This is a genomic window from Curtobacterium sp. MCSS17_006 (genome assembly GCF_003234215.1).
GTDB classification, from domain to species: Bacteria; Actinomycetota; Actinomycetes; order Actinomycetales; family Microbacteriaceae; genus Curtobacterium; species Curtobacterium flaccumfaciens.
The window spans coordinates 1-57671 of record NZ_QKSO01000002.1 but is presented as its reverse complement, the minus strand read 5'-3'; the positions used below and the strand labels follow the sequence as shown (position 1 = coordinate 57671).

52 protein-coding genes are annotated in these 57671 nt (G+C 71.4%); 7 read left to right on the top strand and 45 right to left on the bottom strand.

Annotated features, from left to right (window positions below):
* The first annotated feature begins 6 nt into the window (after positions 1-6).
* The gene (locus DEJ21_RS02505) at positions 7-336 is read left to right on the top strand and encodes a hypothetical protein (RefSeq protein WP_111223613.1); all 330 of its coding nucleotides are present in this window, start codon (positions 7-9) and stop codon (positions 334-336) included.
* Between the two features lie 14 nt (positions 337-350).
* Positions 351-806, top strand: coding sequence for a DUF4383 domain-containing protein (locus DEJ21_RS02500; protein ID WP_111223612.1), 456 nt, complete (start codon positions 351-353; stop codon positions 804-806).
* 125 nt (positions 807-931) lie between these two features.
* Here DEJ21_RS02500 and DEJ21_RS02495 read toward each other — a convergent pair whose 3' ends face one another.
* From DEJ21_RS02495 to DEJ21_RS02430, 14 genes are all read right to left on the bottom strand, one after another.
* The gene (locus DEJ21_RS02495; protein ID WP_111223611.1) at positions 932-2914 is read right to left on the bottom strand and encodes a primosomal protein N'; all 1983 of its coding nucleotides are present in this window, start codon (positions 2912-2914) and stop codon (positions 932-934) included.
* 8 nt (positions 2915-2922) lie between these two features.
* A complete protein-coding gene (metK, locus tag DEJ21_RS02490) occupies positions 2923-4134 on the bottom strand; it encodes a methionine adenosyltransferase (RefSeq protein WP_111223610.1) in 1212 nt (403 codons plus the stop codon).
* A 5-nt stretch (positions 4135-4139) separates the two neighbouring features.
* Positions 4140-4403, bottom strand: coding sequence for a DNA-directed RNA polymerase subunit omega (rpoZ, locus tag DEJ21_RS02485; RefSeq protein WP_017887186.1), 264 nt, complete (start codon positions 4401-4403; stop codon positions 4140-4142).
* 27 nt (positions 4404-4430) lie between these two features.
* Positions 4431-5354 (bottom strand): guanylate kinase, encoded by a 924-nt coding sequence (gene gmk / locus DEJ21_RS02480; protein WP_239001435.1) that lies wholly within the window; start codon positions 5352-5354, stop codon positions 4431-4433.
* Positions 5351-6235: an orotidine-5'-phosphate decarboxylase gene (gene pyrF / locus DEJ21_RS02475; protein WP_111223749.1), complete on the bottom strand. Its 885-nt coding sequence runs from the start codon at positions 6233-6235 to the stop codon at positions 5351-5353. The genes gmk and pyrF overlap by 4 nt, the downstream gene beginning before the upstream one ends.
* 11 nt (positions 6236-6246) lie before the next feature.
* Entirely contained in the window at positions 6247-9540 is a 3294-nt protein-coding gene (gene carB / locus DEJ21_RS02470) for a carbamoyl-phosphate synthase large subunit (RefSeq protein ID WP_111223609.1), read from the bottom strand.
* Complete coding sequence (gene carA, locus DEJ21_RS02465; RefSeq protein ID WP_111223608.1) at positions 9540-10784, bottom strand: glutamine-hydrolyzing carbamoyl-phosphate synthase small subunit; 1245 nt, start codon at positions 10782-10784, stop codon at positions 9540-9542. Before carA ends, carB begins: the two co-directional genes overlap by 1 nt.
* Positions 10781-11344 (bottom strand): hypothetical protein, encoded by a 564-nt coding sequence (locus DEJ21_RS02460; protein WP_111223607.1) that lies wholly within the window; start codon positions 11342-11344, stop codon positions 10781-10783. Before DEJ21_RS02460 ends, carA begins: the two co-directional genes overlap by 4 nt.
* A complete protein-coding gene (locus DEJ21_RS02455; RefSeq protein ID WP_111223606.1) occupies positions 11341-12699 on the bottom strand; it encodes a dihydroorotase in 1359 nt (452 codons plus the stop codon). Before DEJ21_RS02455 ends, DEJ21_RS02460 begins: the two co-directional genes overlap by 4 nt.
* Positions 12696-13670, bottom strand: a complete 975-nt coding sequence (locus DEJ21_RS02450) for an aspartate carbamoyltransferase catalytic subunit (protein ID WP_111223605.1) — start codon at positions 13668-13670, stop codon at positions 12696-12698. The genes DEJ21_RS02455 and DEJ21_RS02450 overlap by 4 nt, the downstream gene beginning before the upstream one ends.
* On the bottom strand, positions 13670-14269 hold the full coding sequence (gene pyrR / locus DEJ21_RS02445; protein ID WP_017887177.1) for a bifunctional pyr operon transcriptional regulator/uracil phosphoribosyltransferase PyrR: 600 nt from the start codon (positions 14267-14269) through the stop codon (positions 13670-13672). Before pyrR ends, DEJ21_RS02450 begins: the two co-directional genes overlap by 1 nt.
* Positions 14270-14293: 24 nt before the next feature.
* Entirely contained in the window at positions 14294-14746 is a 453-nt protein-coding gene (gene nusB / locus DEJ21_RS02440; RefSeq protein ID WP_027465744.1) for a transcription antitermination factor NusB, read from the bottom strand.
* A gap of 11 nt (positions 14747-14757) precedes the next feature.
* The gene (gene efp, locus DEJ21_RS02435) at positions 14758-15321 is read right to left on the bottom strand and encodes an elongation factor P (RefSeq protein ID WP_017887175.1); all 564 of its coding nucleotides are present in this window, start codon (positions 15319-15321) and stop codon (positions 14758-14760) included.
* Positions 15322-15486: 165 nt separating this feature from the next.
* A complete protein-coding gene (locus tag DEJ21_RS02430) occupies positions 15487-17178 on the bottom strand; it encodes an AarF/ABC1/UbiB kinase family protein (protein WP_181435753.1) in 1692 nt (563 codons plus the stop codon).
* A gap of 313 nt (positions 17179-17491) precedes the next feature.
* Between DEJ21_RS02430 and DEJ21_RS18095 the strand changes: the two genes are divergently transcribed.
* Positions 17492-17671, top strand: coding sequence for a hypothetical protein (locus tag DEJ21_RS18095; protein WP_111223603.1), 180 nt, complete (start codon positions 17492-17494; stop codon positions 17669-17671).
* Positions 17672-17680: 9 nt separating this feature from the next.
* Here DEJ21_RS18095 and aroB read toward each other — a convergent pair whose 3' ends face one another.
* The 9 genes from aroB to DEJ21_RS02380 all read right to left on the bottom strand — a co-directional run bounded on the left by aroB (position 17681) and on the right by DEJ21_RS02380 (position 27963).
* On the bottom strand, positions 17681-18778 hold the full coding sequence (gene aroB, locus DEJ21_RS02420) for a 3-dehydroquinate synthase (RefSeq protein ID WP_111023065.1): 1098 nt from the start codon (positions 18776-18778) through the stop codon (positions 17681-17683).
* Positions 18775-19356, bottom strand: coding sequence for a shikimate kinase (locus DEJ21_RS02415; RefSeq protein WP_111039074.1), 582 nt, complete (start codon positions 19354-19356; stop codon positions 18775-18777). The genes aroB and DEJ21_RS02415 overlap by 4 nt, the downstream gene beginning before the upstream one ends.
* A complete protein-coding gene (gene aroC / locus DEJ21_RS02410; RefSeq protein ID WP_110858979.1) occupies positions 19353-20573 on the bottom strand; it encodes a chorismate synthase in 1221 nt (406 codons plus the stop codon). Before aroC ends, DEJ21_RS02415 begins: the two co-directional genes overlap by 4 nt.
* A 42-nt stretch (positions 20574-20615) precedes the next feature.
* Positions 20616-22178, bottom strand: coding sequence for an endolytic transglycosylase MltG (gene mltG, locus DEJ21_RS02405; RefSeq protein WP_146247686.1), 1563 nt, complete (start codon positions 22176-22178; stop codon positions 20616-20618).
* A 93-nt stretch (positions 22179-22271) separates the two neighbouring features.
* Complete coding sequence (gene ruvX / locus DEJ21_RS02400; RefSeq protein WP_181435772.1) at positions 22272-22715, bottom strand: Holliday junction resolvase RuvX; 444 nt, start codon at positions 22713-22715, stop codon at positions 22272-22274.
* A gap of 8 nt (positions 22716-22723) precedes the next feature.
* On the bottom strand, positions 22724-25381 hold the full coding sequence (gene alaS, locus DEJ21_RS02395; RefSeq protein WP_111223600.1) for an alanine--tRNA ligase: 2658 nt from the start codon (positions 25379-25381) through the stop codon (positions 22724-22726).
* A 59-nt stretch (positions 25382-25440) separates the two neighbouring features.
* Positions 25441-25623: a hypothetical protein gene (locus DEJ21_RS02390; protein WP_027465751.1), complete on the bottom strand. Its 183-nt coding sequence runs from the start codon at positions 25621-25623 to the stop codon at positions 25441-25443.
* A gap of 123 nt (positions 25624-25746) precedes the next feature.
* The gene (gene rpsD, locus DEJ21_RS02385) at positions 25747-26376 is read right to left on the bottom strand and encodes a 30S ribosomal protein S4 (protein ID WP_017887166.1); all 630 of its coding nucleotides are present in this window, start codon (positions 26374-26376) and stop codon (positions 25747-25749) included.
* Between the two features lie 234 nt (positions 26377-26610).
* A complete protein-coding gene (locus DEJ21_RS02380; protein ID WP_111223599.1) occupies positions 26611-27963 on the bottom strand; it encodes a replication-associated recombination protein A in 1353 nt (450 codons plus the stop codon).
* A gap of 132 nt (positions 27964-28095) precedes the next feature.
* On the opposite strand from DEJ21_RS02380, the gene DEJ21_RS02375 reads away from it, so the two are divergent.
* Both DEJ21_RS02375 and DEJ21_RS02370 read left to right on the top strand, forming a co-directional pair.
* Positions 28096-28908 (top strand): peptidylprolyl isomerase, encoded by an 813-nt coding sequence (locus DEJ21_RS02375; protein ID WP_111223598.1) that lies wholly within the window; start codon positions 28096-28098, stop codon positions 28906-28908.
* A 113-nt stretch (positions 28909-29021) separates the two neighbouring features.
* Positions 29022-30254: a DUF349 domain-containing protein gene (locus tag DEJ21_RS02370; RefSeq protein ID WP_173034022.1), complete on the top strand. Its 1233-nt coding sequence runs from the start codon at positions 29022-29024 to the stop codon at positions 30252-30254.
* 83 nt (positions 30255-30337) lie between these two features.
* Here DEJ21_RS02370 and DEJ21_RS02365 read toward each other — a convergent pair whose 3' ends face one another.
* The 5 genes from DEJ21_RS02365 to DEJ21_RS02345 are packed head-to-tail and all read right to left on the bottom strand — an operon-like array spanning position 30338 to position 33603.
* Positions 30338-31300, bottom strand: coding sequence for a bifunctional riboflavin kinase/FAD synthetase (locus DEJ21_RS02365; protein WP_111223597.1), 963 nt, complete (start codon positions 31298-31300; stop codon positions 30338-30340).
* Positions 31301-31308: 8 nt separating this feature from the next.
* Positions 31309-31764: a hypothetical protein gene (locus tag DEJ21_RS02360; protein ID WP_111223596.1), complete on the bottom strand. Its 456-nt coding sequence runs from the start codon at positions 31762-31764 to the stop codon at positions 31309-31311.
* A gap of 45 nt (positions 31765-31809) precedes the next feature.
* Positions 31810-32175: a hypothetical protein gene (locus DEJ21_RS02355; RefSeq protein WP_071244774.1), complete on the bottom strand. Its 366-nt coding sequence runs from the start codon at positions 32173-32175 to the stop codon at positions 31810-31812.
* Complete coding sequence (gene truB / locus DEJ21_RS02350) at positions 32172-33134, bottom strand: tRNA pseudouridine(55) synthase TruB (protein WP_071244775.1); 963 nt, start codon at positions 33132-33134, stop codon at positions 32172-32174. The genes DEJ21_RS02355 and truB overlap by 4 nt, the downstream gene beginning before the upstream one ends.
* A 22-nt stretch (positions 33135-33156) precedes the next feature.
* On the bottom strand, positions 33157-33603 hold the full coding sequence (locus DEJ21_RS02345) for a hypothetical protein (protein WP_071414719.1): 447 nt from the start codon (positions 33601-33603) through the stop codon (positions 33157-33159).
* 52 nt (positions 33604-33655) lie between these two features.
* On the opposite strand from DEJ21_RS02345, the gene DEJ21_RS02340 reads away from it, so the two are divergent.
* A complete protein-coding gene (locus tag DEJ21_RS02340; protein ID WP_375342390.1) occupies positions 33656-34582 on the top strand; it encodes an A/G-specific adenine glycosylase in 927 nt (308 codons plus the stop codon).
* Here the strand turns inward: DEJ21_RS02340 and rbfA are convergent.
* From rbfA to DEJ21_RS02280, 12 genes are all read right to left on the bottom strand, one after another.
* Positions 34579-35052: a 30S ribosome-binding factor RbfA gene (rbfA, locus tag DEJ21_RS02335; protein ID WP_111223595.1), complete on the bottom strand. Its 474-nt coding sequence runs from the start codon at positions 35050-35052 to the stop codon at positions 34579-34581. The two genes, DEJ21_RS02340 and rbfA, sit on opposite strands and share 4 nt — an antisense overlap.
* A 113-nt stretch (positions 35053-35165) precedes the next feature.
* Positions 35166-38024 (bottom strand): translation initiation factor IF-2, encoded by a 2859-nt coding sequence (gene infB, locus DEJ21_RS02330; protein WP_111223594.1) that lies wholly within the window; start codon positions 38022-38024, stop codon positions 35166-35168.
* Positions 38025-38098: 74 nt separating this feature from the next.
* Positions 38099-38410 carry a YlxR family protein gene (locus tag DEJ21_RS02325; protein WP_031259737.1) on the bottom strand — a complete coding sequence of 104 codons (312 nt, stop codon included), beginning with the start codon at positions 38408-38410 and terminating at the stop codon, positions 38099-38101.
* Between the two features lie 68 nt (positions 38411-38478).
* A complete protein-coding gene (gene nusA, locus DEJ21_RS02320; RefSeq protein ID WP_027465762.1) occupies positions 38479-39474 on the bottom strand; it encodes a transcription termination factor NusA in 996 nt (331 codons plus the stop codon).
* A gap of 143 nt (positions 39475-39617) precedes the next feature.
* Positions 39618-41369: a proline--tRNA ligase gene (locus tag DEJ21_RS02315; RefSeq protein WP_111223593.1), complete on the bottom strand. Its 1752-nt coding sequence runs from the start codon at positions 41367-41369 to the stop codon at positions 39618-39620.
* A 147-nt stretch (positions 41370-41516) separates the two neighbouring features.
* The gene (gene ispG, locus DEJ21_RS02310) at positions 41517-42671 is read right to left on the bottom strand and encodes a flavodoxin-dependent (E)-4-hydroxy-3-methylbut-2-enyl-diphosphate synthase (protein ID WP_171907786.1); all 1155 of its coding nucleotides are present in this window, start codon (positions 42669-42671) and stop codon (positions 41517-41519) included.
* A gap of 56 nt (positions 42672-42727) precedes the next feature.
* Entirely contained in the window at positions 42728-43288 is a 561-nt protein-coding gene (locus DEJ21_RS02305) for a cysteine hydrolase family protein (protein ID WP_111046425.1), read from the bottom strand.
* Positions 43285-44763 (bottom strand): cytosine permease, encoded by a 1479-nt coding sequence (locus tag DEJ21_RS02300; RefSeq protein WP_111223592.1) that lies wholly within the window; start codon positions 44761-44763, stop codon positions 43285-43287. Before DEJ21_RS02300 ends, DEJ21_RS02305 begins: the two co-directional genes overlap by 4 nt.
* 24 nt (positions 44764-44787) lie before the next feature.
* Entirely contained in the window at positions 44788-46122 is a 1335-nt protein-coding gene (locus DEJ21_RS02295; RefSeq protein ID WP_181435752.1) for an RIP metalloprotease, read from the bottom strand.
* A 128-nt stretch (positions 46123-46250) separates the two neighbouring features.
* A complete protein-coding gene (gene dxr, locus DEJ21_RS02290; RefSeq protein WP_111223590.1) occupies positions 46251-47363 on the bottom strand; it encodes a 1-deoxy-D-xylulose-5-phosphate reductoisomerase in 1113 nt (370 codons plus the stop codon).
* A gap of 2 nt (positions 47364-47365) precedes the next feature.
* On the bottom strand, positions 47366-48337 hold the full coding sequence (locus DEJ21_RS02285; RefSeq protein WP_071404621.1) for an FKBP-type peptidyl-prolyl cis-trans isomerase: 972 nt from the start codon (positions 48335-48337) through the stop codon (positions 47366-47368).
* Between the two features lie 6 nt (positions 48338-48343).
* Entirely contained in the window at positions 48344-48853 is a 510-nt protein-coding gene (locus DEJ21_RS02280) for an OsmC family protein (protein ID WP_111053976.1), read from the bottom strand.
* A gap of 34 nt (positions 48854-48887) precedes the next feature.
* Here DEJ21_RS02280 and DEJ21_RS02275 point away from each other — a divergent pair, with 34 nt between their 5' ends.
* A complete protein-coding gene (locus DEJ21_RS02275) occupies positions 48888-49880 on the top strand; it encodes an asparaginase (RefSeq protein WP_111223589.1) in 993 nt (330 codons plus the stop codon).
* 68 nt (positions 49881-49948) lie between these two features.
* Here the strand turns inward: DEJ21_RS02275 and DEJ21_RS02270 are convergent, their stop codons facing one another.
* From DEJ21_RS02270 to DEJ21_RS02250, 5 genes are all read right to left on the bottom strand, one after another.
* Entirely contained in the window at positions 49949-50719 is a 771-nt protein-coding gene (locus DEJ21_RS02270; protein WP_111223588.1) for a hypothetical protein, read from the bottom strand.
* Positions 50720-50784: 65 nt separating this feature from the next.
* A complete protein-coding gene (locus DEJ21_RS02265) occupies positions 50785-52770 on the bottom strand; it encodes a zinc-ribbon domain-containing protein (RefSeq protein ID WP_111223587.1) in 1986 nt (661 codons plus the stop codon).
* Positions 52767-55244, bottom strand: a complete 2478-nt coding sequence (locus DEJ21_RS02260; protein WP_111223586.1) for a DUF3488 domain-containing protein — start codon at positions 55242-55244, stop codon at positions 52767-52769. The genes DEJ21_RS02265 and DEJ21_RS02260 overlap by 4 nt, the downstream gene beginning before the upstream one ends.
* The gene (locus DEJ21_RS02255) at positions 55241-56554 is read right to left on the bottom strand and encodes a DUF58 domain-containing protein (protein WP_250897261.1); all 1314 of its coding nucleotides are present in this window, start codon (positions 56552-56554) and stop codon (positions 55241-55243) included. Before DEJ21_RS02255 ends, DEJ21_RS02260 begins: the two co-directional genes overlap by 4 nt.
* A 98-nt stretch (positions 56555-56652) precedes the next feature.
* Positions 56653-57624 carry a MoxR family ATPase gene (locus DEJ21_RS02250; protein WP_027465773.1) on the bottom strand — a complete coding sequence of 324 codons (972 nt, stop codon included), beginning with the start codon at positions 57622-57624 and terminating at the stop codon, positions 56653-56655.
* Positions 57625-57671 lie beyond the last annotated feature (47 nt).

The window sequence follows — 57671 nt, the reverse complement described above, 5'->3', positions numbered from 1 at the left end:
AGCACCATGACCGACCGAGACCTGCCCATCCCGGACTTCGACCACGTCCCGCTCGGCAACCTGACCGAGCACCTGACGGCCCTCGACCGCGAACAGCTCGAGGTGCTGCTCGACCACGAGAACGCCCACGGCGCACGGTTGCCGGTGCTGGAGCGGATCCGTCACCGGATCGAAGCCCTGGACGGCGGTGCGGAGCCGACCGGTTCCGTGCCGGAGCACCTCCCCGAGACGTCTGCGGGGGCCGCGGCACCCGCGGCCGTCACGCCGGCCACCGCCGGTCCGACGATCAACCCGCCGTCCCACGGCGTGCCCACCAACCCCGCGCAACCGCGCTGAGATCAGGAGACACCATGAGCGACGTCACCACCGCCACCAACCGCTACGCCGGTTCATCCGTCCAGAAGGCCGCCCTCGTGGTCGGCATCGTGTTCCTGCTCGTCGGGATCGCCGGGTTCGTCCCCGGCATCACGACCGGCGACCTGGCCGGGGCCGGACACGAGTCGATGGGCATGCTGCTCGGCATCTTCCAGGTGTCCGTGCTGCACAACATCGTCCACCTGCTGTTCGGCGTCGTCGGACTGCTCGCCGCGAACCGAGCCTCCGGGTCGCGGATGTACCTGGTGATCGGCGGGATCGTCTACTTCGTGCTGTGGATCTACGGCCTGTTCACCGCCGGCCACAGCTCGGGTGCGAACTTCGTCCCGCTGAACAACGCCGACAACTGGCTGCACCTCGTGCTCGCCATCGGCATGGTCGCCCTCGGCGTCGTGCTGCCGCGCGAGCGTCGCCGGCCCGCCGACGTCTGACCGACCCGCACCAGCCGGTCGCCGCACAGCGGCAGACCCGAACGACACCGCCGACGTCGCACGACGTCGGCGGTGTCGTTCTGCGTCGTGCCCACACAGCCGCACCCGCACGGGGCCACGCGCGGTCAGACCTCGGAGAACGGCTCCGCGTCGTCCAATCGCACCCGCAGCGTCGGAGCGGCCCGTCGTCGGTTGCCACCCTTGAGCACCCGCCGGGTCGACGAGCGCCGGATCACCTCGGCCTTGAGCGTCGCGGCGACCTCGGCCCCGTGCGCGTACGGGAACCGCACGATGGCCCGGACCGTGCCCGGCAACGTGTCGTCCTCGACCGGGACCGGGCCGAGCACCGGACCGACGACAGCGTCGCCGAGGGCCTCGACCGCAGCGGTGACGGCCTCGTCGGTGCCGGTCATCGTCGCCACCCGCACCGCCGGCGGGAAGTGGAGTTCGCGGCGGTCGGTGAGCTCGTCGTGCGCGGGACCGTCGAGCCGCCACAAGGCCATCGCCGACGCCAGCCGCCCACCGATCCCGACCAGGTACACCTCGGCACCGGGGGCCGACTTCGCGGCGGCGTTCGTCCAGAAGCGCAGCACGTCCTCCTGCACCCGCAGCCCTTCGCGGGCGAGCATCTTCTCGCCGTCGAGCAGCAGCACGCAGGCGTACCCGCCCGGCACCGACGGCTCGGCCCCACGGGTGGCGACGACGACCGATGGCTTGGCGGGGACCTCGTCGAGCGGGCGGGAGCCGTCCGCGACGATGATCCGGGTGCCGGGGAACGCCCGCCCGAGCTCCTCCGCGGTGCGCTGTGCCCCCTGGCCGACCGGCTTCACGGTGCCGTTGCCGCACGTCGGGCAGCGGAACCCGACGGCCAGGGCGCCGCAGAACCGGCACTGGGGCGTGGCGCCGCGGTGCGGGCTGCCGAGCGGCCCGCCGCAGACCCGGCAGTGCGCGCGTTCGCCGCACTCGGCGCAGACCAGCCCCGTACCGAAGCCCGGGCTCGCGACCTGCACCAGGACGGCACCGTGCTGGCTGGCCTCGCGCGCGGCACGCCAGGCGGAACTCGGGATGCGCGCCTGTGCGGCGAACCCCTCGGCCCCGGTCTGCTGCACGGTGGGGATGACCTTCGGGGTCTTCACGCGGTACGGCACGACGTCCTGCAGCCAGTGCAACTCGACCAGTCGCTGCACGTCGGTGCTGCGCGCGTGCGCGACGAACAGCAGCGCGGCACCGGACTGGGCGGCCCGCACCAGGGCGACGTCGCGCGTGTGCACGTAGGGCGCCCGCTGCTCGATGAACGAGGCGTCGCCGTCGTCCCACATGGCGATCAGACCGAGCTCGGTCGCCGGCGCGTACATCGCCGTGCGGTTGCCGATCGCGACCACCGCGTGGGTGCGGGCCTGCAGCAGTGCCTTCGCGCGCTGCCCGTTCGTCTGCTTGGCGTCGAAGCGCACCACCCGCTCCGGTGGCAGCACGGCGAGCAGGGCACGCTCGAGGTCGATGACGTCGCGGAAGTCCGGCACGGCGATCACCGCGGACTGCTCGGCCACCAGGGTGTGCGCCGCAGCCTGGGCGAGCGTCGCGGCCCACCCCGGGACCCAGACCGGCGCGTCCGCGTCGCCCGTCGCCACGGGCTGGGGCACGGCGGCGACCGCGGCGCGTCCGTGCTCCGTCACCACGGCCTCCAGGACGCCGTCGGCGTAGCCGGTGACGGGCGGGGCGGTCACCGGCCGCGGCGACCACGCGGTGTCCCGGGCGAGCCAGGCCTTCTCGGCGCGCACCTGCCGCGGGGGCACGGCGAGGCGCAGGACGTCGGAGGCGACACCCGCGGCCCGGTCGGCGACGGCGCGCGCGAGGGTCCAGATCTCCGGCGCGAGGACGGGCACCGGGGACAGCACGGCCTCGATCTGGCTGAGTTCCCCCGGGTACTCACCCTCGGTGACGATCTCGACCACGTAGCCGTCGGACATCCGGGCGCCGGTGCGCAGCGGCACCTTGACGCGCACCCCCGCGACGCAGTCGTCCTCGAGCTCGGCCGGCACCCGGTAGTCGAACAGACGGTCCAACTGCGGGAGCGGCGAGTCGAGGACGACGCGCGCGACGGTGGTCACGCGGTGCTTCAGACGGTCGCGGCGACGAGTCCTGCGGCGGCGCGGAGTTCCTCGACACGGTCGAGCTGCTCCCACGTGAACCCGGGGAGCTCGCGGCCGAAGTGGCCGTAGGTCGCGGTCTGCGCGTAGATCGGTCGGAGCAGGTCGAGGTCGCGGATGATCGCGGCCGGACGCAGGTCGAAGACCTGGCGGATGGCGGCCTCGATCGTGGCGTCGTCGACGTGTCCGGTGCCGAAGGTCTCAACGTACAGCCCGACGGGCTTCGCACGGCCGATCGCGTAGGCGACCTGCACCTCGAGCCGGTCGGCCAGCCCCGCGGCGACCGCGTTCTTGGCGACCCAGCGCAGCGCGTACGCCGCCGAACGGTCGACCTTCGACGGGTCCTTGCCGCTGAACGCGCCGCCACCGTGACGGGAGGCCCCGCCGTAGGTGTCGACGATCACCTTGCGGCCGGTGAGCCCGGCGTCGCCCTGGGGGCCGCCGATCTCGAAGCGACCGGTCGGGTTCACGATGACCTCGACGTGCGACGAGTCGAGGTCGACCAGGTCGAGGACCGGACGGATCACGTGCTCGGTGATCGCCGCGGTGAGCTCGTCGAGCGTGACGCTTGGCGAGTGCTGTGTGGAGAGCACGACGGTCTCGACGGTCTTCGGCACGACGCCGTCGTACCCGATGGTGACCTGGGTCTTGCCGTCCGGACGCAGGAACGACAGCTCGCCCGACTTGCGGACCGCGGCGAGGCGCTCGGCCAGCCGGTGCGCCAGCCAGATCGCGACCGGCATGTACTCGGGGGTCTCGTTCGTCGCGAAGCCGAACATGATGCCCTGGTCGCCGGCGCCCTGACGGTCGAGCGGGTCGACCGCACCGGTGCGGGAGTCGAGCGACTCGTCCACACCCTGCGCGATGTCGGGCGACTGCGCGCCGATCGAGACCTCGACACCGCAGGTGGCACCGTCGAACGAGACGTCCGACGAGTTGTAGCCGATGCCGGTGATGACGTCACGGACGAGCTTGGGGATCTCGACGTAGCCGGAGGTCGTGACCTCGCCGGCGACGTGCACGAGCCCGGTGGTCACCATCGTCTCGACGGCGACGCGCGCGTTCGGGTCGACCATCAGCAGTGCGTCGAGGATGCTGTCCGAGATCTGGTCGCAGATCTTGTCGGGGTGCCCCTCGGTCACCGACTCGGACGTGAAGAGGCGGAGAGCAGCTGCAGTCACCGGGATCAGTCGGTGGGCTGCTGCTGCTTGGTGACGGTGAGCTTGTCCTCGTTGATCTCGTGGAGCGCGACGGACAGCGGCTTGTCGTCGATCGTCGAGTCGACGAGCGGTCCGACGTTGTCGAAGAGCGAGCCCTCGTGCAGGTCGGCGTAGTAGTCGTTGATCTGGCGGGCGCGCTTCGACGCGAAGATGACGAGCGCGTACTTCGACTCGACCTTGCTGAGCAGGTCGTCGATGGGCGGGTCGATGATGCCCTGGGGGTTGGCCATGGTGTCTCCTCGAAGTCAGTGCACCCGTCAGGGCGCAGAGAACAAGTCTACGACCTCACGTGCCGCGGTGCCGACATCGGAGTTCACGATCCGCACGTCGAACTCGTCCTGCGCGGCCAGCTCGACCTTCGCGGTCTCGAGACGACGCGCCTGTTCCTCCGCGGATTCGGTGCCGCGGCCGATGAGCCGGCGCACCAGTTCCTCCCACGTCGGGGGCAGCAGGAACACGAGCACCGCCTCGGGCATGGCGTCGCGGACCTGCCGGGCCCCCTGCAGGTCGATCTCCAGCATGACCTTCTCGCCGGCGTCGAGCGCGCGGTCGATCGGCGGGCGCGGGGTGCCGTACCGGTACGAGTTGTGGACGGTCGCCCACTCGAGCAGCTCGCGGTCGCGGATCATGCGGTCGAACTCGTCGTCGTCCACGAAGTAGTAGTGCACGCCGTCGACCTCGCCGGGGCGCGGCTTCCGGGTGGTGGCGGAGACGCTGAGGTTGACGTCCGGGTAGTGCTGTCGGATGTGCGCGCTGACCGTGCCCTTGCCGACCGCGGTGGGTCCGGCAAGCACGACGAGCTTCGAGGCGCCACGCTTGCGACCGCGGGCGGCGAGCCAGTCCGCCAGGGCGGTCCGCTGCCGGGTCCCCAGGCCACCGAGGCGCTTCGAGGGGGCGATCCGCAGGGTCCCCATGATCGCCTCGGCTCGTGCGGGGCCGATCCCCGGCAGGCTGACGAGCAGGTCACGGACCCGCAGCGAGCGTTCCGCCGAGGTCGTCTCGACCAGCGAGTCGTCCCACGCGGCACGGGCGACGTCGAGTGCCGAGCGCTCCCCCGACGCGATCGCGGCCTTCACCGCGGCCCGGGCGCGTCGCGCGGCGACGGCGGCCTTCGCCGCGGCGACCCGGTCCACCTCTGGCGGGGTCCGGTGCGCGGGCAGGCCCTCGTGCTCGTCGGTCACGCTGCCGCCGCCAGTGCGGTGCGGATGCGGTCGGCGCGCTCGGTGACGAGCGCCGCGACGCCGTCCGGCCCGTCGGTCAGCAGGCCGCGCGACTCGCTCACGAGCACCTGCTCGGCGCGCGCGCCGTACAGCGCACGGAGGTCCTCGATGCGGGCGCCCTGGGCACCGAAGCCCGGTGCGAGGACCGGCGCGGTGCCGATCGCGTCCGCGTCGATGCCGAAGTCGTCGAGGTGAAGGGTCGCGCCGAGCACGAGCCCGACGTCGCCGAGGGCCTGATCGCCCACGGACCGGTTGTCGTCTGCCACGTCCAAGACGATACCGGCCGCGACCGTCCGGCCGGTACGCGGTCCTTCCGCGACCACCGCGGTCTGCAGCACACGGGCCTCGGGGTTGCTCGTCGCCGCGAGTACGAAGACGCCGGCACCGTTCCGGCGCGCGACGTCGATCGTGCCCCGGAGCGAGCCGTACCCGAGGTACGGCGACACCGTCATCGCGTCGGCCGCGAACGGCCCGTCGCGGTCCAGCCACGCCAGCGCGTAGTCGTCACCGGTGGTCCCGATGTCGCCCCGCTTCACGTCGGCGACGACCAGGAGGCCCGCATCGCGCGCCCGGCGGATCGTCGCGTCGAGCGCACGGTAGCCCGCGACCCCCGCCGCCTCGAAGAAGGCGACCTGCGGCTTCACGATCGCCGCGCGGCCGGCGGCCGCGTCGACCAGGGTCGCGCCGAACGCCGTCAGGCCCTGCTCGTCGCGGGCGAGCCCCCACGCCGCCAGGGTGGCGGCGTGGGGGTCGATGCCGACGCAGAGCGGTGAACGCTTCCCCATGGCGGACGCGAGGCGGTCGCCGAAGGAGGTCGGGCCTCCCGACCGGGTCGTTGCCATGCTGGCAGCCGTCACCAGGTCGCGCGCTCGAGCGCGTAGTCCTGCAGGCTGCGGACGTTGAGCGGCGAACCGATCGTCTCGATCGCCGCGACGGCCGCCCCGATCTGCGCGATCGTCGTGAACAGCGGCTTGTCCGCCGCGACCGTGGCCGCGCGGATCTCGTACCCGTCCGCACGACCGGCGGCACCCGACGGCGTGTTGATGACGATGTCGACCTCGCCCCTGGCGAGCAGGTCGACGACGCTCTCGCCGCCCTGGCTGTACTTGCCGACGATCCCGACCTCGATGCCGTTGCGGCGGAGGATCTCCGCCGTGCCCTCGGTCGCGATGATCGTGAAGCCGAGCTGCTGCAGGCGGTGCACCGGCAGCACGATCGCGCGCTTGTCGGTGTCGGCGACGCTCACGAAGACCGTGCCGCTGGTCGGCAGGCCGCCGTACGCGGCGTCCTGCGACTTGAGGAACGCCCGCGGGAAGTCGCGGTCGATGCCCATGACCTCGCCGGTGGAGCGCATCTCGGGGCTGAGCACCGAGTCGACGACCTGGCCCTCGCGGGTGCGGAAGCGACGGAAGGGCAGCACGGCCTCCTTCACGGCGACGGGCGACTGGGCGGGCACGAACGCCCCGTCACGCTCGGGCAGCATGCCCTCGGCGACGAGCTCGGCGACCGTGGTGCCGGTCATGATGCGGGACGCGGCCTTGGCCAGCGGGATGCCGAGCGCCTTCGAGACGAAGGGCACGGTGCGGCTGGCGCGCGGGTTCGCCTCGAGGACGTAGAGCACGCCGGCGCCGATGGCGAACTGGACGTTGAGCAGGCCCTGCACGCCGATGCCGCGGGCGATCTTCTCGGTCGCGTCGACGACGCCCTGGATCTCCGCGCGGCCGAGGCCGACCGGGGGCAGGGTGCAGGCCGAGTCGCCGGAGTGGATGCCGGCCTCTTCGAGGTGCTCCATGATGCCGCCGATGTAGAGCCGCTCGCCGTCGAAGAGCGCGTCGACGTCGATCTCCACGGCGTCGTCCAGGAACCGGTCGACCAGCAGCGGGAGCTCCGGGCCGATGATCGCCTGGTCGGCCATCCGGTCGAAGTAGTCCGCCAGCGACGGGGAGTCGTACAGGATCTCCATGCCGCGGCCGCCGAGCACGAACGACGGGCGGACGAGGACGGGGTACCCGATCTCCTCGGCCACCGTGGTCGCGCTCGCCAGGTCGTGGGCGGTGCCGTTCCGCGGTGCGAGCAGGCCGGCGGCGTCGAGGATGGCGGAGAACTGCCCGCGCTCCTCGGCCGAGTCGATCGCGGTGGGGCTGGTGCCGAGGATCGGGATGCCCGCGGCCTCGAGCGGCTTCGCCAGACCCAGGGCGGTCTGGCCACCGAGCTGCACGACGACACCGACGAGTTCGCCGGACGCCGCCTCGGCCTCGATGACCTCGAGGACGTCCTCGGCGGTCAGGGGCTCGAAGTACAGGCGGTCCGAGGTGTCGTAGTCGGTCGAGACGGTCTCGGGGTTGCAGTTGATCATGATCGTCTCGAACCCGGCGGCGCTCAGCGCGAAGGACGCGTGCACGCAGGAGTAGTCGAACTCGACGCCCTGTCCGATGCGGTTCGGGCCGGAGCCGAGGATGACGACCTTCTTGCGGTCGCTGGGCGTGATCTCGGTCTCGGTGTCGTACGACGAGTAGTGGTACGGCGTCAGGGCGGGGAACTCACCGGCGCAGGTGTCGACGGTCTTGAAGACCGGTCGGATGCCCTGGGCGTGCCGCTCGTCACGGACCTGCTGCTCGGAGACCGGTGCCGCGTCCGTGCTGCGCAGGCTCGCGATCTGGGTGTCGCTGAAGCCGTGCTCCTTCGCCCAGCGCATCGTGTCCGCGTCGAGGGTCTCGGCGGCCCGGACCTCGTCCGCGACCTCGTTGATGAGCACGATCTGGTCGATGAACCAGGGGTCGATCTTGGTGGCCTCGAAGACCTCGTCCGCGGTGGCACCCGCGACCAGGGCCTGCTGGACCGTCACGATGCGACCGTCGGTCGGGATCGACGACTTCGCCAGCAGGGCGTCCTTGTCGAGCTCGGACGCCGGGGTGTCCCAGTGGAAGCTCGACCCGCGCTTCTCGAGCGAGCGCAGCGACTTCTGCAGTGCGGTGGCGTAGTTCCGGCCGATGGCCATCGCCTCGCCGACGCTCTTCATCGTCGTGGTGAGGGTGGCGTCGGCGGCCGGGAACTTCTCGAACGCGAACCGCGGGGTCTTCACGACCACGTAGTCGAGGGTCGGCTCGAAGCTCGCCGGGGTGACCTTCGTGATGTCGTTCTCGATCTCGTCGAGCCGGTAGCCGATGGCGAGCTTCGCGGCGATCTTGGCGATCGGGAAGCCCGTGGCCTTCGACGCGAGGGCGGACGAGCGGGACACGCGGGGGTTCATCTCGATGACGATGACGCGGCCGTTGGACGGGTCGACGGCGAACTGGATGTTGCAGCCACCGGTGTCGACGCCGACGCGACGGATGATGTCGATGCCGATGTTCCGCATGTTCTGGTACTCGCGGTCGGTCAGGGTCAGCGCGGGGGCGACCGTGATCGAGTCACCGGTGTGGACACCGACCGGGTCGACGTTCTCGATGGAGCAGATGACGACGGTGTTGTCGTAGTTGTCGCGCATCAGCTCGAGCTCGTACTCCTTCCAGCCGAGGATGGACTCCTCGAGCAGGACCTCGGTCGTCGGGCTGGACTGCAGCCCGTCGCCGACGAAGCGGACGAGTTCGGCCTCGTTGTAGGCGAAGCCCGAGCCGAGGCCGCCCATGGTGAAGGACGGGCGGACGACCAGCGGGTACCCGAGGTCCTTCGCGAACTCCTTCGCTTCCTCCAACGTGTGCGCGATGTGGCTGCGGGCGACGTCAGCACCGGACTCGAGGACGAGCTCCTTGAAGAGCTGGCGGTCCTCGCCGCGCTGGATCGCCTCGACCTTGGCGCCGATGAGCTCGACGCCGTGCTTGTCGAGGATGCCGGCCTCGTCGAGCGCGATGGCCGCGTTCAGGGCCGTCTGGCCGCCGAGGGTCGGCAGGACGGCGTCCGGCTTCTCGATGCGGATGATCTCCTCGAGCGACGCGTTCGTGATCGGCTCGATGTAGGTCGCGTCGGCGAAGTCGGGGTCGGTCATGATCGTCGCCGGGTTCGGGTTGACCAGGATGACCCGGACGCCCTCGGCACGGAGGACGCGGCACGCCTGGGTGCCGGAGTAGTCGAACTCGGCGGCCTGACCGATGACGATCGGGCCGGAGCCGATGACGAGGACGGAGTTGATGTCTGCGCGCTTGGGCATCAGTTCGCTTCCTTGGTGATGTCTGCTGCGGCCGGGTCGGCGGCACGTGTGGCGTCGGCGGTGATGTCTGCTGCGGGGGTCGTGGCGTCGGCGGTGGCCGCGTCGAGCGGCTCCCCGTCGCGACGCTCGCGCACCATGTCCGCGAACCGGTCGAAGAGGTACATGCTGTCGTGCGGTCCGGCGGCGGCCTCGGGGTGGTACTGCACGCTGAACGCCGGCACGTCGAGCGCGCGGAGGCCCTCGACCACGTCGTCGTTCAGCGAGTAGTGCGAGACCTCGACCCGACCGAACCCGGCCGGGGACTCGAGGACCTCGCCGAGGGGCGCGTCGACCGCGAAGCCGTGGTTCTGGCTCGTGATCTCGACCTTGCCCGTGGTCGTGTCGAGCACCGGCTGGTTGATGCCGCGGTGGCCGAAGGGCAGCTTGTAGGTGCCGAAGCCGAGGGCACGGCCGAGCAGCTGGTTGCCGAAGCAGATGCCGAAGAACGGCCGGCCGGTGCGCAGGCTGCCCTGCAGCAGTTCGACCTGCGCGTCCGAGGCGGCGGGGTCACCGGGGCCGTTCGAGTAGAACAGGGCGTCCGGTGCGAGGGCTTCCAGCTCCGCAGCGGAGATGTCCTGCGGCACCACGTGCACCTCGAAGCCGCGGGCGGCGAGGTACCGGGTGGTCGAGGCCTTCACGCCGAGGTCGAGCACGGCCAGGGTGCCGATCTGCTCACCCTCGGCCGGCACCACGTACGTCTCCGGGGTGGACACCAGCGACGAGAAGCTCGCGCCCGCCATGGTGGCCTGCGACCGCACGGCGTCCAGCTGCTCCGACTCCGACAGCGCCGCGTCCGCACCGCTGAAGACGCCGCCCTTCATGGCGCCGGCGTCACGGATGCGGCGGGTGAGTGCGCGGGTGTCGATGCCGGAGATGCCGACGATGCCGTCGCGCACCAGGTGGTCGTCGAGCGTCGCGTTCGCGCGGTGGTTCGACACCACGCGGCTGGGGTCGCGCACCACGTACCCGGCGACCCAGATGCGACGGGACTCGGGGTCCTCGTCGTTCACCCCGGTGTTGCCGATGTGCGGCGCGGTCTGCACCACGATCTGTCCGGCGTAGGAGGGGTCGGTCAGCGTCTCCTGGTAGCCGGTCATGCCGGTCGCGAAGACCACCTCGCCGAGCGTGCGCCCACGGGCGCCGTAGGCCCAGCCGTCGTACCGGGTGCCGTCTTCGAGGACCAGGACGGCCCGTTCGCGTGTCATGCTTTCTTCCCTTCGCCCGCGATTCGCGGAGCATCGGCCGCAGTCGCCTGCGGCCCGGTCTCGGTCAGTCCCTGCAGGGCGTGCAGCGCGGCTGCGTCGCCCTCCGGGAACCGGAAGTAGGTGTCCAGGTCCGTCGCACCTGCGGCGCCGGTCGCCGTCCATCGCAGACGGACCAGTCCCCCGGGTTCGACCACTCGGTCGATGGCCCACGTGGATCGGTCGGCGCCGCGGACCGCGTCGCGCGTGATCCAGCGGTCGTCGGTACCGGCGAGGCGCATCACCACGCCGGTCGCGTGGACCGTCACTCCGCCGCGGCCGCGGAACCCGAGGCCGCCTGCGGTGATGCGTTCCAACGGCTGGTCGGCGCGGGTCGTCGCGACGGTGAACCCGTCCCACGACCCGACCGCCGGTGCCAGGTCGGCCGGCACGCGGACTGGAGGCACGGCTTCCGCCTGCTTCCTGGTCCGCGTCCGCCAGGTGCGCGCCATCGCGACGAACAGGGCGGCGACCGCGAGCAGGATCACTGCGCCGAGGAGCCAGCGCTGCGCGTCGCCGCTCATGCGCGCGCCCCTGTCCGGAGCGCCGCGGCGTGCGCCGCGATCGTGTCCGCGTCGACGACCCGGCCGTCGAGCACCGTCGCGTACCCCTGGTGGAAGGTCGCGACGACCCGGCCCGGAAGGGTCATGCCGAGGTACGGCGAGTTCTGCGACTGGCCGGCGAGGTCGGTGACCGCGAACTCGCGGCTGGCCGACGGGTCGTAGAGCGTGATCTCGGCGGGTGCTCCCACGGCGATGCGCTGCCCGTGCCCCTCGACCTGGCCGATCCGCGCCGGCGCCTCGGACAGCACCCGGGCGACGTCGGCCCAGTCGAGCCGCCCGTCGTCGACCACGGCGGACTGCACCACGCTCAGTGCCGATTCGAGGCCGACCATGCCGTTCGCGGCGGCGGGCCACTCGCAGCACTTCGCCTCGGCGGTGTGCGGCGCGTGGTCGGTCGCGACGATGTCGATGGTGCCGTCGGCCAGGGCCGCGCGGAGCGCCTCGACGTCCTCGCGGGCGCGGAGCGGCGGGTTCACCTTGTAGCGGGCGTCGTAGCCGGGCGCACCGTCGTGGCCGGCGATGAGGTCCTCGGTGAGCACGAGGTGGTGCGGGGTGACCTCGGCCGTGACGTCGATGCCGCGGGACTTCGCCCACCGGATCACCCCGACGCTGCCGGCCGTCGAGACGTGGCAGACGTGCAGACGTGCTCCGACGTGGTCGGCGAGCAGGACGTCGCGGGCGATGATCGCCTCTTCCGCGACAGCGGGCCACCCGGCGAGGCCGAGCTCCGAGGACAGCCGGCCCTCGTTCATCTGCGCGCCGATGGTCAGCCGGGGCTCCTGGGCGTGCTGCGCGAGCACCCCGCCGAAGCCCTTGATGTACTCGAGTGCGCGGCGCATGAGCAGCGGGTCGGCCACGCAGGAGCCGTCGTCCGAGAACACCCGGACCTTCGCCCGCGAGGTCGCCATCGCGCCGATCTCGGACAGGTGCGTGCCCTGCAGCCCCTGTGACACGGCGCCGATCGGGCGGACCGTCACGTAGCCCGCGTCGTCGCCGAGGGCCTGGACCTGTTCGACGACCCCGGCGGTGTCGGCGACGGGGCTCGAGTTGGCCATGGCGTTCACGGCGGTGAAGCCACCGGCGGCCGCGGCACGCGAGCCGGTGAGGACCGTCTCGGACTCCTCGTGACCGGGCTCGCGCAGGTGCGTGTGGAGGTCCACGAGACCGGGCAGGGCGATGAGGCCGTCCGCGTCCACGGTGGTGGCGCCGGCCGTGTCGAGACCGGACCCGACCGCGGTGATGCGCCCGGCCTCCAGGCGGATGTCGGCACGCGAGCCGTCGACCAGCTGCGCGCCACGGATCAGGTGAGCGGTCATGCGGCGGACTCCTTCGCGTCGGTGCCGGTGCCGGCACTGCCCGTCAGGGCGAGGTAGAGAACGGCCATCCGGACCGAGACGCCGTTCTCGACCTGCTCGACGACGGTCGAACGGGGGTCGTCGGCGGCGACGCCGGCGATCTCGAGCCCGCGGTTCATCGGACCGGGGTGCATGATGAGCGTGCGCTCGGACAGCCGCCCGAAGCGCGCCGCCGTCAGGCCCCAGTGCCGCGTGTACTCGCGCGGGTTCGGGAAGAAGGCGTCGTTCATGCGCTCCTGCTGGATGCGGAGCGTCATGACGACGTCCGGGGCCTCGGCGAGGGCCGTGTCGAGGTCGTGGTGCACCGCGGCGCCGAACGGGGTCGGGGTGGCGGGCAGCAGGGTCGGCGGCGCGGCGAAGGTCACGCTCGCGCCGAGGGTGCGGAGCAGCCAGGCGTTCGACCGGGCGACCCGGCTGTGCAGCACGTCGCCGATGATCAGGACGCGCACGCCGTCGAGGCCCTGGCCGCGCGAGCCGGCGCCGTGCAGGCGGCGGCGCATGGTGAAGGCGTCGAGCAGCGCCTGCGTCGGGTGTTCGTGGGTTCCGTCACCGGCGTTGACCACTGGCACGTCGATCCAGTCGGCGTCGGCGAGCACCCGCGGGGCGCCCGAAGCACCGTGGCGCATGACGATGCCGTCGATGCCCATCGCGCCGAGGGTCTGGACGGTGTCCTTCAGGGATTCGCCCTTCGAGACGCTCGAGCCCTTCGCAGCGAAGTTCAGGACGTCGGCGGACAGGCGCTTCGCGGCGGCCTCGAACGAGATGCGCGTGCGCGTGGAGTCCTCGAAGAACAGGTTCACCACGGTCTTGCCGCGCAGGGCCGGGAGTTTCCGGACCTCGCGCGTGTTGACTTCGGCCATCTCCTCGGCCACGTCGAGGATGTGGACGGCCTGGTCGCGGGACAGGTCGGCAGTCGAGAGCAGGTGCCGCATCACGCCACCCCCTGCTCGATGAACACGGTGTCGTCGCCGTCGGTCTCGGCCAGGTGCAGCGTGACCCGCTCGTCGGACGCCGTCGGCAGGTTCTTGCCCACGTGGTCGGCACGGATCGGCAGCTCGCGGTGGCCGCGGTCGACGAGCACGGCGAGCCGGACGGCACGCGGCCGACCGATGCCCTGCAGCGCGTCGAGCGCGGCGCGGACGGTGCGACCGGAGTACAGCACGTCGTCGACGAGCACGACGACCTTGCCGTCGATGCCGCCGGCGGGGATCACCGTCCGGTGCGGCGCACGGCCGATGCCGTGGCCGAGGTCGTCGCGGTGCATGGTGACGTCGAGCGTGCCGACACGCTCCGTCCCGATGCCACCGGCGGCCGAGGACCACTCCGGCTCGATGCCGGCCAGGATCCGGCCGAGGCGTTCCGCCAGGACGGCGCCGCGGGTCGGGATGCCGAGGAGCACGAGGTCCGAGCCCCCGTGGTTGGCTTCGAGGATCTCGTGCGCGATGCGTGTCAGGGCACGCGTGATGTCGGGCTGTTGCAGGACCGTTCTGGTTCCCACGTCGACCCCCTTCCCCGCCTCACTGGACGGCATTAAAGGATGCTGACGTGGTCAACCCTACCGGGACTCCTGGTCTCCTGCGACCGTCCGACCGGACGGTGCACGACCGCCGGCGACGGCCCCGAGCACGCCGTTGACGAAGCCGGCGGAGTCCTCGGTGGACAGCGACTGCGCGAGCTCGACCGCCTCGGCGATGGCGACGGCGTCGGGCACCTCCGGGTTGAACCGGAGCTCCCAGACGGCCATCCGCAGGATGCAGCGGTCGAGGACCGGCATCCGGGCGATCGACCAGCCCTGGGCGTGGTCGACGATGACGGAGTCGATCTCGTGACGGGCGTCGTCGACACCGGTGACGATCTGGCGGGCGTAGTCCCAGCTGGAGGCACGCTCCGGCTGGTCCAGGTGCCGGACCGTCTCGGTGGCGAGCACGTCCGCGATCGGCAGCTCGCGCACCTCGGCGACGTACAGCATGTCGAGGGCGCGCTTGCGGGCCTTCGAACGAGCACTCATACGGTCAGCGCCTAGGAGTTGACGCGGCCGAGGAAGCTGCCGTCGCGCGTGTCGATCTTCACCAGGGTGCCGCTCTCCAGGTACAGCGGGACCTGGATGCGGTGGCCGGTCGCGATGATGGTCGCGTCCTTGGTGCCGCCGGAGGAGCGGTCGCCCTGCAGGCCGGGCTCGGTCTCGACCTCGGTGACGATCGACGTCGGGAGCTCGACGTACAGCGGGTTGCCCTCGTTCATCGCGATGGTGACCATCGCGGACTCGAGCAGGTAGTTCTTGGCGTCGCCGACCACGGTCGCGGAGACCGGGATCTGGTCGTACGTGTCGGTGTCCATGAACACGTAGGAGTCGCCGTCCTCGTAGAGGAACTGGTAGTCACGACGGTCGACGACGGCGGTGTCGATCTTCGCGCCGGCGTTGAACGTGCGGTCGACGACCTTGCCGGAGACGACGTTCTTGAGCTTCGTGCGGACGAACGCGCCGCCCTTGCCCGGCTTGACGTGCTGGAACTCGACGACCGACCACAGCTGGCCGTCGATGATGAGAACGGCGCCGTTCTTGATGTCTGTGGTACTGGCCATGAGTCGTCGGTGTCCCGTTCGGTCGTGTTGTGAAGTGTCCTCGGGCCGCGGACGGCCCCGGACGAGTGTAGCGGACGCCCGCCCGGCGACCCGAGCGGTGCGCGTGCGTGCCGGACGCGCCGGTCCCGGGCGGGCGCCGGGCCCGGGCGGGCGCCCGGCCCGGGCTCAGCGTCGCCGTCGGGCGAGCCAGGCGTCGATCGCCGCCCAGCCGAGCAGCACCACCGCCGCTCCCCCGAGCAACCCGCCCGCGACCCCCGTGGACAGGGCCGCCGTCGGTCGTGCCGGCAAGGACAGGTAGACGATCGCCAGGATCCCCGCCCCCGCACCGAGCAGCACGAGCAGGATGCGCCGGATCATCCCGGACACGAGCTGCCGGTCGCGGCTGTCCGCGAAGAGCCGGATGTTCACCGTGAACCGGCCGGTCTCGATCGCCTCGCCGATGCGGTCCACCCGGCGGGGCAGGCGACGGGCAGCCGACACGACGCCGAGCAGCTCCTTCGCCGCCAGGTCGCGGAGCTTGCCCGGCCGGAGCTGGTCGGTGATCTGCTCCCGGGCGAGTCCGCGGGACTCCTCGAGCAGGTCGAACGACGGTGCGAGTGTGCGGAGCGTCCCCTCGAAGATGGCCAGGGCGCGTGCCGCGGCGACGAAGTCCGGCGGCGGCTTCAGCCGGTAGCGCCCGAAGACCTCGACCGCGTCGTCCACGGTGTCGACGCCGATGCGCGCACCCGGGCCGAGCTCGTCCGCGACGAAGCGGGCGATGTCCCGACGGAAGTCGGGCTCGTCGTGCGCATCGCGCACGGGTGCCATCCGCAGGACCGCATCGGCGATCCGCGACGTGTCGTCCTGCAGGTAGGCGGCCAACAGGTCCTGGACCGTGTCCCGGAGACCCGGGTCGAGCCTCCCGACCGATCCGAAGTCGATCAACGCGGGCCGACCATCGGGCAGCACCAGGACGTTCCCCGGGTGCAGGTCCGCGTGGTACAGGCCGTCGAAGACGACCTGGCGCAGGAAGGCGCGGAGGATGGCGCGCATCGGCGCGTCGAGGTCGCGCTCGGTACGCTCGGCGCGGATCGCGCTGAGCGTGTCGCCCTCCAGGAACTCCATCACCAGCACACGCCGGCCGGACAGGTCCGGGTAGGGGTCCGGGAACCGGACCTCGTCCGGACGCGCGCTGCGGGCCTGGGCCGCACGCAGCGCGGTGAGGTTCCGGAGCTCGGAGACGAAGTCGACCTGCCGGATCAGGTCGTCCGCGTACTGGCCGGCGATGTCCTGCACGCCGACCTGCCGCGCCTCGGTCGACCACCGGGCCATGAACCGGACGACCCGCAGTGCGATGTCGACGTCGCGGCGCACCGCGGCGTCGATCCCCGGCCGCTGCACCTTCACGGCGACCGCGGTGCCGTCGGGCAGCCGGGCGCGGTGCACCTGCGCGATGGACGCCGCTGCGACGGGCACCGGGTCGAAGGTCGCGAAGACCTGGTCGACCGGGGCGCCGAGCTCCTGCTCGAGGAGCGCACGGACCTCGTCCGCCGGTGCCGCCGTGACGTTCCGCTGCAGGTGGGCGAGTCCCTCGGTCCACTCCTCGGGCAGCAGGTCGTCGCGGGTGGAGAGCAGCTGGCCCATCTTCACGAACCCGCCACCGGCTTCCTCGAGCGCCCGGCGCAGGTGCTCGGCTTGGTCGCGACGCAGGTCCGACGTTGCCGGGTCGTGCGAGAAGTCGAGACGACGGAACGGCACCAGGTGGTGGCGGCGGGCGATCGAGAGTAGTTCGGTGAAGCGGCGACCACGGGAGCGCAGGGTGCCGGTGTCGGCGTCGCGCGGTCCGGAGAGGTCGCTCAGTCGGGGTGGGGTGGGCACGCCCGCCAGTCTGCTCCCCGGTGCTGGGTCCGCAGCGTGCGGGTGGCGCGGTCCGTCGCGTCGTCCCATCCTCCTCCACAGCCAGGAGGCCCGGTGCGGCTTCCACAGGCCGGCGCGGGCCCGGCGCGGGGCGCGGTCCTGGAGCGAGACACTCGTGCTCGAGCACATACGACATTTCGACAACGGTGCTCCGAGACCTGGAGACCGTACCGTGGTGGTCGAAGGCCGATCGCCGACTCGCGAGCCGAGCGCTCCGCAGGCGAGCCAGCGCCGACCAGGCACTTGACGACGACGAACGAAGGGCCCCCGACTGATGTCGATCCTGCGACCGCTCCCCGACGCGCCCGACCTCGACGAGGACGACGACATCCTCTTCGCCTGGGACCACGGCGCCACCGTCGACGAATGGCGGGAATCCCAGCGCACCGGCGTGGTCACCGTCTCGACGCGTGTCACCTGGTGGTGGCGCAGGATGCGACGGGTCCTGCGCTGACCGGCGTGGCTAGACGCCGACCTCCTGGTAGGCAGTGAAGAGCAGGTGGTCCTCGGGGCCCTCGAGCACGACGGGCTTGCCGACGCCGTCCAGGATGATGAACCGCAGCATGCCGGCACGGGCCTTCTTGTCACGACGCATGGTGGCGAGCAGCCCCTGCCAGCGCCCCACGCCGTACGAGGTCGGCAGGTCGAGCGACTCGAGGATCGCCCGGTGCCGATCGACCGTGGCGTCGTCCAGGTGGCCGGTCAGTCGGGCGAGCTCGGCGGCGAACACCATGCCGACCGACACCGCTGCGCCGTGGCGCCACTGGTACCGCTCGGCGTGCTCGATCGCGTGCCCGAGGGTGTGCCCGTAGTTCAGGATCTCGCGGCGGCCCTGCTCCGTGAAGTCGTCCGAGACGACCTCGGCCTTGAGCGCGATGGCGAGCTCGACGACCCGGCGGAACTCCGGCGTCGTCGGGTCGGTCACCCGGTCGACGTCGGCCTCGATGATGTCCAGGATCTCGGGCACGGCGATGAACCCGGCCTTCACGATCTCCGCGAAGCCGGTCAGGATCTCGTTGCGCGGCAGCGTGCGAGCGAGGTCGAGGTCCACGACGACGGCACGCGGGGCGTAGAAGGCACCGACCAGGTTCTTGCCCTCGTTCGTGTTGATGCCCGTCTTCCCGCCGACGCTGGCGTCCACCATGCCGAGCACGCTGGTCGGGACGGCCACGTACGGCACACCGCGCAGCCAGGTCGCGGCGACGAAGCCGGCCAGGTCGGTGACCGCACCGCCACCGAGGCCGATCACCGCGTCGGTGCGGGTGAAGTCGGCCTGCCCCATGATCTGCCAGCAGAACGCGGCGACCTCGACGCGCTTGGCACCCTCGGCGTCGGGGACCTCGGCGATCAGGGCTTCGAGCCCGGCCTCGACCAGGAGCGCGCGGAGCTCGTTCGCCCGGGCACCGAGCGTCGGCGAGTGCACGATGAGGACCTTGGCGACACGCGGGCCCAGGATCGCGGGCAGGGCGCCGAGCAGGTCCGTGCCGACGGCCACCGTGTAGCCGTCGTCACCGCCGACCCGGATCTCGGTGGTCCCGGCGGGCAGGGTCGACTCGGTCACGGTGCTCCTTCGGTGCTGGTGGTGCTGCTGGTCGTGCTGCCGGGCGCGGCGGTGGTGCCGGCGTCGCTGCGCAGCCACGTGACGACCTCGTCGACCACGCGGGACATCGGGCGGCGGGACGTGTCGACCACGACGTGCGCGAGTTCGGCGTAGGTGGCCGCCCGCTCGTCCATGATCGTCTGCCAGGCGTCGATCCCGCCGTTCGCCAGCAGGGGCCGGTCGGACCCGGCGATCCGGTCGGCGACGGCCTCGGGCGACACGGTGAGCAGGACGATGCGCGCGCCGCTCAGGGCCTGCCGCGTGTCCGCGTGGGTGACGGCTCCCCCGCCCACGGCGATGACGCCGCCGGTGGCCAGCGCCGCCCGGACCGCCTGGGCCTCGAGCGCGCGGAACGCCGGCTCGCCGCGGTCGGCGAAGATCCCGGGGATCGGCCCGTGCTCGCGCACGATGACCCGGTCGGTGTCCGTGAACGGGACGCCGAGGGCCTTCGCCACCCGCTTGCCGACGCTCGACTTGCCGGCGCCCATCGGGCCGATCACGACCACGGGCGCGTCGGCGCGTCGGACGTCGGTGCTCACAGGTCGGTCGACGTCGCCGACGGCTCGGTCCGGCGCGTGCGCAGGGTCTCCGGGATCGCCGCGAGGTAGGCGTCGAGGTTGCGCTTCGTCTCGACGACGTTGTCGCCGCCGAACTTCTCGAGCACCGCGTCGGCGAGCACCAGGGCCACCATCGCTTCGGCGACGACACCGGCAGCGGGCACGGCGCAGACGTCCGAGCGCTGGTGGTGCGCCGAGGCGTCCTCACCGGAGACGACGTCCACCGTGTGCAGGGCGTGCGGGATGGTCGCGATCGGCTTCATCCCGGCGCGGACGCGCAGCACGGTGCCCGTGGACATCCCGCCCTCGGTCCCACCGGCGCGGTCGCTCGTGCGGTAGATCTCGCCGTCCTCGCGGTACAGCTCGTCGTGCGCGGCGGAGCCCCGGCGGCCGGCGGTCGCGAAGCCGTCACCGACCTCGACCCCCTTGATGGCCTGGATCCCCATGATCGCCGCGGCGAGGCGGGCATCGAGCCGGCGGTCCCAGTGCACGTGCGAGCCGAGGCCCGGCGGGACGCCGTAGAACAGCACCTCGACGACGCCGCCCAGGGTGTCGCCGTCCTTCTTCGCGGCCTCGACCTCGGTGACCATGCGTGCGGAGGTCTCGGCGTCGAAGCACCGCAGCTGGTCCTCGTCGAGGCGGTCCACGTCGTCGGGCAGCGGCAGGTCCGTGCCGTCGGGGACCCGGACGGTCCCGACCTGCAGGGTGTGCGCCACCGAGCGGATGCCGAGTTCGGCCAGGAACGACTTGGCGACGGCACCGAGCGCCACGCGTGCGGCGGTCTCGCGGGCACTCGCCCGCTCCAGGATCGGGCGCGCCTCGTCGAAGCCGTACTTCTGCATGCCGACCAGGTCAGCGTGGCCCGGACGCGGTCGGGTGAGCGGCGCGCTCCGCCCGCGGGACATCTCGGTGGACTCGATCGGCTCGGGGTTCATGACCTCGACCCACTTCGGCCACTCGGTGTTGCCGATGCGGATCGCGATGGGGCTGCCGAGCGAGTAGCCGTGCCGGACGCCGCCGGACACGTGCAGCTCGTCCTGCTCGAACTTCATCCGCGAGCCACGGCCGTAGCCGAGCTTGCGGCGCGCGAGATCGGCACGGATGGACTCGAACGACACCGGGACACCCGCGGGCAGGCCCTCGAGCATGGCGATCAGTTCGGGTCCGTGGGACTCACCAGCAGTCAACCAACGAAGCATGCCGCAATCCTCCCACAGCGATCGTCCGTGCGACGTCGTCGCCTACTGGTAGTCGGGGTGCGCCCGCAGCCACGCCTGGAACTGCTCGACCGCCACCAGGTGCTGGTCGTAGGTGTCCGAGAAGACGGTCTTGCCCGACTCCAGGTCGACCGTCACGAAGTACAGCCACTTGCCCGGGGCCTCGTTCGTCACGGCCTTGATCGCGATGTCACCCGGGTTGGAGATCGGTGCGGGCGGGAGCCCCTCGTGCACGTAGGTGTTGTACTCGTTCGAGGCGTCCGCACGCTCGGCGTCCGTGGTCGTCACGGTGTGCGTGTTGCCCGTGCCGTACGCGACCGTGGCGTCGGACTGCAGCTTCATCCCCTGGTCGAGGCGGTTCTGGAACACCCGGGCGACCTTGGGGTAGTCGGCCGCGAGGCCGGCTTCCTTCTGCACCAGCGACGCGAAGACGATGGTGCGCTCCTGGTCGGCCTCCTTGACGCCGGCGGCGGACAGGTGCTCCTTCATGGTGTCGACCATCGACTTGAAGTACTGCTCGGCGGTCCAGCCCGGGTTGATCGGGTAGGTCGCGGGGAAGAGCCAGCCCTCGAGCGTCGTGACGCCGGACGGCAGGTCGTAGGCCGACAGGTCCTTCGCGGCCGCGTCGACCTGCTTCTCGGTCAGACCGGCCTTCGAGACCATCCCGGCCTTGATGTCGGCGAGTGCCGTGCCCTCCGGGATGATGATCGACGCCTGGACGCGGTTGTCCTTGTCCTGCAGGGCCGCCAGCGCGGACTTCGAGCTCATCTGCTTCTTCAGCGCGTACGAACCGGGCTGGAACTGCACGTCCGGCGAGGCCAGCAGGAGCTTGTAGAACACCTTCGAGTCCTTGACGACGCCGCTGCGCTGCAGCGTCGCGGCGACGTTCTCGCCGATGTCGCCCTGCTTGATCGTGATGGTCACCTTCGAGGTGCCGTTGCCCGTGTAGTCGTCGGGCTCCTGCGCGCCGCTGATCGCCGCGATGAGCTGCTGGATCTTGGGTGCGGCGAACGTGTACGCCCCGACGCCGGCAGCGAGCACGACCGCGACGATGACGAGCCCCGCGACGAGCGGTCCGCGCCGGCGCTTCGGCCGTGGCTCGCGGGGCGGCCTGGAGGCGCGTCCTCCGCCGCCTCGTCCCCCGCGTCCGCCGCCTCCCGCAGCACCACCGCCGCCGGTCGCGTCACCGTCGTCCGTCCCGTCGGCGCCGGACCCGCCGGCCGCGGCGGTCACCGCGGGCTCGGTCGGCAGCTCGCCGGTCAGCAGTGCGGCGACCTCGGGGTGCAGGTCTTCGGGGCGGGTGGCGATCGGTGCGTCGGCGGGGGACGCCGGGCGTTCGTCGCGTGCGGCTGGCGGGGCCTCGGTGGTCCGTTCGGCGGCCGACGGCTCGTCGGTCGGTGCCACGCGGGCCCGCTCGGCCTCGAGGGCGCGGGCTTCGCGTCGGGACATCGGAGGCGCCGGCGGTGGGGTCACCTGACCAGCGTCGTCGCGGTCATCGGTGCCTGTCGTGCGGTCGGAAGTCGCCTTCCGCCGCTCGGCGTCGTTGCCGGGCGCGATGATCGCGTTCCAGTCCAGATCGTCTGCCAACGTCCTCGGTCTCTCGGTCGGGAACTCCACCTGGGCACCGTCGTCCTCACAGCTGACGACGAGAGCACCCATGTGCGGTACCGGGCAGCCCTGTCAGGGAAGCGTGGTGCCCGGAGGGGCACCGGCACTGCGCTCGTGGTCGAGCGCGTGTTGCAGAATGATAACAGCGGCTGCTTGGTCGATCACGGCCCGGGACTTCTTCGTGTTCTTGCCGGCCTGGTGCAGCCCTCGCTGGGCGGTCACGGTCGACAGTCGTTCGTCGACCAGGCGCACCTGTCGACGCGCCGCGATCCGGGCGGCGAACACGCGGGCGTCCTCGGTGGAGGCCGTGTCCCCACCTGACATCGACAGCGGCAGCCCGACGACGACCTCGAGCACGTCGTACTCGTCGGCGAGCTCCAGGATGCGCCGGAGGTCCTTCGAGTCGTCACGAAGGACGGTCTCGACCGGCGTCGCCAGCAGGCCGTCGCGGTCGCACACGGCGACCCCGATCCGGGCGCGTCCGACGTCCACGCCGAGCCGCCGCCCGGACCGGATGCCCACGGTCAGCCCGCGAGCCGTGCGGTCACGGCACGCAGCGCCGCGGGGAGCGCTGCTGCGTCGGTCCCGCCGCCCTGCGCCAGGTCCGGCTTGCCGCCGCCACCGCCACCGAGCACGCCGGCGGCCTCCTTCGCGAGGGGGCCCGCCTGCACGCCCGCAGCACGGGCGGCGTCGTTCGTCGCGACGATCACGATCGGCTTGCCGCCCACGACGGCACCGAGCACGACGACGGCCGCGCCGTCACCGAGCTGGCCCCGGACGCCGGTGGCGAGCGAGCGCAGGTCGTCACCGGACTGCAGCCCGTCGATCGTCTCGGCGACCACGGTGGTGGCACCGACGGTGGTGGCGTTCCGGGCGATGGCGGGCACGCGCTGCTGCAGGTTCGCCGACTCGTACTCGGCGAGCTTCTTCTGGGCGGACCGGAGGTCCTCCATCAGGTTCTGGACGCGGGCCGGCAGGTCGGCACGGGGAGCCTTGAGCGCGCTGGAGAGCTGCGACACGATCGTGCGCTCGACGGCGAGGTCGCGGAACCCCTCGAGCCCGACCAGTGCCTCGACGCGGCGGTTCGTCGAACCGACGCTCGACTCCCCCACCAGGTTGACGAGCCCGATCTGCGCACTCGAGGCGACGTGCGTGCCACCGCAGAGCTCGCGGGACCACGGGCCGCCGATGTCGACCATGCGGACCTCGGCGCCGTACTTCTCACCGAACAGGGCCTGCGCCCCGAGGGCCTTCGCCTCGTCGATGGGCAGGATGCGCGTGGAGACCTCGAGGTCGGTGCGGATCGCGGTGTTCACGACCTCCTCGATCTCGGAGCGCGTCTCGAGCGAGACCGGCTGCGACCACGAGAAGTCGAGGCGCATGTAGCCGGACTTGTTGTACGAACCGGCCTGCAGCGCCTCCGGCCCGAGGATGTCGCGGAGGGCCGCGTTCACCAGGTGCGTCGCGGAGTGCGCCTGAGTCGCACCGCGGCGGTACTCCGCGTCGACGACGGTGCTCGCGGCGTCACCGACGCCGACCTCACCGGAGCGGACCTGCACGGTGTGGCTCCACAGCCCGGAGACCGGTCGCTGGACGTCGAGGACCTCGAGGTCGAACCCGTTGCCGACGATCGAGCCCTGGTCGGCGTCCTGGCCGCCCGACTCGGCGTACAGCGAGGTCTCGCCGAGGATCACCTCGGCGATGTCACCGGCGACCGCACGGTCGACGCTCACACCGCCGACGATGATGCCGAGCACGCGCGTCTCGGCCTCGAGCGCGTCGTAGCCGAGGAACGTCGTCTCGCCCTTGGCCCGGAACGCGCTGTACACGCTCAGGTCGGCGATCGCGGTCTTCTTGCTCTTCGCGTCGGCCTTCGCCCGGGCACGCTGCTCGGACATCAGGGTCTCGAACGCGGTGCGGTCGACGTGGACCCCGGCTTCCTCGGCCATCTCCATCGTCAGGTCGATGGGGAACCCGAAGGTGTCGTGCAGCAGGAACGCCGTGTCGCCGCCGATCGACGGGGCGCCGTCCTGCTTCGCACGCTCGACGGCGACGTCGAGGATGGTCGTGCCCTGCGCCAGGGTGCGGAGGAAGGTCTCTTCTTCCGCGTAGGCGATGCGGGAGATCCGGTCGTAGTCGGACGCCACCTCGGGGTAGGCGTCGCGCATGGCGTCGCGGGACGCCGGGAAGAGCTCGGGGAACGTGGGCGCCTCGACACCGAGCAGGCGCATCGCGCGGACCGTGCGACGGAGCAGACGACGGAGGATGTACCCGCGGCCCTCGTTCGACGGGCTCACGCCGTCGGCGATGAGCATCAGCGAGGAACGGACGTGGTCGGCGATGACGCGCATCCGCACGTCGTCCTCGTGCACGGCGCCGTAGCGTCGGCCGGAGATCTCGGCCGCGCGGTCGAGCACCGGGCGCACCTGGTCGATCTCGTACATGTTGTCGACGCCCTGCTTGATGAAGGCGACACGCTCGAGCCCCATGCCGGTGTCGATGTTCTTGTTCGGCAGCTCGCCGGTGATCTCGAAGTCGTACTTCGACCGCACGTCGGCGATCTGGTACTGCATGAAGACGAGGTTCCAGATCTCGACGTACCGGTCATCGTCCGTCGCCGGGCCGCCGTCGATGCCGTACTCGGGGCCACGGTCGAAGAAGATCTCCGAGCAGGGACCCGCCGGTCCGGGCTGTCCGGTCGACCAGTAGTTGGTGTCCTTGCCGAGGCGCTGGATCCGCTCGTCGGGCAGCGAGGAGTGCTGCTTCCAGAAGCCGATCGCCTCGTCGTCCTCTTCGTAGACGGTGACCCAGAGGTCGTCGGGCGAGAAGCCGAGTCCGCCGTCGGTCTCCGGGTTGGTCAGGAACTCCCAGGCGAACTGGATCGCCTGCTCCTTGAAGTAGTCGCCGAACGAGAAGTTGCCGTTCATCTGGAAGAACGTGCCGTGGCGAGGGGTCTTGCCGACCTCTTCGATGTCGTTCGTGCGGATGCACTTCTGCACGCTCGTCGCCCGCGGGAACGGCGCCGGGATGAGACCGGTCAGGTACGGGATGAACGGCACCATGCCGGCGACCGTGAAGAGGAGCGACGGGTCGTCGGAGACGAGGGACGCGGACGGGACGACGGTGTGGCCGCGGTCACCGAAGTACTGGAGCCAACGGCGGCGGATCTCTGCGGTCTGCATGGTGCTTCCTGGGTTCAGGTCGTGGGTGGAGGAGGGTCGAGGCTGCTCGGTCGGAGCGCTCAGACGTCGGTACGGAGCTCGGCCTCGCGCGACCGGTAGCCGTCCGCGACGGCACCCGTGAAGGCCTTCGTCTTGGCGTTCACCTCGGCGAAGAGCCGGGCGCCACCGGAGGTCTGGGCGACCCGGTGTGCGACGGCGAACCCGATGACGATGCCGACGGCGACGAAGAACAGCTGCTTCACGGTGCCTCTCCCTCTGTGCACCCGGGCGGTGCATGCCCGGACAAGCTTAGTCGCCGGTGCCGGAACGCCGAACGGCGGGTCGCCCTCGAGAGGACGACCCGCCGTTCGGGTGTGATCAGTGGATCAGCGAGCTGCGTAGTACTCGACGACGAGCTGCACTTCACAGGTCACGGGGACCTCGGCGCGCTTCGGGCGACGCACGAGGCGGGCCTGGAGCTTCTCGATCTCGACCTCGAGGTAGCCCGGGACCTTCGGGAGGACTTCCTGGTGGCCACCGGCAGCGGCGACCTGGAAGGGCTCCATCGACTCGGACTTCGCCTTGACGTGGATCAGCTGGCCCTCCTTGACGCGGAAGGAGGGGCGGTCGACGAGCTTGCCGTCGACCAGGATGTGGCGGTGCACGATCAGCTGACGGGCCTGCGCGGTGGTGCGGGCGAAGCCGGCACGGACCACGAGGGCGTCGAGGCGCTGCTCGAGGAGCTCGACCAGGTTCTCACCGGTCAGGCCCTTCGTCTTGCGAGCCTCTTCGAAGACGATGCGGAGCTGCTTCTCGCGGATGCCGTACTGGGCGCGCAGACGCTGCTTCTCACGGAGGCGGACGGCGTAGTCGCTGTCCGCACGACGGCGCGTACGGCCGTGCTCACCGGGCCCGTAGGGGCGCTTCTCGAGGTAACGGGCGGCCTTCGGCGTCAGCGGGATGCCGAGTGCGCGCGACAGGCGGGTCTTGCTGCGGGTACGTGACTTGGTAGACACAGGGTCCTTTTCTCTGTTCGAACTGAATACTCGCCGGAGGCCGGGCACGCGAGTGCCGGTGGCCCCGACGACGGGATCCAGAGGGATGAGCCTGTGGGATCGGACGGCTACAGTCCGAACCTCTGCCCCCGTACCACCGGAGTGGCACTCTGTCCTCGACGCAGCCGTGCTCGAGGACCAGGACGTAGGCCCGGCAATGCTAGCAGCATCGGGGCGAGCGCAGAAGCACCGACGCTACTGGCCGCGTGTGATCTTCCGGAGTCGTTCGAGCCGCGGCCCGACCTCGCGCTCGTAGCCGTTGGCCGTCGGCGTGTAGTACTCGGTGCCCTCGAGTGCGTCCGGCAGGTACTGCTGCTCGGCGACCCCGTGCTCGGCGTCGTGGGAGTAGACGTACCCCTTGCCGTGCCCGAGGCGCTTCGCCCCGGCGTAGTGCGCGTCGCGCAGGTGCATCGGGACCGTGCCCATGCGCCCCGCCTTGACGTCGGCCATCGCCTGGTTGATGCCGTTGTAGGCGGCGTTCGACTTCGGCGCCGTCGCCAGGTAGACGACGGCCTCGGCCAGCGGGATCCGCCCCTCGGGCATCCCGATGAGCTGCACGGCCTGGGCCGCGGCGACCGCGATGGGCAGCGCTTGCGGGTCGGCCATGCCGATGTCCTCGGACGCGGAGATGATGATCCGCCGCGCGATGAACCGGGAGTCCTCGCCGGCCTCGATCATCCGGGCGAGGTAGTGCAAGGCTGCGTCGACGTCGCTCCCCCGCACCGACTTGATGAAGGCGCTGATGACGTCGTAGTGCTCGTCACCCTGTCGGTCGTAGCGCAGCAGGGCCCGGTCGACCGCGGCCGCGACGGTGTCGGCGTCGACGACGGGCACGGTGTCGTCGTCCTCGTCCTGTGCGGCGGTGGCCGACGCCGCCGCAGCCTCGAGCGCGGTCAGGGCACGTCGGGCGTCGCCGGACGCGAGGCGGATGATCGCGCTGCGGGCTTCGTCACCGAGGACGACGGCACCGCCGAGGCCGCGGGGGTCCTCCACCGCACGGTCGACGAGCATGCCGAGGTCGGGATCGGTGAGCGGTTTGAGCGTCAGGAGCAGCGAGCGGGACAGCAGGGGCGAGATGACCGAGAACGACGGGTTCTCGGTGGTGGCGGCGATCAGGATGACCCACCCGTTCTCGACGCCGGGCAGCAGGGCGTCCTGCTGGGCCTTGCTGAACCGGTGGATCTCGTCGAGGAACAGCACCGTGGTCGATCCGTACAGGTCGCGGTGGGTCAGCGCCTTCTCCATGACCTCGCGCACGTCCTTCACGCCGGCGGTCACGGCGGAGAGCTCGACGAACTCGCGACCGGACTGCCGTGCGATGGCCTGCGCCAGCGTGGTCTTGCCGGTACCGGGTGGGCCCCACAGGATCACGGAGACCCCGCCGGGGTTCTCACGCGTGCCGGTGGCGAGCTGCACCAGGGGCGAACCCCGGCCGAGCAGGTGCTGCTGACCGGCGACCTCGTCGAGGCTGGTGGGGCGCATCCGGACGGCGAGCGGGACGGAACCCTGCGCGAGACCGGCCCGACCCCCCGTGGTGGGCGCGTGCATTCCCGAACGATCCGCTGCCATCCTGCAATCGTAGGCCGGTCCACCGACGCAGGCCGCGCCTCCCGCCAGGTGGTGGTGGTGACCGTTCGGCTACGCTCGTTGCACACTGCGACGAGAGGGCAGACCAGCACCGTGGCACCGAAGAACCCAGCGCGTGACAACCGAGAGGCGCGCGAGCGCCTCCGCCTCTACCAGGCCCGCCAGGGCCTCCACGAGCGGCAGCGACGCCGCCGCGTGCGGGACAACCTGATCGGTGCCGGTGCCCTCGTCCTCGTCGCGGCCCTCGCCACCGGGTCGCAGCTCGCCTTCGCCGGATCGCGGGGGTCGGACGCCCCGGCCCCGAGCGCCTCCGCGTCGTCGACGGCCACACCGTCGGCCCGCGCCACGGCCGCCAACACCGGCGACGTGCCGAGCAAGTCGATCGCGAAGGGCGCGACCTGGACCGGCACGCTCACGCTCAACAAGAGCATCGACCTCGGCATCGAGCTGGACGGTGCCAAGGCGCCGCAGGCCACGAGTGCCGAGATCTCGCTGATCCATGAGCAGTTCTACAACGGCACCACCTGCCACCGGCTCGCCGACAGCGACGGCCTGAAGTTCCTGCAGTGCGGCTCCGCGAACGGCGACGGCACCGGCGACGCCGGCTTCGAGTACGGCCCGCTCGAGAACGTGCCGGAGGACGGCGTCTACGAGAAGGGCACGATCGCGATCGCGCGGTCGGACTCCCCGTACTCGCAGTCGACGCAGTTCTTCATCGTCTACGGGGACACCACGCTCGACGGCTCCACGGGCGGCTACACGGTCGTCGGCAAGGTCACGAGCGGGCTGTCCGAGCTCGAGTCGAAGATCGCCGCGAAGGGCATCGCGTCGCCCGGCAGCGACGGCACCGGCGAGCCGAAGGTGGCGACGAAGATCACCGACGCGACCATCGCGGAGCAGAAGTAGTCCACAACCCGTCGCACCGGTCGGGCGGCGGAGCCCGTCCGTGCAATAGGCTGACGACCTGACCGTGCCGACGGTGACGTCGGCGATGCACGACCACGATCGAGGCGAGACCTGTGGGATCTGACGAAGCAACGACCTGGGGGCGGGTCGACGAGAACGGGACCGTGTACGTCCGGTACGAAGAGACCGAACGTGCTGTCGGTGAGTACCCGGACGCCACCCCCGAAGAAGCCCTCGCCTACTTCGCGCGGAAGTACGCCGACCTCGAGGGGCAGGTGAAGATCGCCGAGCAGCGCGTCCAGCGCGGTGCGTCGGCGAACGACGTCGCCCGGACGGTCGAGCACCTGACCGCCTTGGTCGCCGACGCCCGCGTGGTGGGTGACATCAAGTCGCTCGAGACCCGCGTGGGCGCGCTCACCGAGCAGCTCGGCTCGCTCACCAAGGAGCAGGCGGAACAGGCGCAGCAGGCGCTGCAGGACGCCCTGGCGCACCGCACCGCCCTGGTCGAGGAAGCCGAGGCACTCGCCGCGGTGGACCCCGCACGCGCGCAGTGGAAGCAGATCACGGCGCAGCTCGACGACGTGTTCGCGCGCTGGCAGCAGCACCAGCACGACGGGCCGCGGATCCCCAAGAACGAGGCCAACGACCTGTGGAAGCGGTTCCGCGCAGCGCGGTCCACCGTCGACCAGCACCGTCGTGCCTTCTACTCCGAGCTGGACGCACAGCACCGTGACGCCCGGACCCGCAAGCAGGAGCTCGTGGCGCAGGCCGAAGCCCTCGCGCCCCGCGGTTCCGACGCGATCCCGGACTACCGCCAGCTCCTCGACGACTGGAAGAACGCCGGACGTGCCGGCAAGCGCCACGACGACGCACTCTGGGCACGCTTCAAGGCCGCCGGAGACGTGCTGTTCGAGCAGCGCCACGCCGAGAGCGCAGCCGAGAACGAAGAGTTCTCCGCCAACCTCGAGGCGAAGCAGGCCCTGCTGACCGAGGCCGAGCCGCTCCTGCAGGCGACCGACCGGGTCGCCGCTCGCAAGACCCTCACCGGCATCCAGCGCCGCTGGGACGAGATCGGCAAGGTCCCCCGCGGTGACGTCCGTCGGGTCGAGGACCGCCTGCGTGCCATCGAGGACCACGTCCGTGGGCTCGAGGACGCGCACTGGAAGGAATCGAACCCGGAGCGCAAGGCCCGTCAGAACGGCCTCGCGAGCCAGCTGGAAGACGCGATCGGCAAGCTCCAGTCCGAGCTCGCCGCGGCGCAGGCCACCGGTGACGCCCGGAAGATCAAGGACGCGCAGGAAGCCCTCGACGCCCGCAAGATCTGGCTCGACGCCCTGGGCGGCTGAGCCTCCGCAGCACGAACGACGCCCCCGTGACCGATGGTCACGGGGGCGTCGTTCGTGGTGGCCGCTTCAGCGTGCTCGGCAGGTCAGACCGGCGCGGGCAGTCCGAGCAGCAGCCGGATGTCCAGGTCGTCCTGCCGCATCTGCGCGGCGAGCTCGTCCATCGACGAGAACTTGACCATGCCGCGCACGTACGACACGAAGAGCACGGAGATCCGATCGCCGTACAGGTCGATGTCGACGTCGAGCAGGTGCGCCTCGATCTGCTTCGCGGGCACACCCTCGAACGTCGGGTTGTTGCCGACCGACACCGCCGCCGGGTAGACGGTGCCGTCGTGCAGCACCCGGGCGGCGTAGACACCGTCGGCGGGGACGAAGCCCTCGCACGCCGGGTCGAGGTTCGCTGTGGGGTAGCCCATCGCACGGCCGCGCTGGTTGCCGTGCACGACGACGCTCCGCACGGCGTGCTCCCGCCCGAGGAGTCGTGCGGCTTCGGCCACGCGGCCCTGGCCCAGGAGCTCCCGGATCCAGGTGGAGGACACCCGGCGCTCACCGTCGGGTCGGACGTCGTCGATGAGGTCCACGTCGTCGATGAGCTCGACGGTGAAGCCGTGCTGCTCCCCCAGGGTCCGCAGCAACGCGACGTCACCGGCGCCCTTCGCACCGAAGCGGAAGTCGCTGCCGACGAAGACGAGCCGGGCGTGCAGGGTGTCGACGAGGATCTCGGACACGAACGCCTCGGGCGACTTCGACTGCAGTTCCTGGTCGAACCGGAGCAGCAGGGTGGCGTCGACCCCGGCGTCCTCGAGCAGTTCGCGGCGCTGCGCGGTGCTCGTCAGGGCCGGCGGGACGTGCGGCGGGTCGATGACGTTGAGCGGGTGGCGGTCGAACGTGACCACGGTGGCCACGAGGTCGTGCTCGCGGGCGGCGCGCTCGAGGTGTGCGATGACGGCTCGGTGCCCGACGTGCACGCCGTCGAACTTGCCGATGGTGACGGCGCTCGGGCCGAACCCCTCCGCCACGTCGGCGGTGTCCTCGTAGAACTGCACGGTGGCTCCTACTCGCTCAACGGGGCGGTGGACGAGGACGCAGCCGGTGCCGAGGAATCGGTGGCCGCGGTGCGGTGGTGCTTGCGGAGCCACCAGAGCCCGGCGATCGGCAGCACGAGCGGCGCGAAGGCGTAGCCCAAGCCGTAGTACGACCAGATGGTGTCGTCGGGGAACAGCTGGCGGTCGAACAGCGACAGGGTGCCGATGACGAGCACGCCGGTCATCTCGAACACGATCGTGACGCAGGCGACCCGGTACCAGAACCGGCCGGGCACGATGAGGGCGATCATCGCGACGATGTAGACGACGGCAGCGACAGCACTGAGGGTGTACGCGAACGGTGCGAACGAGAACTTCTCGATGATCTGCACGACGCTGCGTCCGGTCGCCGCCAGCGCGAGGATGCCGTACACGGCGATGAGGACGCGGCCGATGCCGGTCGCGAGTGAGGATCTGGTCGCCATTGCACCGATTCTACCGACGCGCGGCTGCGCGCATGACCTCCGGCGTCAGTTCAGCGCGAACCAGATCTGGTACATCCGGTAGACCATCACCGCGACGGTGAAGGCCCCGGCGCCGAGCACCACGGTGCTCCACTTCGTGCGGTCGATCAGTGCCCACACGACCGCGGCCGGCGGGACGAGCAGCACCGAAACGGCGTACACCCCGAACTCGAGCGCGTTGCCGTCGGGCGGACTGCCCGTCGCCGGCAGCACGATCGAGATGACGCCCTGCACCAGGAGCAGCAGTTCGATGAGCACGAGGGCGCCGACGGTGTAGTCGTTCGGCTTCCAGCCGATGAACCCCACGACGACCGCGAAGAGCCCCACCACGACGGCGAGCACCAGCTGCACCCACATGTACCACTCGATCACGCGCGGGCTCCGGTCTGCGAGGAGGACGACGCACCGGGCGTCGGGAAGTTCGTGATGACCCGGAGCAGTCCGCGGCGGACGGAGACGAGGCCGACCAGCCGGTCGTCGGACGCGGTGACCGCTGCCACCGGTCCGTCCGAGTCGGGGTGCTCGGCCGCGACGCGCTTGCCGTCGGTGAGGTCCTTCGCCGAGGCTGCGTCGAGCGTCACCGACGAGAAGAGTCGCCGGGCGATGTCCGCCGGACGTGCGAGCGCGGCGCGGACGTCGACGGCGTCGTCCTCGAGGTCGATGGCGTCCTGCACGTCGAACGGTCCGACGCGTGTCCGACGGAGGGCGACGAGGTGCGCCCCGGTGCCGAGGGCCGCGCCGACGTCACGGGCGAGCGCGCGGACGTAGGTGCCCGACGAACAGGTCACGACGACGTCCAGGTCCACCACGGCGACGTCGGTGCCGTCGACGGCGACGGTCCGCTCGTTCCGCGTCGTGACGTCGAACTGCGAGACGGTCACCGTGCGGGACTTGAGCTCCACCGCCTCGCCCTTGCGCGCCAGGTCGTAGGCGCGGCGCCCGTCGACCTTGATCGCGCTGACCGTGGACGGGACCTGGTCGATCACGCCCCGCTGTGCTGCGACGGCGGTCTCGACGGCGTCGTCCGATACGTCGGCAGCGGCCACACCGACAGCAGCGGTCGGCGTGCCGTCGGCGTCGTCGGAGTCCGTGGAGACACCGAGCCGGATGGTCGCCGTGTAGGTCTTGTCGAGGCCTACCAGGTGCGTGAGCAACCGGGTGGACGGCCCGATGCCGAGCAGCAGCAGCCCGGTGGCCATGGGGTCGAGGGTGCCGGCGTGGCCGACCTTCTTCAGGCCGAGGCGCCGACGGGCGATGGAGACCACCCGGTGGCTGGAGATCCCCTGCGGTTTGTCGACGAGGAGGATGCCGTCCGGCGCGGTTTCGAGCACCAGGCGAGATTACCAGCGCCGGTCAGCAGGCGTCGTTCCACTCGCGGCGGGGGTGCTCGGGATCGGTGACGTCGAGCACCGCGGAGGCCGCGATCTTCACGTCGGCACGACGCTCGAGTCGGCCGGACTCCTGCTCGACCCACAGCGACCAGCGCCACAGGGTACGGACCCCGGGGGCCAGGATGCCCCGCCCGTGCACGATCAGGACACCGTCACCGGCTCCGGTCGTGCGGAAGGGCGTCACCAGGTCGGATCGGAGCGTGTCCTGGTCGGCGGACGGCGCGGCGGCCGCCATCGCGGAGATCCCGTGCTGCTCGAAACCGGTGACGAGCGCGGCCGCGACCCGCTCGAGGTCGGTGCCGTCCTGCCCGTCGACGCCGATGACGGTGCGGTTCGTGCCGACCTGCGCGATCGCCTCTGCAGCGATCGCAGCCATCGTGTCGGTCTCTTCGGGTGCCCAGCGTGCCATGCGTCCACCGTAGGCTGTCGAGGTGAACGCGAGTCGGGCCTCCAGACCGGATGTGGACAAACCGACCGCGCGACGCGGTGTGCAGGAGCCGGCCACGCCGGAACGGCCCGACATCGCGACACCGCTGATCGCGTGGTTCCGGCAGCAGGCGCGGGACCTGCCGTGGCGCCGCCCCGGCTTCCCCGCGTGGGGGACGCTCGTCAGCGAGATCATGCTGCAGCAGACGCAGGTCGCGCGCGTGGTCCCCCGACTGGAGGCGTGGCTCACCCGGTGGCCGACGCCTCGCGACCTCGCGGACTCGCCCCCGTCCGAGGCGGTGCGTGCCTGGGACCGGCTCGGCTACCCGCGACGCGCGCTCGCGCTGCACGCGGCGGCGACCGCCATCGCGAACGACCACGGCAACGTCGTGCCCCGCGACGTCGACGCCCTGCTCGCCCTGCCGGGCATCGGCGACTACACCGCCCGCGCCGTCGCGGTCTTCGCGTACGGCGACCGGCACCCGGTCGTGGACGTCAACGTGCGCCGCGTGCTCGCACGTGCGGTCCTCGGCCAGGGCGAACCCGGGCCGGCGAAGGCGAAGCAGGACCTCCCGCTCATGGAGTCCGTGCTGCCGGCGGACCGCGACGACGCCGCCGCCACGAACGCCGCCGTGATGGAGCTCGGCGCGCTGGTGTGCGTGTCCCGCTCCCCCGCGTGCGATGCGTGCCCGATCGCGGACCGCTGCGCGTGGCGTGCGGCCGGGTACCCGGAGCACGACGGGCCGCGGGCTCCGCGGCAGGCGAGGTTCGCCGGCAGTGACCGCCAGGTGCGCGGCCTGATCATGGCCGAGCTGCGCGCCAGCGACGTGCCGGTCACCCGGTCCGAGATCGAACCGGTGTGGCCGGACGCCGACCAGCGCGACCGGGCGCTCGCGTCGCTCCTGCGTGACGGACTGGCCGTCGGGGACGACGCGAGCGGCTACCAGCTGCCCGGGATCTAGGAACGCGGCTCGGCGGAGCTGTCGGTGCTGGCAGCGTCGTCGGCGTCGTCGTCCTCGTCGCGCTTGTACGGGTCGGCGTCGCCGGCGTACGTCGCGCCGACCGAGGCCGCCCGGACCTGCTCGTCACGCACCTGGGCCTGCACGAGTAGGTCCTCCATGTGCGCCGAGGTCTCGGGCAGGGCGTCGGCGATGAACTCGAGCGACGGCGTGAGCCGGGCGGTGATGTTCTTGCCGACCTCGGACCGGAGCATGCCGGTCGCGGCCTTCAGCGCCGCGGCGGAGTCCGCACGCTCCTCGTCGGTGCCGTACACGGTGTAGAAGATCGACGCGTGCTGCAGGTCACCGGTCACACGGACGTCGGTGATCGTGACGAACCCGAGTCGCGGGTCCCGCAGACCCTTGTCGAGTCGACGTGCGACGACTTCCTTGATGCGGTCCGCCATCTTGCGTGCGCGCTGCGGATCGGCCATTGGGTGCCTCCTGAGGCAGTGGCGGGACGCTTCCCGCCGGTGGTCCTGCGTGGGAAAGGGGTCGGGCCCCGGCCTCCCGCACGGGGAGGCCGGGGCCCAGAGGAGTCACGCGATCAGTCGCGCGGCTTCTCGACGAGTTCGGTCGTCTCGACCTCGTCGCCGATCTGGATGTCGTTGAACTTGCCCAGACCGATACCGGCTTCGAAGTCCGTGCGGACCTCGGTCACGTCGTCCTTGAAGCGACGCAGTGACTCGATGGCCAGGCCATCGGCGACCACCACACCCTCGCGGATGACGCGCGCCTTGGCGTTGCGCGTGATCGTGCCGGAGCGGACGATGACACCCGCGATGTTGCCGAACTTCGAGGAACGGAACACCTCGCGGATCTCGGCGACGCCCGACTGGACCTCTTCGTACTCGGGCTTGAGCATGCCCTTGAGGGACTGCTCGATGTCGTCGAGTGCGTTGTAGATGACCGAGTAGAAGCGCACGTCGATGCCTTCGCGCGCCGCACGCTCACGGGCCTTGACGTCCGGACGGACGTTGAAGCCGATGACGATGGCGTTGTCGATCGTGGCGAGGTCGATGTCCGACTCCGTGATCGCACCGACACCGCGGTGCAGGATGCGGAGCTGGACGCTGTCGTCGACCTCGATGTCCAGGAGCGACTGCTCGAGTGCCTCGACGGCACCGGAGACGTCACCCTTGATGATGAGGTTAAGCGACTCGACCTTGCCCTCTTCGAGCGCACGGGTGAAGTCCTCGAGCGAGATGCGCTTGCGCGACTTCGCCAGCAGGGCGTTGCGCTCGGCGGCTTCACGCTTCTCAGCGATCTGACGCGCCGTGCGGTCCTCTTCGGTGACGAGGAAGGTGTCACCGGCGCGGGGCACCGAGGACAGACCCTGCACCTGGACCGGGCGGCTCGGCGTCGCGGCCTTGACCGCGACCCCGTTCTCGTCCGTCATCGCACGGACTCGGCCGTAGGCCGTGCCCGCCACGATGGCGTCACCGACGTGGAGCGTGCCGGACTGGATGAGGACCGTGGCGACTGCACCGCGACCCTTGTCGAGCCGGGCCTCGATCGCGACACCACGGGCGTCCTTGTCGGGGTTCGCACGCAGGTCGAGACCGGCGTCCGCGGTGAGCAGCACGGCGTCCAGGAGCTCCTGGATGCCGATGTTCTGCCGCGCCGACACGTCGACGAACATGACGTCGCCGCCGTACTCCTCGGCCACCAGGTTGTACTCGGTGAGCTGCTGGCGGACCTTGGCGGGGTTCGCGCCTTCCTTGTCGATCTTGTTGACCGCGACGACGATCGGCACACCGGCCGACTGCGCGTGGTTCAACGCCTCGATGGTCTGCGGCATGATGCCGTCGTCCGCCGCGACCACGAGGATCGCGATGTCCGTCACCTGGGCACCACGAGCACGCATGGCCGTGAAGGCCTCGTGACCCGGGGTGTCGATGAAGGTGATCGGGCGGTCGATGCCCTCGTGCTGCGCGACGATCTGGTACGCACCGATGTGTTGGGTGATGCCACCGGCCTCGCCCTCGACGACCTTCGAGTTGCGGATCGCGTCGAGGAGGCGGGTCTTGCCGTGGTCGACGTGACCCATGACGGTGACCACGGGCGGCCGCTGCTGCAGCACGTCGTCGTCTTCGTCCTCGAGTTCTGCGTCGAGGTCGATGTCGAAGCCCTCGAGGAGCTCCTTGTCCTCGTCCTCGGGCGAGACGATCTGGATCTTGTAGCCCAGCTCGTCACCGAGGACCTCGAACGTGGCCTCGTCCAGCGACTCGGTCGCGGTCGCCATCTCACCGAGGTGGAACAGCACCGTCACGAGGTTGCCGGGCATGGCGTCGATCTTGTCCGCGAAGTCCGAGATGCTCGCACCACGACGGAGTCGGACGACCGTGTTGCCGTCGCCACGAGGGACCTGCACACCGCCGAGCGACGGGGCCTGACGCATCTCGTACTCGGCGCGCTTCGTCCGCTTCGACTTGCGGGCACGGCTCTTGCCGCCACCGCGACCGAACGCACCGGCGGTACCACCACCGGGGCCACGACCACGGCCACCGCCACCGGCGGGACGCGGGCCGCTGAAGGCCGGACGCGGGAAGCCGCCACCGGCACCGCCGCCGGCACCCGGACGGGCACCGGGGCCGCCACGGCCACCACCCTGGCCCGGGCGCTGCCCGAAGCCGTTGGGACGGTTGCCCTGACCGGGACCACCCGGACGCGGAGCACCCGGACGGGGCGTGCCCGGACGCGGGGGCTGCGGACGCGGGATGCCACCGCCACCGGCTGCGCCGGCGGCCGGGCGCTGGCCCATGCCCTGGTTGGACGAGTACGGGTTGTTGCCGGGGCGCGGCGGGCGCGAGCCCATGCCCTGGTTCGACGAGTACGGGTTGTTGCCCGGACGTGCACCGGGCTTGGGGCCACCCGGCTTCGGACCGGCTGCCGCGGGAGCCTTCGGGCTGGTGCCCGGCTTCACGGCGTCGGACTTCGGAGCAGCGTCGGTCGACCCACCTGCCTGCTCGGCGGCCTGCTTCTCAGCGGCCTGCTTCTCGGCGCGGGCCTTCTGCGCTGCCTCGGCCTCGGCCTGTCGCTGGGCGACGGACTTCGGTGCGGCCGGCGCGGGCACGTCGGCAGCGGGTGCTGCCGGGGCCTCGGGCTCGGGAGCCGGTGCCGGTGCCGGACGAGCCGGACCCGGACGGGGACCGCCGGGCTTGGGTGCACTCGACTTCGGCGCGCTGGCCTTGGCGGGTGCGCTCGGCGCGGAGGCCGAGGCGGCGGGCTTCGCCGCGGGGGCGCCGTCTGCCTGGAGGGCGGCACGGAGCTTCCGTGCCACGGGGGGCTCGATGCTCGAGCTGGCACCCCGGACGAACTCGCCGAGCTCCTTGAGCTTCTCGAGTGCGGTCTTGCTGTCGACGCCGAGTTCGCTTGCGATCTCGTGTACGCGTGGTTTAGCCACTGTTCTCCTTCACGGGTCCCACCCCGTGAAGGGGCAGGACTCAATGGATGACGGGTCTCATTTCGAGCCGCTCATCAGTTGTCCATAAGCCGTTCAGCCTGTTCTGTCATGTCCGGGCGCTCGGCCGGTTCCTGTGGGAGACCGACGATGTGGTCGAGCACCGCGGACGTGTCGGGATCGCGATCCAACCGGAGCGCACGGCGGAAAGCCCTGCGCTTGACGGCCAGATCGTAGGCATCGACGGTCGGTGTGAGCCACGCTCCCCGGCCCGGCATGACTGCCTTCGGATCCGCCACGACACGGCCATCGCTCAGGGCGACGACTCGGAGGAGGGAGGATCGGGAAGCGCGACGACGACTGCCGATGCACGTTCTGACGGGAACCACTCTACTCCTTGCCTCGGACGTGCGCGATCCGGCGCGCCCTCGCAGGGCGCGCCGGGAGCGAAATCGTCCTAGTCCTCGCCGTCCAGGATGGAGTCCGGCTGGATGTCGATGCGGGCGCCGGTGAGCTTCGCGGCGAGGCGGGCGTTCTGCCCCTCCTTGCCGATCGCGAGCGACAGCTGGTAGTCCGGCACGAGCGCGCGGACGGCCTTCGTCGAGGCGTCGAGCACGAACGCGCTCGTCACCTTGGCCGGCGACAGGGCGCTCGCGACGAACGAGGCGAGGTCGGACGAGTAGTCGACGATGTCGATCTTCTCGGCACCGAGCTCGTTCGTGACCGCACGGACACGTGCGCCGAGCTCGCCGATGCAGGCACCCTTCGCGTTCACGCCGGGCTCGTTCGCCTTGACGGCGATCTTCGTGCGGTGGCCGGCCTCGCGGGCGAGCGAGGTGATCTCGACGACACCGGACGCGATCTCCGGGACCTCGAGTGCGAAGAGCTTCCGGACGAGGCCCGGGTGGGTGCGCGACACGATGATCTGCGGGCCCTTGTTGCCACGGGCGACGCTCGTCACGTAGACGCGGATGCGGGAGCCGTGCGTGTAGGACTCCCCCGGCACCTGCTCTTCGGGCGGCAGGATCGCCTCGATCGTGCCGAGGTCGACGTGCACCATCTTCGGGTTCGGGCCCTGCTGGACCACGCCCGCGACGATGTCGCCTTCCTTGCCGCGGAACTCGCCGAGGATCTTGTCGTCGCCGATGTCGCGCAGGCGCTGGTTGATGACCTGCTTCGCCGCGAAGGCCGCGATGCGTCCGAAGTCGCTCGGCTGGTCGACGGCTTCACCGATGACGGTGCCCTCGTCGTCCAGCTCGGGGACGTAGACGCTGACCTCGCCGGACTTGCGGTCGAGCTCCACACGCGACTGCGCGTGGGCCGGCTCGCCGTTCTCGTCGGCGTGCTTCTGGTAGGCGGTCAGGATGGCAGATTCGATGATCTGGACGAGCTCGTCGAACGGGATCTCCCGCTCGCGCTCCATGAGTCGCAGGACTGCGAGATCGATCTTCACCGAGGTGCCTCCGTATTCAGATGAGTCGCTCCTGCGGGGTGGAACTGCGCAGAAGTCGGCCACAAGCGTACCCCAGAACCAGGAGACGGACAGGAGGCCCGTGGCGGCGTCGCCACGGGCCTCCTCTCCGTCAGGGGTCGCGTCTAGATCGCGCGGACCGCGTCGAGCAGGTCGGCCACCGGCACGTCGCGGCGGTCGCCGGTCGCGCGGTCCCACAGCTCGACGACGCCATCGGCGGCGCCGCGACCGGCGACGACGACGATCGGCATGCCGAGCAGCTCGGCGTCGCGGAGCTTCACGCCGGGCGAGACCTTGGGGCGGTCGTCGTACAGCACGTCGAACCGCTCGCCCTCGAGCTCGGCGACGACGGAGGCCGCCAGCTCGTAGGCGACCTGGTCACGGCCGGTGGCGACGATGTGCACGTCGAACGGCGCGACGTTCTTCGGCCAGACCAGGCCCTTCTCGTCGTTGTGGGACTCGGCCAGGATCGCGAGGATGCGGGTCACGCCGATGCCGTACGAGCCCATCGTGACCGTCGCGAGCTTGCCGTTCTCGTCCTGCACCTTGAGACCGAGCGCCTCGGCGTACTTGCGACCGAGCTGGAAGACGTGCCCGATCTCCATGCCACGCGCGGTCTCGAGCGGGCCGGAGCCGTCCGGCGACGGGTCACCGGCGCGGACGTCGGAGACCTCGACGACACCGTCGGCCACGAAGTCACGGCCGGCGACGAGGCCCGACACGTGCACGCCGCGCTCGTTTGCACCGGTGATCCAGCTCGTGCCGTCGACCACACGCGGGTCGACGAAGTAGCGGAGGCCGGTGGCGCTGTCGGCGCCGAGGACCTGCGGGCCGATGTAGCCCTTCACCAGGCCGCGGTGCTTCTTGAAGTCGTCGTCGCCCGCGGCCTCGACCTCGGCCGGGGCGAACGACACCTCGGCGCGCTTCAGGTCGACGTCACGGTCACCGGGCAGGCCGACGACCACGACCTCGCGCGTGCCGTCGAGGTGGGTGAGCGCCAGGACGACGTTCTTCAGCGTGTCGGCCGCGGTCCACGGGGCGCCCTCGCGCGGCGCGACCTGGTTCGCGTGGGCGACGAGCGTGTCGATCGTCGGGGTGTCCGACGCCGGCAGCAGCACGGGCTCGGGCTGACCCTCGATCGGCAGCGACTCGGGGACGGGGGTGACGTACGCCTCGACGTTGGCCGCGTAGCCGCCGGCGCTGCGGACGAAGGTGTCCTCGCCGACGCCGATCGGGTGCAGGAACTCCTCGGACTTGGAGCCGCCCATCGCGCCGGCGTCGGCCTTGACGATGACGTAGTCGAGGCCGAGGCGGGCGAAGATCTTCTCGTACGCGTCGCGCATGACCTGGTAGCTGCGCTCGAGGCCCTCGTCGGTGAGGTCGAACGAGTACGCGTCCTTCATGGTGAACTCGCGGCCACGCAGGAGCCCGGCGCGGGGCCGGGCCTCGTCGCGGTACTTGTCCTGGATCTGGAACAGCGTGACCGGCAGGTCCTTGTAGGACGAGTACAGGTCCTTCACCAGGAGCGCGAACATCTCCTCGTGCGTGGGGGCGAGCAGGTAGTCGGACCCCTTGCGGTCCTGCAGGCGGAACATGCCGTCGCCGTACTCGGTCCAGCGGTTCGTCGCCTCGTACGGCTCACGGGGCAGGAGCGCGGGCAGCAGGACCTCCTGCGCACCGGCTGCGACCATCTCGTCGCGGATGATCGCCTCGATCTTGGCGCGCACCCGGAGGCCGAGCGGCAGCCAGGCGAAGATCCCCGGGGACTGGCGACGGACGTACCCGGCGCGGACGAGCAGCTTGTGGCTCGTCACCTCGGCGTCGGAGGGGTCGTCGCGGAGCGTACGGAGGAACAGATGCGAAAGCCGTGTGACCACGGGGCAAGCCTAGTGGCGACGGGCCGACGGCGCGGGTTCGCTGCGGTGTGCCCGCCGCTGGGCGCGAGCGGCGCCGGCGCCGCCGGAGGACGGACCGGAGGCCCGGTGCCAGCTGGCACCGGGCCTCCGGTCCGAAGGTGGTCGCGCCTACGGCGCCATGATCACCTGGGGCGTGCCGGTCGCGGCGGCCGGACCCATCTCGTCCGCGATGCGGTTCGCCTCGTTGATGAGCGTCTGGACGATCTCGGCCTCGGGCACGGTCTTGACGACCTGGCCCTTGACGAAGATCTGCCCCTTGCCGTTGCCCGAGGCGACGCCGAGGTCAGCCTCGCGCGCCTCGCCCGGGCCGTTCACGACGCAGCCCATGACGGCGACGCGGAGCGGGACGGTCATGCCCTCGAGCCCCTTGGTGACGTCGTTCGCGAGCTGGTACACGTCGACCTGCGCGCGACCGCAGCTCGGGCAGGAGACGATCTCGAGCTTCCGCTCGCGCAGGTTGAGCGACTGCAGGATCTGCAGGCCGACCTTGACCTCTTGCGCGGGCGGGGCGGAGAGGGACACGCGGATGGTGTCGCCGATGCCCTCGGCCAGCAGGATGCCGAACGCGGTGGCGCTCTTGATCGTGCCCTGGAACTCCGGGCCGGCCTCGGTCACGCCGAGGTGCAGCGGCCAGTCACCGGCGGCGGCGAGCTGCCGGTAGGCCTTGACCATCACGATCGGGTCGTTGTGCTTGACCGAGATCTTGAAGTCGTGGAAGTCGTGCTCCTCGAACAGGGAGGCTTCCCACACCGCGGACTCGACGAGCGCCTCGGGGGTGGCCTTGCCGTACTTCTGCAGCAGGCTCGGCTCGAGCGACCCCGCGTTCACGCCGATGCGGAGCGAGACGCCGGCGTCCTTCGCGGCCTTGGCGATCGCGCCGACCTGGTCGTCGAACTTGCGGATGTTGCCCGGGTTGACGCGGACGGCGGCACAGCCGGCGTCGATCGCCTGGAAGACGTACTTCGGCTGGAAGTGGATGTCGGCGATCACGGGGATCTGCGACTTCTTCGCGATGATCGCCAGCGCGTCGGCGTCGTCCTGCGTGGGCACGGCGACCCGGACGATGTCGCAGCCCGACGCCGTGAGTTCGGCGATCTGCTGCAGCGTCGCGTTGATGTTGGTGGTCTGCGTCGTGGTCATCGACTGCACGGACACCGGGGCGTCGCCGCCCACGAGCACCTTGCCGACCCGGATCTGCCGCGACTTGCGACGCGGAGCGAGGGTTTCGGGGGACTTGGGCATACCGAGGTTGACTGCGGGCACGTGAGCACTCTACGCGCTCGGTCTGACCGTGCCGGGTCCGGTCCCCGTGCGTCCGTTCAGAGCTCCCTGACCGAGTCCACGACCGTGATGAGCGGGGCGTAGAGCCGCATCACCGCGAGCGCGCGGTCGTGGTCCTCGTCGCTGGCGCCGGCGCAGGCGTCCGCCACGACGGTCACCGTCGCACCGGCGTCGGCCGCGGCCAGCGCGGTCGACAGCACGCAGCAGTCGGTCGACACTCCCGTGAGCACCAGGTGCGGGTGGTCGCCGACGACGGCCTGGAGGCTCGTCCCCCACTTGCCGAAGGTCGGTTCCGTCACGACGGGGTCGTTCCGGTCCGCGGCGGCCGACGCGAAAGGCTCGGTGAGCGCGTACAGCGGGTCGGCGTCCGGCACCAGTGCGAAGGGCCAGTCGCGGTAGTACGGCACCCACGCACCCTCGGGCTCCGCCGGAGCCACGAAGCGGGTGAAGACCGTGCGGCCCGTGAACCGCGGGAGGAGCCGCTCGATGCCGGCGCCGGCGTGGTCGTACCGCGGGGCGGCCCACGGGTTCTCGCCGGTGAAGACCTGCTGCATGTCGATGACGACGAGCCAGGCGTCGTCGGGGATCTCCGCGCTCATCGCAGGTCGTCCGGGGTGGCGAGTGCTTCCTGACGGCGGATCGAGCCGCGAGCGAACAGCAGCGTGCCGAGGAACCCGACGACCAGTGCGACGAGGACGCCGAGGTTCGCGTAGGCCCACGGCCCCTCGCGGCCACCGAGGCCGAACGGGCCGAGCAGGTAGCCCTGCCAGTTGAGCCAGGCCGGGACGCCGTAGGTGTTCGTCACCAGGCCCCACCCAAGCACGGTACCGAGCACGACGAGCGCGATGGGCAGCCACCGGACGTCGCCGTAGCGCCCGCGGCGGTCGTCGAGCTCGGCTTCGGCGTAGGCACGTCGACGGAGCAGGACGTCGGCGACGAAGATCCCGGCCCACGCGGCGATCGGGACGCCGAGGGTCACGAGGAAGGCCTGGAACGGCGAGATGAAGTCCTGCGCGAAGAAGGCGACGTAGACGGCACCGGCGACCATGATCACGCCGTCGACGCCCGCGGCCGCCGGACGCGAGATCTTCACGCCGACGCTCAGCAGCGCGAGGCCCGACGAGTAGATGTCGAGGACCGCTCCCCCGACGAGCCCGAGGATCGCCACGATCGCGAACGGGATGAGGAACCAGACCGGGAGCACAGTCGTGAGCGCGCCGATCGGGTCGGCTCCGATCGCGTCGTTCAGATCCGGTGACGACCCTGCAAGCATCACGCCGATCACCACGAGGACCGCCGGTGCGAGGGCACCGCCGAACGTCGTCCAGCCGACGACCCCGCCCGTCGAGGCATTCCGTGGCAGGTACCGCGAGTAGTCAGCGGCGGCGTTCACCCAGCCGAGTCCGAACCCGGTCATCACGAGGACGAGCGCCCCGATGACGTTCTGCCCGCTGCCGGACGGCAGGGCACCGAGCGCTGCGAAGTCGATGGTCGGCGCGGCGAGCACGATGTAGACGACGGTCAACACGGCGGTGACGACGGTGATCACGGTCTGCAGGCGCATGATGACGTCGATCCCGGCGATGCCGGCTCCGACGATCAGTGCGGCGACCACGATGAGCGCGACGATCTTCGTCAGCACCCCGCCGTCCCAGCCGAGCTCGGTGAACACCGTCGAGGTCGCCAGGACCGCCAGGGCGGCGAGCGACGTCTCCCACCCGACGGTGAGGACCCAGCTGAGGAACGACGGCACCCGGTTGCCGCGGACCCCGAAGGCCGCGCGGCTCAGCACCATCGTCGGCGCGGAGCCGCGTTTGCCGGCGATCGCGACGACGCCGCACAGCAGGAACGAGAACACCACCCCGATCACCGAGACGATCGTCGCCTGGGCCAGCGAGATGCCGAAGCCGAGGACGAAGGAGCCGTAGCTCAGACCGAGGACGGAGATGTTGGCGGCGAACCACGGCCAGAACAGTCCCCGTGGGGTGCCCTTCCGATCGGACTCGGCGATGACGTCGAGGCCCTGGCGCTCGACGGTGCGAACCTCGGGCGGGTTCGGGGCGGCTGTGGTCATCCGCTGAGCGTAGCGCCGGAGCGACTACCCGAACAGGTTCACCGGCCGCACGATGTCGGCGTAGATGAGCAGCGCGCTCATGCCCGCCAACAGCACCACGACGACCATCGTCAGCGGCATCGTCTTCGCCAGGTCGATGGGCCCCGGGTCCGCCTTGCCGACGAGCTTGAACGACCGTCGCTTGATCGCTTCCCAGAGCGCACCCGCGATGTGTCCGCCGTCGAGCGGCAGCAGCGGGACCATGTTCAGCACGAACAGGCCGATGTTGAGCGAGGCCAGCAGCCCGAGGATCGTGTACGCCTTGTCGACGACGGGGACGCCGCTCATCGACGAGACCTCACCGATCGCGCGGCCCACGCCCACCACCGACACGGGGCTGTCCTGCGACCGCTCCTGGGCACCGAACGCGGCGTTCCACACGGCGACCAGGCGCTGCGGCAGGTCGATGATCAGGTGCGCGGACGCCGCGATCTGGGCGCCGGTCGCGGGCAGCACCTCGGCCGGGGACTGCCGCACCAGGGACTGCCCGATGCTGACGCCGACCACGCCGACGCGCTGGGTCTTCGTGGTGCCGTCGTCGTTCTTGACGACCTTGCCCTCGGAGTCGTAGACGTCGCGGGTGGCGGTCGTCGGGGTGATCTCGAGGGTCTTGCGGGCACCGTCGCGCTCGACGACCACGTTGACCTGCTCACCGGCGGACTCCTGGAAGACCTCGGAGACGCGGGTGATGGTGGGGTCCTGCTCACCGTTCACCGAGAGCACGACGTCGCCGGACTCGATGCCCGCCTGCTTCGCCGGGGACACCGCGTCGCCGGGCGAGCACTCGGTCGTCTGGCTGTTCGGCAGCACGCACCCGACGCTCGACGTGAAGGTCGTCGTCGGCGCCCCGAACCCGCACAGCAGCACACCGAACAGCACGATGCCGATCACCAGGTTCATCGCCGGGCCCGCGACCATCACGATGATCCGCTTCCACGGCGTCAGGCGGTAGAAGGCGCGGGAGTCGTCACCGCCGGAGTCCGCGATCTGCTCGGCGCTGGCCTGGCGGGCGTCCTGCACGAACGCGCCGTACATGCCGGTGTTCGTGATGGCGTTCGCCCGGCCCGAGGCGCGCGGCTTGAGCATGCCGACCATCGAGATGTACCCACCGAGCAGGATCGGGCGGATCCCGTACTCGGTCTCACCCCGCTTGAACGACCACATCGCCTTGCCGAAGCCCAGCGAGTACTGCGTCACCTTGACGTTGAAGAGCTTCGCGAAGGACAGGTGCCCCAGCTCGTGGAGTCCGATCGAGACCAGCAGGCCGATGATGAAGACGACCACGCCGAGGACGAAGAGCAGGACGGATTCGACGGTCACCGGGAAAGAGTACGGGACTGATTCCATGACGGAGCCGAGCGCCGTCTGAGAGGCGAGCTGGGCCTCCAGGCCTGTGCGTCACGTCCGCGATCTGCCGCCTCCGCGTCGGACGGGAGGCGCGACTCGCGTCAGCGGGTCAGCGCGCGGTCCGCAGCGGTGCGGGCCCACTGCTCCGCGGCGAGCACGCCGTCGAGTGACGGCTCCCCCGCGGTGTGCTCCTCGACGACGCGCTCGACCGTGTCGACGATGTCGAGGAAACCGATCGCACCCGCGTGGAACGCGGCGACGGCCTGCTCGTTCGCGGCGTTGAACACGGCCGGGAACGTGCCGCCCAGCTCACCCACCCGCTTGGCGAGGGCGACGGCGCCGAAGGCGTCCTGGTCGAGCGGCTCGAACGTCCACGTGCTCGCGGTCGTCCAGTCGAGCGGCACGCCGACGCCGGGCACCCGGTCCGGCCAGGCCAGGCCGAGCGCGATCGGCAGCCGCATGTCCGGCGGCGACGCCTGCGCGATGGTGGAGCCGTCGACGAACTCGACCATCGAGTGCACGATCGACTGCGCGTGCACGGTGACGTCGATGCGGTCGTACGGCACGTCGAAGAGCAGGTGGGCCTCGATGACCTCGAGCCCCTTGTTGACCAGGGTCGCGGAGTTCGTCGTGACGACGAGACCCATGTCCCAGGTCGGGTGCGCCAGTGCCTGGGCGGGCGTGACGTCGCGGAGCTGCTCGCGGGTGCGCCCACGGAACGGACCGCCGCTCGCCGTCAGGACGAGCCGCTGCACCTCGGCGTCGGCGCCGGAGCGCAGCGCCTGCGCGATGGCGGAGTGCTCGCTGTCCACGGGCACGATCTGCCCGGGCGCCGCGGCCTGCTGCACGAGGGAGCCGCCGACGATCAGGCTCTCCTTGTTCGCGAGGGCGAGCACGGCGCCGGTCTCGAGGGCCGCGAGCGTCGGGCCGAGGCCGACCGAGCCGGTGATGCCGTTCAGGACGACGTCGGCCTCGACACTCCGGACCAGCTGCTCCGAGTCGGCCGCGCCGAACGCCGTGTCGCGGACGCCGAACCGGGCGGCCTGTTCGGCGACGACGTCGCGGTTGCTGCCGGCGGTGAGCCCGACGACCTCGAACCGATCGGGGTTGCGGGCGGCGACGTCGAGCGCCTGGGTGCCGATCGAGCCGGTGCTACCCAGGACGACGATCCGCCGACGATCAGGACCGGTGGTGCCGAGGCGGCCGTCCGTCACGGTCAGCCCTTGGCGAGGATGTCGACCACGAAGACGAGCGTGGCGTTCTTCGGGATGCCCGAGCCCTCCTGCGGGTTCGCGCCGTATGCGTCCTCCGGCGTGGCGACGATCAGGACCTGCGAGCCGACCTTCTGCCCGACGAGCCCGGTGACGAAGCCCTTGATGAGCGCGCTCTCCGACACGGTGAAGGTGGTGGGGACACCCTTCGACCACGAGGAGTCGAACTCCTTGCCGGTGTCGTAGACGACGCCCTTGTACTGCACGAGTGCGGTGTCGCCGTCGGCGATCTCGGTGCCGTCGCCCTGCTTGAGCACCTCGACCGTGGTCTTCGTGGGCGCCTTGACGCCGTCGGGGACCGTGATCTCCGGCTCGCCCGAGGCCTTGTCCTTGACCGTGGGCAGGCCCGGATCCTGGTCCTGCGGGGTACCGGTCGCCTTGGTCGGGGTCTGCGCGACGACGTCGGCGACCACGACGATCTCACCGCCGGTGTTGAAGCCGAGTGCCGAGGACTGTCCGACCGCGGCGACCCGGTCGCCCACCTTCGAGCAGGCGAGGAGCGCGCCGAAGCCCGATCCGCCGACGGAGAGCACCTGCGGGTTGCCCTCGTCGAAGCCGACGGTGCCGAGCTTCTTGGCGTCCGATGCCTCGTACACGCTGTAGGAGACCTGCGCGTAGTCGCCCTCGTCGAGCGCCGCGCCCTTGCCCTTCACGAGGCGGGTGGCCTGCGGCGTCTTCGCGGACAGGCCGGACGAGAACTTCACGGTCGGGGCCTTCGGACCACCGAACGACCCGGTCGCCTTGATGGCGTCTGACGACTTGCCCGGGTCGGGGCAGGAGGTGATCGCCGAGGCCGTGGCACTGGCCGACGGGGTCGGCGAGGCCGAGGACCCGTTCGAACCGGAGCCGGAGCAGGCGGCGAGTCCCAGCACGACGGCGGGGACGATGGCGATCGGGAGCAGGCGGAGACGCTTCACGAGGACCTAGTCTGCCCCACCTGTCGAAGAGTCCCCTGCCAATGACGCAGGTCGGACGACCAGCTGCGGCTCGTGGTGCACCGGGAACGCCACGGACCGCGCGATGAAGCAGAGCTCGTTCGCGGTGACGTGTGCGGCTTCGGCGTCCGCGGCCCGGTCGGCTTCGAGGATGGTGACGACCGGGTGCAGGGTCGCCTCGGTCAGTTCACCCGAACCGTCGCGGTTCAGGCGGAGCGACGCGGTCGCGGTGTCCTGGTAGTCGACGACGGTGAAGCCCTTCGTCACCGCGACGTGCAGGTAGCTGAGCATGTGGCACTGGGCCAGCGCCGCGACCACCATCTCCTCGGGGTTCCAGCGGTCACGGTCCCCGCGGAACGTCGGGTCGGCGGAGCCGGGGACGTCGGGCTTGCCGGTCGCCGAGACCACGTGTTCGCGTCCGTAGTCGCGGTACCCGGAGGTGCCGGTCCCCCGGTCGCCGGTCCAGCTGACGGAGACCTCGTAGGAGTGGTCGTGCACGGGTGCGCCCCTTTGCCTTGGCTAGCATGGCGGCATGACGGTGAACCCCGAAGTCCGCAGTGATCGCCATCCTCTCACCGCCGACGGTTCCGTCGAGCTGGCGGTGCTCGAACGCTCAGGGTTCGACGAGAGCCGGCACGTCGGCGCCGGCGTCGTCGTCGACGCGAGCGGCACCGTGATCGACTCCGTCGGCGACGTGACCGCGAGCATCTACCCGCGTTCCACCATGAAGCCGTTCCAGGCCCTCGCCGTCCGCCGTGCCGGTGCGCTGTTCTCCGACGAGGAACTCGTCCTCACCACCGCGAGCCACGCCGGCACCGCGGCCCACCAGGCGCTCGCCCTGCACATGCTCGAGTCCTTCGACCACGTCGAGGCCGACCTCGGCTGCCCGCCCGACATGCCCTTCGACCGCGGGACCGCCCGGACGATGGACGGCCCCCGCCGACTGGCGATGAACTGCTCCGGCAAGCACGCCGGCATGCTCGCGGCCTGCCGGGTGAACGGCTGGGACGAAGCCACGTACCTCGACATCGAGCACCCGTTGCAGCAGCGGGTGCGTTCCGTGGTCGAGGAGTACACGCACGAGACCGTCGACCTGGTCGGTACGGACGGATGCGGCGCCCCCGTGTTCCCGCTCACCCTGACGGGGTTGGCACGCGGGTTCGCCGGTGTCGTGGCACGGGCCGACGACGACTCCGCTGCCCTGACCGACGCGGTCCTGGCGCACCCGTGGGCGATCGACGGCGTCGGACGCGCGAACACGGTCACCATCGAGCGACTGCAGGTGCTGGCGAAGCTCGGTGCCGAGGGCGTCATGGTCATGGGGTTGCCCGGAGGCGCGGCCGTGGCCGTGAAGGTGCTCGACGGCTCGCAGCGGGCCGGCACCCTGGCGGCCCTGGCGCTGCTCGAGCGGAACCGACTCGTCGCGTCGGACGGGGTGGCCGAGGTACTCGAAGCGACCGGTGAGCGGGTGCTCGGCGGTGGCGTGCCCGTCGGCGCGGTGCGGGTCGGCTCCGGGTTGCGCTGATCGTTGGTCGGCGCTGGTCAAGGGTCGGCGCTGGTCATCGCTCGGGGCTGGTCAAGAGTCGGCGGTGGTCATCGATCGGCGCTCACGGGGTCGGGGACGAGGACCGGCAGCGTTGGGGACACTCGGACGACCGCGTGGTCGTCGGGTCGACGGACGGAGCAGCCGTACCGTGAGACCTCGACGGTGACGTCCTGCTGACGAGGCGCCGATCCGAGTCCGGCCACGAGCACCACGGACCCGTGCGGTCGGCCGTCGGCCCCCATCCGCACCGCGACCGAGGTCCCCGACGGCAGGGCGTGCACTGACAGCGTGCTCGCTGCCCGGGTGCTCGCTGACCGGGCGCTCGAGGCTGGATCGGCGCTGCTGGTCCCCACGGCGTCGAGGACCTCGGGAGCAGCGGCCCAGCGCAGGTCCTCGTCGGTGCGGGCGGCAGCGGCTCGGAGCTGCTCGGCGAGCCCGCGGAACACCGCGACGGCGAGTGCTCCGGCACCGACGACCACGACGTGGGACGCGGCGTCGACCCGGAGCACGCGGCCGCCCGGACCGTGCCCGAGGACGAGTGCCGGCGTGCCGTCGCCGTCCTCGGGAACGGTGCCCGTCAGCGTTTGCGGCGCACCGAGCGGTCCGGGCTCGGCGGGCTGGTCGGTCCCGCGCGGAACGACGACCACGACCGGGTCCGGCGAGCCCGATCGGTGCAGCACCACGTCGACCAGTGCGCAGCACGCACCCGCGCCGAGCAGGACGCCCTGCCCCGTGCCGCTGATCGGCGCGAGGACCCCGGCCACGACGAGCGCGACCGCGGCCCCCACGATCACGCAACGTGCGGTGAACCGGGACATGACCCCATCGCACCAGGAACGAGCAGCTCAGCGCTGGCCCGGGATCCGATCTGTGGAGAAGTCGCCTACTGCACGAGGAAGAACTGCTCACCGATGTCGACGCGGGCACCACGCTCGACGCGGTACCGGCGACCGGGCTCGCAGCGGCGGATCGATCCGTCGATGTGGCGCACGACCGTGCCGTTGCCGGAGAACCGGTCGGAGACCCACAGGTCGTCGCCGTCGCGGCCGAGCTCGAGGTGCGTCTTCGACACGGACTTGCCCGGGTCGTGCACGGTCAGCAGATCGTCGTAGCGCTCCCCCGGCTGCGGTCGCGGCAGCCGGCCGAGCAGGCCGGTGCCGTGGACGCCGAGCCGCTCACCCGTGCTGAAGTGCAGCACGAACGGTGCCCGGGTCGGGGTCTTCGCGACGATGCGGGTCTCGTCGACGTCCTCGTCGAGGTCGTCGAGCGCGCCGGCCGCTGCGTTCGACTCCGACCGGTTGACGGGCGGGAGCGGCAGCGCGGGTCCGGTCGCTCCCGGGATCGGGGGCAGCGGTGCAGCGGAGGGCACGCCCGCGGTGTCGGCGGACGGTGCCGAGGAGGGGACGGTGGCGGAACCGGGCACCGGCGGGATCGGCGTGCGCGGCACGACGGACGCCTCGGTCGGCGGCTCGGGCTCGGTCACCGGTGCAGCGTGCGCTCCGCGGGGACGTCGGTCGGCATCGGACTGCTCGACCTCGGCGCGGAGGGACTCGTCGTCCACCGGGATCTCGTCGTCCGGCTCGTCGCGCGCAACGCGCTCGTCGGACTCGCTCGAAGCCGCGGGCTCGGCCGGATGCGAGTCGGACTCTTCCGGCTCGCTGCCCGCGTCGGGGGCCTGCGTGCCGTCGGACTCCTCGGCTGCCCAGTCGGGTCGGGTCATCGGCAGCGGCATGACCGGGCCGGTGAAGGCCGCGGTGACCGCCGGACGGACGGCTCCGCACTCGCCGCAGAAGATGTCGTCGGGCTCGAGACGGTTGCCGCAGACGTGGCAGATGGTCGTCTCGTGCATGCCCGGGGTGACGAGCGGGGCTGGACGGGACGGTCGACGGTCGATCAGCGGCTCGACCACGGCGGTGTCCCCGGGCTGCGGGGGCGACACGACGGCCGGCTGGTCATCGGTGGCGCTGGTCTCCGACGCCGCCACGATCGTTTCGTCGGGCTCCGGCTCGGAGGCGTCCCGGGCACCCTGTGCGTCCCGGGGTTCCTGGGCATCCTGTGCGTTCTGGGCTTCCTGCGCGCCGAGTTCGTCGGGGGCAGGAGCCGCAGCATCCTGCTCGGGAGCAGGTTCGGCGGGTGCTCCCGGTATCGGCGGGACGACCGGCTCGGCGGGCGCCTCGGCAGCCGGGGTACCGCGACCGACCCACCAGGACGGACCGGCGGGTGCCGCCGGGGGTGCGGTGGCAGCTGGCGGTGCCCACACCGGCACGGAGGGCTCGGCAGCGGGCTGCGGCTCGACGGGCTGGGGCATGACGGGCTGGGGCTCGACGGGCTGTCGCGCCGCCTGGTCCGAGACCGACGACGCAGCATCGCGGATCGGGTCCTCGGGCGTCTCGGGGCGACCGGGAGCCGGGGCGATGCGGGTGCGCTCGGGGTCGTCGGCATCGAGGGCTTCGGACGGGTACGCATCGGGATCGAGCGGAGGCTCGGACTCCGACTGGCCCGGTGCACCCGACCAGTCCTCGAACCCGGACCCGGCACCGTGCACGTGGGAGGGGGCCTGGCGCGGCGCGAAGTCGTCGGGACGCTGCACCGGCACGGGTGCCGGCGGTTCGGTCCCGCGACGGTCGGCACCGGTGAGCCAGGCACGCGTGGCGGGATCGAGCGTGGCTTCGGGCAACCAGGCGTCGGAGGCCGGGTCGGACCGTCGGCCGTGGGCGTCGGGCTGCTGCAACGGTGGCGGCGGTGCCTGTTCGACGGGGGTCGGCGCGACCGGGCGACGGCTCGCGGCGGCGGTGACCGCGCGTCCGCACTCACCGCAGAAGATCGCTCCGTCCGGGAGCATCGATCCGCAGTGTTCGCATCTGATCACGTGGTGCCTCTGTCCTCACTCGGCCGTCCACGACGCTCGTCCGGCCTCTGGACATCGTAGTCGCCGCGCCCCGACGCAGCCTGGCCGCCGGTCCGCCGACGGGACCGTGCCGTCGGACGGCGTCCCGTCCCCCGCAGGGACCGGAGCGAGACGGCGGTGCGGAACCGCTCCCGCCTGGTCCGCCCTGTCCCGAGCGAACCGATCGCATCGTCGGTCGCCGCCCACATGCGGTCGGCGGTGGTCTGGTCGGCGTCACTCGGACCGAACACCGCACGGTCGGCCAGCGCGGCGAGTCCGGTGCCACCGTCGCCCGGTGCACCGACCACGGCTTCGCGTCGGGTTGCTGCCTGCCGCACGTCGTGCCCGCGGTCGAGCAGTGCGTCGCGGTACTCGTCCCAGGCGCCGACGATGCGGCCGCGGGGTGTGGTGGCGTTCCGCCGTCGGCGGCGCCGCAGTCGCTTCAGCAGCACGATCACGGCGAACGGCAGCAGGACGAGCGCGACCACGCCGAGCGTCCCGAGGGCCCAGGGCAGCACCGCGAGCAGGATCTGGAGCCAGAGCGGCTGCACCGGCGGCGTGTTCCGGTCGCTCTCGGGGGGCGTCTGCTGGTCCTGGTCCTGCCGGTCGACCGGGGGCGGCGGCACCACCGTCTCCGGTCGAGTGACCGGCTGCGGGGTCTGCTGCTGCTCGTTCGGGATCTCGCGCACCTCGGGGTTGGGGTTGAGCATCACCCATCCCCACTGCGCGGTGTCCACCTCGATGCGGGCCGTGACGTCGGACCCACGGAAGGTCGTCGTCCCGCCACGCGCTGCGGTGCCGTCGCGGCCCGAGTCCCCTCCGGCCGTGAAGCCCATCACGACACGTGCCGGGAACCCGATCTCGTCCGCCATCAGTGCGGCCGCCGCGGCGTACTGCTCCTGGTCCCCGATCATCAGGGGTGCGGTGAGCAGCTCCTGGACACGGTCGGCACCGTGACCGGACCGACTCATCCGGTCGTCGCCGACGCCGTGGCTGACGTACCCGTTCCGCTGCAGGGACTGCACTGCGGCGAGGAGCTTCGCACCGGGTGCCGACACCTCCTTCGTCGTGGACTCCACGGTGTCGCGCACGGCGTCGGGGACGTCCCGTGCGGTGGGCACGGCGGCGCTCCCCGGCCGTGCGGTGGCCAGCTGCCGTTCGGTCGGCTGGTCGGGCAGCACCGCCGTCAGGTCGTAGGACGTGCCGTCCCCGACTCCGCCGACCACGGCGCCGGTACCGGTCGATCCGTTGTAGAAGAAGGCGCCGCGCTCGTCGTCGGCGTCCTGCCCGGTGAACTCCACGCGCTCCAGGTCACCGACCGTCGGCAGCCACACACCGCGGTACCCGTCGACCGTCACACCGACGTCGACCGTGGTGCCCAGGACACCGCGGACGTCGACCGCGGTCGGCACCCGTTCGAAGGTGCCCGAGCCGGCCGAACCGTCGGCCCCGCCGACGCGGTAGACGACGCCGTCGTAGGTGTCGAGCGTGGCGATTCGCACGAACCCGCCCTCGGGCAGGCCGGTCACCCGGAGCTGGGTCGCGTCCGAGGCGGTGGACTCCTCGTAGGCGCGGAACCCGCTGAGCGGACTGACGTAGTCGCGTGGGTCGAACGGCTTCACGACGTCGGTGCGTGCGACGGTGCGCTCTCCCGACGGAGGTGCCACCAGGCCGAGTCCGGTCGCGACGACCGCCGCGGCCACGATGGTGCCGGTTCCCACGAGGGCGGGGCGGACGATCGACCGCGCGACCGGCACGCGTGCACCGATGGTGGTCGCCACCGCGACGGCGCGACGCGCGTGCCGCACGGTCAGCGCCCAGACGAGGGCGAGGCCGACCAGGACGACCGCCGTCACGATCGACGTGTCGAGTCGGCTCGGCCCGACGACGACCCCCACCGCGAAGAGCACCAGTGCCGGGATGCTCGCGAGTTCCTGCCTGGAGGCGCGGGTCGCCACGCTCACGGCGGTCACCGCCGCCACGAGCAGCGTCACGGAGTAGGGCACGAGGAGCGCTTCGTAGGAGCCCACCGGCAGGCTGATGGTCACCAGCTGCTTCCAGCCGAGGGCGACGCCGGCGAAGAGGTCGAGGAGTCCGCGTCCGGTGGGCAGCAGGCCGTTGGCCTGACTCGGCACGGCGGCGGGGACGCCCGTGAGCGTGAAGGCGGCGACGGTCGCGATCGCCACGACGGCCGTCGGGAGCCGGAACAGGGTGCCGAGGAGCGCGACGACCGTCCCGATGACGATCGCGGTCACCGCGGCGGTGATCATCGCGCCGTCCCGGTACACCGGCCACCAGGACGTGCTCGCGACGGCCAGCAACAGCCAGACCGCCAGTGTGCCGCCGGCGAGCCGGAACGGCACGAGCCGCCGTGCGTCGCGTCGGTCGGAACGTCGGGTCGAGCGTCTCGCCCGGTCCGGTGCCGGGGCCGGGGTGGTCACGGGTGCGGCGCTCATGCTGCCGACGCCGATCGGTGCAGGGCGTGCCGGAGGTCGTCCAGGTAGCCGATGGTCATCACCGTCAGACCCGCGACGCGCAGGAACCGCGGCTGGGCCTCGGGCTCGCAGATCACCGCGACGACCTCCACCCCGACGGGGAACCGCGTGGCGGCGAGTCGCAGGGCGGGCAGGCCGACGGTCGACCCCACCACGAGGAACGCGACGGAGATGCCCTCGGTGTCGCTCCCGACGATCCGGGAGACCTCGGCGATCGGCAGGCACGCGTCGGCGAGGCCGACCGAGGCGAAGTCGTCGAGCAGGCGCGTCGGCGTGACGGTGGGGAGCGTCCGCACGGCGTACACGGCACGCTTCGCGAACTCGGGCGTGCGCTGGGACACCACGACCGAGACCTCGCGGCCGTCGCGGATCGCCCGCGCACCGAGGGACGCGGCCGCGCTGACTGCGAGCTCGAACTCCTCGTCGTCGGCGAACTCAACGCGGGCGATGCCGAGCGCGACGACGAGGTGCGAGCGACGGGTGTCCTCGAACTGCCGGACCATGAGCGCGCCGGACTTGGCGGTCGACTTCCAGTGGATGGTGCGCGGATCGTCGCCGGGCATGTACTCGCGGATGGCGTGGAAGGCGATGTCCGCGGGTGACAGGTCCGTCGTCGCCTGCCCCTCGAGGTCGCGCACCAGGCCGGTGCTCGTCGACGGGATCGCGATCGTGCGCGGGTGCACGATGACCTGCTCACGGGCGGTCCAGACCAGCTCGCGGCGGACGAGTCCCACCGGGTCGGCGCGGACGCCCGTCACGGGACCGACGTCGAGCACCCCGCGGCGGAGCGTCGGGACCGGGACCTCCCGCTCGAAGGTGCCGTGCGGACCGATGGCGGGGATCGCGACGTCGACCAGCCCGGATCCGACCGGCACCTCGACGGTGGTCGGCACCGACGGCAGGCGCGTGGGGTTCTCGGCCGTGATGATCACGCCGGCGTCGTCGCCGACCGCCACACGGTGCTGCGGCAGCCGCATCCGGATCGCCAGCCGCGATCGGCCGATCAGCGCCACCGCGGCGACCACCGCGAGCACGGCGCCGGCGAACCCGACGACGACGATCTCCCGCAGGCCGAACCGGTAGCCGGTCACGAACGCGACGATCGTCAGGGCGGCGACCGTCCACCCAAGCCCGGTGACGACGGACGAGACTTCGCCCCAGAGACGCAGGACGAGCCTCCAGGCCGTTGCCCAGAGCCGGACGATCCCGATGACCGCATCCGCTGCCACGCCCTCGCGGTCACCGACGATGCGCGTCCGGACGTTGGTCATGCCGGTGACCGTCCCCGTGCGCTCGTACGCCGTCGTGCCACGACGCGACCGCGTCGAGGACGGACGGCGCGAGCGCGTGGAGACGGGCCGGCGGTCCGTCACGTCGTGACTCGGTCGGCGGGCGGCGGGGTCTCCACCAGGAGCTGCGCGATGACGCTCGGTGCGCTGACACCGTCGAACTCGGCCTCGGCGTCGAGCACCAGGCGGTGCGCGAGGACGGGGACGGCCAGTGCCTTCACGTCGTCCGGCGTGACGTAGTGGCGACCGCTCAGCGCCGCGAGGACACGGGAGGCACGGATCAGGCCCATCGCCCCACGGACGCTGACGCCGAGCCGGACCTCGCTCGCGGAGCGGGTCGCGTCCACCAGGCGGGCGACGTAGTCGGCGATCACGGCGTCGACGTGCACGGTGCGGGCCAGGGCGGCCATCTCGGTGATGGTCGCGGCGGGCACGACGCTCGCCAGCGGGACCGACGCGGAGGGAGCCGACGAGGTCTCGAGGATCTTCACCGTCGCGGCGTGGTCGGGGTAACCGATGGACGTCTTCATGAGGAAACGGTCGAGCTGCGCCTCGGGCAGACGGTACGTGCCGGCCTGCTCGATCGGGTTCTGGGTCGCGATGACCATGAACGGCGCGGCGAGACGGTGGTTGACGCCGTCGACCGTGATCGCGGACTCCTCCATCGCCTCGAGCAGCGCGGACTGCGTCTTCGGGCTCGCGCGGTTGATCTCGTCGGCGAGCACGATGTTCGCGAAGACCGGCCCGCGGTGGAAGTCGAACTCCTGCGTCCGCTGGTCGTAGACGCTGATGCCGGTGATGTCGCCCGGCAGCAGGTCGGGGGTGAACTGGATGCGGTTCGTGGTGCCCTGCACGCTCTGCGCCATCGCCCGGGCGAGGCTCGTCTTGCCCGTTCCGGGGACGTCCTCGAGGAGCAGGTGCCCCTCGCTGAGCATCGCCGTGACCGCGAGGCGGATCACGAACGTCTTCCCGAGGAGCACCTGCTCGACGTTGGTCACGATTCGGCCTGCGACGTCGGCGAACCAGGTGGCCTGCTCCGGGGTCATGCTCATGCGGGGTGGTCCTTCGGTCGTGGCGGGAGGGGTGCGGCGGCGGGAGG

Bases quoted from the DNA above. Each gene is read 5' to 3' on its own strand.
- DEJ21_RS02505 (WP_111223613.1), top strand. From the start codon at position 7: ATGACCGACCGAGACCTGCCCATCCCGGACTTCGACCACGTCCCGCTC.
- DEJ21_RS02500 (WP_111223612.1), top strand. From the start codon at position 351: ATGAGCGACGTCACCACCGCCACCAACCGCTACGCCGGTTCATCCGTC.
- rpoZ (WP_017887186.1), bottom strand. From the start codon at position 4,403: ATGGCCAACCCCCAGGGCATCATCGACCCGCCCATCGACGACCTGCTC.
- pyrF (WP_111223749.1), bottom strand. From the start codon at position 6,235: ATGGCAACGACCCGGTCGGGAGGCCCGACCTCCTTCGGCGACCGCCTC.
- carB (WP_111223609.1), bottom strand. From the start codon at position 9,540: ATGCCCAAGCGCGCAGACATCAACTCCGTCCTCGTCATCGGCTCCGGC.
- carA (WP_111223608.1), bottom strand. From the start codon at position 10,784: ATGACACGCGAACGGGCCGTCCTGGTCCTCGAAGACGGCACCCGGTAC.
- DEJ21_RS02460 (WP_111223607.1), bottom strand. From the start codon at position 11,344: ATGAGCGGCGACGCGCAGCGCTGGCTCCTCGGCGCAGTGATCCTGCTC.
- DEJ21_RS02455 (WP_111223606.1), bottom strand. From the start codon at position 12,699: ATGACCGCTCACCTGATCCGTGGCGCGCAGCTGGTCGACGGCTCGCGT.
- DEJ21_RS02450 (WP_111223605.1), bottom strand. From the start codon at position 13,670: ATGCGGCACCTGCTCTCGACTGCCGACCTGTCCCGCGACCAGGCCGTC.
- pyrR (WP_017887177.1), bottom strand. From the start codon at position 14,269: ATGCCGTCCAGTGAGGCGGGGAAGGGGGTCGACGTGGGAACCAGAACG.
- nusB (WP_027465744.1), bottom strand. From the start codon at position 14,746: ATGAGTGCTCGTTCGAAGGCCCGCAAGCGCGCCCTCGACATGCTGTAC.
- efp (WP_017887175.1), bottom strand. From the start codon at position 15,321: ATGGCCAGTACCACAGACATCAAGAACGGCGCCGTTCTCATCATCGAC.
- DEJ21_RS18095 (WP_111223603.1), top strand. From the start codon at position 17,492: ATGTCGATCCTGCGACCGCTCCCCGACGCGCCCGACCTCGACGAGGAC.
- aroC (WP_110858979.1), bottom strand. From the start codon at position 20,573: ATGCTTCGTTGGTTGACTGCTGGTGAGTCCCACGGACCCGAACTGATC.
- alaS (WP_111223600.1), bottom strand. From the start codon at position 25,381: ATGCAGACCGCAGAGATCCGCCGCCGTTGGCTCCAGTACTTCGGTGAC.
- DEJ21_RS02380 (WP_111223599.1), bottom strand. From the start codon at position 27,963: ATGCACGCGCCCACCACGGGGGGTCGGGCCGGTCTCGCGCAGGGTTCC.
- DEJ21_RS02360 (WP_111223596.1), bottom strand. From the start codon at position 31,764: ATGGCGACCAGATCCTCACTCGCGACCGGCATCGGCCGCGTCCTCATC.
- DEJ21_RS02345 (WP_071414719.1), bottom strand. From the start codon at position 33,603: ATGGCACGCTGGGCACCCGAAGAGACCGACACGATGGCTGCGATCGCT.
- rbfA (WP_111223595.1), bottom strand. From the start codon at position 35,052: ATGGCCGATCCGCAGCGCGCACGCAAGATGGCGGACCGCATCAAGGAA.
- DEJ21_RS02305 (WP_111046425.1), bottom strand. From the start codon at position 43,288: ATGAGCGCGGAGATCCCCGACGACGCCTGGCTCGTCGTCATCGACATG.
- DEJ21_RS02300 (WP_111223592.1), bottom strand. From the start codon at position 44,763: ATGACCACAGCCGCCCCGAACCCGCCCGAGGTTCGCACCGTCGAGCGC.
- DEJ21_RS02275 (WP_111223589.1), top strand. From the start codon at position 48,888: ATGACGGTGAACCCCGAAGTCCGCAGTGATCGCCATCCTCTCACCGCC.
- DEJ21_RS02270 (WP_111223588.1), bottom strand. From the start codon at position 50,719: ATGTCCCGGTTCACCGCACGTTGCGTGATCGTGGGGGCCGCGGTCGCG.
- DEJ21_RS02260 (WP_111223586.1), bottom strand. From the start codon at position 55,244: ATGAGCGCCGCACCCGTGACCACCCCGGCCCCGGCACCGGACCGGGCG.
- DEJ21_RS02255 (WP_250897261.1), bottom strand. From the start codon at position 56,554: ATGACCAACGTCCGGACGCGCATCGTCGGTGACCGCGAGGGCGTGGCA.
- DEJ21_RS02250 (WP_027465773.1), bottom strand. From the start codon at position 57,624: ATGAGCATGACCCCGGAGCAGGCCACCTGGTTCGCCGACGTCGCAGGC.